Annotated in this window: 49 protein-coding genes (2 of these 49 cut by a window edge); 35 read left to right on the top strand and 14 right to left on the bottom strand. The window is 60.8% G+C overall.

Annotated elements, in window-relative coordinates; translation table 11 throughout:
• Window positions 1-415 carry the start of an SMP-30/gluconolactonase/LRE family protein gene (locus AC1VVM_RS15370; RefSeq protein ID WP_482955426.1) on the bottom strand. Its footprint begins 1,193 nt before the window's first position, so 415 of the gene's 1,608 nt are visible here — the first part of the coding sequence; its start codon is at window positions 413-415; its stop codon lies off the left edge, out of view.
• An 18-nt stretch (window positions 416-433) separates the two neighbouring features.
• Window positions 434-1,795, bottom strand: coding sequence for an aromatic ring-hydroxylating oxygenase subunit alpha (locus tag AC1VVM_RS15365; RefSeq protein WP_482955425.1), 1,362 nt, complete (start codon window positions 1,793-1,795; stop codon window positions 434-436).
• A 282-nt stretch (window positions 1,796-2,077) separates the two neighbouring features.
• Here AC1VVM_RS15365 and AC1VVM_RS15360 point away from each other — a divergent pair, with 282 nt between their 5' ends.
• Window positions 2,078-3,361, top strand: coding sequence for an MFS transporter (locus AC1VVM_RS15360; RefSeq protein WP_482955424.1), 1,284 nt, complete (start codon window positions 2,078-2,080; stop codon window positions 3,359-3,361).
• A 162-nt stretch (window positions 3,362-3,523) separates the two neighbouring features.
• Window positions 3,524-4,900, top strand: a complete 1,377-nt coding sequence (locus tag AC1VVM_RS15355) for an MFS transporter (RefSeq protein WP_482955423.1) — start codon at window positions 3,524-3,526, stop codon at window positions 4,898-4,900.
• A 49-nt stretch (window positions 4,901-4,949) separates the two neighbouring features.
• On the opposite strand, the gene AC1VVM_RS15350 is transcribed toward AC1VVM_RS15355, so the two are convergent.
• Window positions 4,950-5,798 (bottom strand): alpha/beta fold hydrolase, encoded by an 849-nt coding sequence (locus tag AC1VVM_RS15350; protein WP_482955422.1) that lies wholly within the window; start codon window positions 5,796-5,798, stop codon window positions 4,950-4,952.
• A 31-nt stretch (window positions 5,799-5,829) separates the two neighbouring features.
• Window positions 5,830-6,639: an IclR family transcriptional regulator gene (locus AC1VVM_RS15345; RefSeq protein WP_482955421.1), complete on the bottom strand. Its 810-nt coding sequence runs from the start codon at window positions 6,637-6,639 to the stop codon at window positions 5,830-5,832.
• 124 nt (window positions 6,640-6,763) lie between these two features.
• Here AC1VVM_RS15345 and AC1VVM_RS15340 point away from each other — a divergent pair, with 124 nt between their 5' ends.
• From AC1VVM_RS15340 to AC1VVM_RS15310, 7 genes are all read left to right on the top strand, one after another.
• Entirely contained in the window at window positions 6,764-7,903 is a 1,140-nt protein-coding gene (locus tag AC1VVM_RS15340) for an acyl-CoA dehydrogenase family protein (protein WP_482955420.1), read from the top strand.
• On the top strand, window positions 7,900-8,856 hold the full coding sequence (locus tag AC1VVM_RS15335) for an acyl-CoA dehydrogenase family protein (RefSeq protein ID WP_482955419.1): 957 nt from the start codon (window positions 7,900-7,902) through the stop codon (window positions 8,854-8,856). Before AC1VVM_RS15340 ends, AC1VVM_RS15335 begins: the two co-directional genes overlap by 4 nt.
• A gap of 75 nt (window positions 8,857-8,931) precedes the next feature.
• Complete coding sequence (locus AC1VVM_RS15330) at window positions 8,932-9,786, top strand: hypothetical protein (RefSeq protein WP_482955418.1); 855 nt, start codon at window positions 8,932-8,934, stop codon at window positions 9,784-9,786.
• A gap of 74 nt (window positions 9,787-9,860) precedes the next feature.
• Window positions 9,861-10,841 carry a formylglycine-generating enzyme family protein gene (locus AC1VVM_RS15325; protein ID WP_482955417.1) on the top strand — a complete coding sequence of 327 codons (981 nt, stop codon included), beginning with the start codon at window positions 9,861-9,863 and terminating at the stop codon, window positions 10,839-10,841.
• 74 nt (window positions 10,842-10,915) lie between these two features.
• Window positions 10,916-11,899, top strand: coding sequence for a thiamine pyrophosphate-dependent dehydrogenase E1 component subunit alpha (locus AC1VVM_RS15320; protein ID WP_482955416.1), 984 nt, complete (start codon window positions 10,916-10,918; stop codon window positions 11,897-11,899).
• Window positions 11,896-12,888: an alpha-ketoacid dehydrogenase subunit beta gene (locus AC1VVM_RS15315; RefSeq protein ID WP_482955415.1), complete on the top strand. Its 993-nt coding sequence runs from the start codon at window positions 11,896-11,898 to the stop codon at window positions 12,886-12,888. The genes AC1VVM_RS15320 and AC1VVM_RS15315 overlap by 4 nt, the downstream gene beginning before the upstream one ends.
• Window positions 12,889-12,946: 58 nt before the next feature.
• On the top strand, window positions 12,947-14,722 hold the full coding sequence (locus tag AC1VVM_RS15310) for a thiamine pyrophosphate-binding protein (RefSeq protein ID WP_482955414.1): 1,776 nt from the start codon (window positions 12,947-12,949) through the stop codon (window positions 14,720-14,722).
• Window positions 14,723-14,832: 110 nt separating this feature from the next.
• On the opposite strand, the gene AC1VVM_RS15305 is transcribed toward AC1VVM_RS15310, so the two are convergent.
• Window positions 14,833-15,726: a LysR family transcriptional regulator gene (locus AC1VVM_RS15305; protein ID WP_482955413.1), complete on the bottom strand. Its 894-nt coding sequence runs from the start codon at window positions 15,724-15,726 to the stop codon at window positions 14,833-14,835.
• Window positions 15,727-15,878: 152 nt separating this feature from the next.
• Here AC1VVM_RS15305 and AC1VVM_RS15300 point away from each other — a divergent pair, with 152 nt between their 5' ends.
• The gene (locus tag AC1VVM_RS15300; RefSeq protein WP_482955412.1) at window positions 15,879-16,286 is read left to right on the top strand and encodes a (R)-mandelonitrile lyase; all 408 of its coding nucleotides are present in this window, start codon (window positions 15,879-15,881) and stop codon (window positions 16,284-16,286) included.
• Window positions 16,287-16,355: 69 nt separating this feature from the next.
• Window positions 16,356-17,183, top strand: coding sequence for an SDR family oxidoreductase (locus AC1VVM_RS15295; protein WP_482955411.1), 828 nt, complete (start codon window positions 16,356-16,358; stop codon window positions 17,181-17,183).
• Between the two features lie 34 nt (window positions 17,184-17,217).
• Here AC1VVM_RS15295 and AC1VVM_RS15290 read toward each other — a convergent pair whose 3' ends face one another.
• A complete protein-coding gene (locus tag AC1VVM_RS15290; RefSeq protein ID WP_482955410.1) occupies window positions 17,218-18,036 on the bottom strand; it encodes a helix-turn-helix domain-containing protein in 819 nt (272 codons plus the stop codon).
• Between the two features lie 525 nt (window positions 18,037-18,561).
• Here AC1VVM_RS15290 and AC1VVM_RS15285 point away from each other — a divergent pair.
• The 5 genes from AC1VVM_RS15285 to AC1VVM_RS15265 all read left to right on the top strand — a co-directional run bounded on the left by AC1VVM_RS15285 (window position 18,562) and on the right by AC1VVM_RS15265 (window position 22,250).
• A complete protein-coding gene (locus AC1VVM_RS15285) occupies window positions 18,562-19,734 on the top strand; it encodes a cytochrome P450 (RefSeq protein WP_482955409.1) in 1,173 nt (390 codons plus the stop codon).
• Window positions 19,688-19,969 (top strand): ferredoxin, encoded by a 282-nt coding sequence (locus AC1VVM_RS15280; protein WP_482955408.1) that lies wholly within the window; start codon window positions 19,688-19,690, stop codon window positions 19,967-19,969. Before AC1VVM_RS15285 ends, AC1VVM_RS15280 begins: the two co-directional genes overlap by 47 nt.
• Before the next feature lie 106 nt (window positions 19,970-20,075).
• A complete protein-coding gene (locus AC1VVM_RS15275; protein ID WP_482955407.1) occupies window positions 20,076-20,834 on the top strand; it encodes an electron transfer flavoprotein subunit beta/FixA family protein in 759 nt (252 codons plus the stop codon).
• Complete coding sequence (locus AC1VVM_RS15270) at window positions 20,834-21,763, top strand: electron transfer flavoprotein subunit alpha/FixB family protein (protein WP_482955406.1); 930 nt, start codon at window positions 20,834-20,836, stop codon at window positions 21,761-21,763. The genes AC1VVM_RS15275 and AC1VVM_RS15270 overlap by 1 nt, the downstream gene beginning before the upstream one ends.
• A gap of 46 nt (window positions 21,764-21,809) precedes the next feature.
• On the top strand, window positions 21,810-22,250 hold the full coding sequence (locus AC1VVM_RS15265) for a nuclear transport factor 2 family protein (protein ID WP_482955405.1): 441 nt from the start codon (window positions 21,810-21,812) through the stop codon (window positions 22,248-22,250).
• A gap of 39 nt (window positions 22,251-22,289) precedes the next feature.
• Here AC1VVM_RS15265 and AC1VVM_RS15260 read toward each other — a convergent pair whose 3' ends face one another.
• Entirely contained in the window at window positions 22,290-23,756 is a 1,467-nt protein-coding gene (locus AC1VVM_RS15260; protein WP_482955404.1) for an aldehyde dehydrogenase family protein, read from the bottom strand.
• A gap of 189 nt (window positions 23,757-23,945) precedes the next feature.
• Here AC1VVM_RS15260 and AC1VVM_RS15255 point away from each other — a divergent pair, with 189 nt between their 5' ends.
• From AC1VVM_RS15255 to AC1VVM_RS15240, 4 genes are all read left to right on the top strand, one after another.
• Entirely contained in the window at window positions 23,946-25,934 is a 1,989-nt protein-coding gene (locus AC1VVM_RS15255) for a flavin-containing monooxygenase (RefSeq protein WP_482955403.1), read from the top strand.
• 11 nt (window positions 25,935-25,945) lie between these two features.
• The gene (locus AC1VVM_RS15250; protein ID WP_482955402.1) at window positions 25,946-26,425 is read left to right on the top strand and encodes a nuclear transport factor 2 family protein; all 480 of its coding nucleotides are present in this window, start codon (window positions 25,946-25,948) and stop codon (window positions 26,423-26,425) included.
• A gap of 200 nt (window positions 26,426-26,625) precedes the next feature.
• A complete protein-coding gene (locus AC1VVM_RS15245) occupies window positions 26,626-28,818 on the top strand; it encodes a TonB-dependent receptor (RefSeq protein ID WP_482955401.1) in 2,193 nt (730 codons plus the stop codon).
• A gap of 578 nt (window positions 28,819-29,396) precedes the next feature.
• Window positions 29,397-31,928, top strand: coding sequence for a TonB-dependent receptor (locus AC1VVM_RS15240; protein ID WP_482955400.1), 2,532 nt, complete (start codon window positions 29,397-29,399; stop codon window positions 31,926-31,928).
• Between the two features lie 101 nt (window positions 31,929-32,029).
• Here the strand turns inward: AC1VVM_RS15240 and AC1VVM_RS15235 are convergent, their stop codons facing one another.
• The gene (locus AC1VVM_RS15235; RefSeq protein WP_482955399.1) at window positions 32,030-32,557 is read right to left on the bottom strand and encodes a nuclear transport factor 2 family protein; all 528 of its coding nucleotides are present in this window, start codon (window positions 32,555-32,557) and stop codon (window positions 32,030-32,032) included.
• A gap of 432 nt (window positions 32,558-32,989) precedes the next feature.
• Here AC1VVM_RS15235 and AC1VVM_RS15230 point away from each other — a divergent pair, with 432 nt between their 5' ends.
• From AC1VVM_RS15230 to AC1VVM_RS15205, 6 genes are all read left to right on the top strand, one after another.
• Window positions 32,990-33,928: a TauD/TfdA dioxygenase family protein gene (locus AC1VVM_RS15230; protein WP_482955398.1), complete on the top strand. Its 939-nt coding sequence runs from the start codon at window positions 32,990-32,992 to the stop codon at window positions 33,926-33,928.
• A gap of 160 nt (window positions 33,929-34,088) precedes the next feature.
• Window positions 34,089-35,480 carry an aromatic ring-hydroxylating oxygenase subunit alpha gene (locus AC1VVM_RS15225; RefSeq protein WP_482955397.1) on the top strand — a complete coding sequence of 464 codons (1,392 nt, stop codon included), beginning with the start codon at window positions 34,089-34,091 and terminating at the stop codon, window positions 35,478-35,480.
• A 40-nt stretch (window positions 35,481-35,520) separates the two neighbouring features.
• Complete coding sequence (locus AC1VVM_RS15220; protein ID WP_482955396.1) at window positions 35,521-36,114, top strand: carboxymuconolactone decarboxylase family protein; 594 nt, start codon at window positions 35,521-35,523, stop codon at window positions 36,112-36,114.
• On the top strand, window positions 36,107-37,018 hold the full coding sequence (locus AC1VVM_RS15215) for an SDR family NAD(P)-dependent oxidoreductase (protein WP_482955395.1): 912 nt from the start codon (window positions 36,107-36,109) through the stop codon (window positions 37,016-37,018). Before AC1VVM_RS15220 ends, AC1VVM_RS15215 begins: the two co-directional genes overlap by 8 nt.
• Before the next feature lie 7 nt (window positions 37,019-37,025).
• Window positions 37,026-38,768 carry an FAD-binding protein gene (locus tag AC1VVM_RS15210; RefSeq protein ID WP_482955394.1) on the top strand — a complete coding sequence of 581 codons (1,743 nt, stop codon included), beginning with the start codon at window positions 37,026-37,028 and terminating at the stop codon, window positions 38,766-38,768.
• A gap of 44 nt (window positions 38,769-38,812) precedes the next feature.
• Window positions 38,813-39,658: a TauD/TfdA dioxygenase family protein gene (locus tag AC1VVM_RS15205; RefSeq protein WP_482955393.1), complete on the top strand. Its 846-nt coding sequence runs from the start codon at window positions 38,813-38,815 to the stop codon at window positions 39,656-39,658.
• Here AC1VVM_RS15205 and AC1VVM_RS15200 read toward each other — a convergent pair whose 3' ends face one another.
• Window positions 39,659-40,669 (bottom strand): acyl-CoA dehydrogenase family protein, encoded by a 1,011-nt coding sequence (locus tag AC1VVM_RS15200; protein WP_482955392.1) that lies wholly within the window; start codon window positions 40,667-40,669, stop codon window positions 39,659-39,661.
• Between the two features lie 2 nt (window positions 40,670-40,671).
• The gene (locus AC1VVM_RS15195; protein WP_482955391.1) at window positions 40,672-41,871 is read right to left on the bottom strand and encodes an acyl-CoA dehydrogenase family protein; all 1,200 of its coding nucleotides are present in this window, start codon (window positions 41,869-41,871) and stop codon (window positions 40,672-40,674) included.
• A 305-nt stretch (window positions 41,872-42,176) separates the two neighbouring features.
• On the opposite strand from AC1VVM_RS15195, the gene AC1VVM_RS15190 reads away from it, so the two are divergent.
• The 9 genes from AC1VVM_RS15190 (at window position 42,177) to AC1VVM_RS15150 (ending at window position 54,660) form a co-directional block, all read left to right on the top strand.
• Window positions 42,177-42,959, top strand: coding sequence for an SDR family oxidoreductase (locus tag AC1VVM_RS15190; protein ID WP_482955390.1), 783 nt, complete (start codon window positions 42,177-42,179; stop codon window positions 42,957-42,959).
• A 12-nt stretch (window positions 42,960-42,971) separates the two neighbouring features.
• On the top strand, window positions 42,972-43,799 hold the full coding sequence (locus AC1VVM_RS15185; protein WP_482955389.1) for an enoyl-CoA hydratase/isomerase family protein: 828 nt from the start codon (window positions 42,972-42,974) through the stop codon (window positions 43,797-43,799).
• Window positions 43,796-44,836 (top strand): pyridoxamine 5'-phosphate oxidase family protein, encoded by a 1,041-nt coding sequence (locus AC1VVM_RS15180; protein WP_482955388.1) that lies wholly within the window; start codon window positions 43,796-43,798, stop codon window positions 44,834-44,836. Before AC1VVM_RS15185 ends, AC1VVM_RS15180 begins: the two co-directional genes overlap by 4 nt.
• A gap of 41 nt (window positions 44,837-44,877) precedes the next feature.
• Complete coding sequence (locus tag AC1VVM_RS15175) at window positions 44,878-45,654, top strand: hypothetical protein (RefSeq protein WP_482955387.1); 777 nt, start codon at window positions 44,878-44,880, stop codon at window positions 45,652-45,654.
• 41 nt (window positions 45,655-45,695) lie between these two features.
• Window positions 45,696-47,234, top strand: coding sequence for a class I adenylate-forming enzyme family protein (locus tag AC1VVM_RS15170; protein ID WP_482955386.1), 1,539 nt, complete (start codon window positions 45,696-45,698; stop codon window positions 47,232-47,234).
• A 1,087-nt stretch (window positions 47,235-48,321) separates the two neighbouring features.
• Window positions 48,322-48,891 (top strand): RNA polymerase sigma factor, encoded by a 570-nt coding sequence (locus tag AC1VVM_RS15165; RefSeq protein ID WP_482955385.1) that lies wholly within the window; start codon window positions 48,322-48,324, stop codon window positions 48,889-48,891.
• Window positions 48,884-49,864: a FecR domain-containing protein gene (locus AC1VVM_RS15160; protein WP_482955384.1), complete on the top strand. Its 981-nt coding sequence runs from the start codon at window positions 48,884-48,886 to the stop codon at window positions 49,862-49,864. The genes AC1VVM_RS15165 and AC1VVM_RS15160 overlap by 8 nt, the downstream gene beginning before the upstream one ends.
• Window positions 49,865-49,969: 105 nt before the next feature.
• On the top strand, window positions 49,970-52,537 hold the full coding sequence (locus tag AC1VVM_RS15155; protein WP_482955383.1) for a TonB-dependent receptor domain-containing protein: 2,568 nt from the start codon (window positions 49,970-49,972) through the stop codon (window positions 52,535-52,537).
• A 35-nt stretch (window positions 52,538-52,572) separates the two neighbouring features.
• Window positions 52,573-54,660 carry an Atxe2 family lasso peptide isopeptidase gene (locus AC1VVM_RS15150; protein WP_482955382.1) on the top strand — a complete coding sequence of 696 codons (2,088 nt, stop codon included), beginning with the start codon at window positions 52,573-52,575 and terminating at the stop codon, window positions 54,658-54,660.
• Here the strand turns inward: AC1VVM_RS15150 and AC1VVM_RS15145 are convergent.
• The 4 genes from AC1VVM_RS15145 to AC1VVM_RS15130 form a co-directional block, all read right to left on the bottom strand.
• Window positions 54,651-56,414: an asparagine synthase-related protein gene (locus AC1VVM_RS15145; protein ID WP_482955381.1), complete on the bottom strand. Its 1,764-nt coding sequence runs from the start codon at window positions 56,412-56,414 to the stop codon at window positions 54,651-54,653. The two genes, AC1VVM_RS15150 and AC1VVM_RS15145, sit on opposite strands and share 10 nt — an antisense overlap.
• The gene (locus AC1VVM_RS15140; protein ID WP_482955380.1) at window positions 56,411-57,082 is read right to left on the bottom strand and encodes a lasso peptide biosynthesis B2 protein; all 672 of its coding nucleotides are present in this window, start codon (window positions 57,080-57,082) and stop codon (window positions 56,411-56,413) included. Before AC1VVM_RS15140 ends, AC1VVM_RS15145 begins: the two co-directional genes overlap by 4 nt.
• Window positions 57,083-57,155: 73 nt before the next feature.
• On the bottom strand, window positions 57,156-57,275 hold the full coding sequence (locus AC1VVM_RS15135; protein ID WP_132392713.1) for a benenodin family lasso peptide: 120 nt from the start codon (window positions 57,273-57,275) through the stop codon (window positions 57,156-57,158).
• 168 nt (window positions 57,276-57,443) lie between these two features.
• Window positions 57,444-57,671: the 3' end of a GntR family transcriptional regulator gene (locus AC1VVM_RS15130; RefSeq protein ID WP_482955379.1), read on the bottom strand. Its footprint extends 384 nt past the window's final position; only the last 228 of its 612 coding nucleotides appear in the window; its start codon lies off the right edge, out of view — the gene reads right to left on this strand; its stop codon occupies window positions 57,444-57,446.

Here is a 57,671-nt window from a genome sequence, read left to right as displayed (position 1 = left end):
CTGGCCTGCATTCGCCTGCAATCAGATGGCCCTGATGGAACGTGATCGGGTTGGAGCCATAGACCTCGCCCTGGATGACGTGCGTGACGCCATTCGGCGCCCGCATGCTCACCCTGTTTTCGGTGAATTCGGTGACGAAAAGATTGCCCTGGTCATCGAAGACGAGATCGTCTGGGCCTACGATGTCGCCGCCGATCGTATCGAGGTGTTCGATCTCGCCGCTGTCGGGGTCGATCGCGCTCACCCGGCTTCCGCTGAGCTGCGCCACGTAGATCCGGCCGTCGCGGCCTGCCCTTATGCCGTTCGCCCCGTAGAGGCGGCTCGGCTGAAGCAGGTAATCCAGCGTCCAGCCATCGGCGAGGGTGGTTGAGGGGATACCGAAGCGGTCGGCAGCGAGATTTCGGGCGCGATGCATGATCGTCTCCGTCCCGCTCTACCGCAGCTTCCGAGGGGCGCCTGTTCCCATGTAGCGGGAAAGGTTCCAATGGAGGCTCGGAATTGTCCGCTCCATGTAGGGGTTCGGCTGGGTGCCTCGAAACCCCTTGTTCTTCATGCCTTGTTGGACGGCCCGCATGTTCGTGAAGTCCTGTTGAAGGACGTAGGGCCACTCTTCCTGCTTTGTGTATTCCCATTCGGTCTCGGGCGCTTCGCCTTCCGGATAGAGTTCGTAGACGGCCGCCTCGAATATGCATTTGTCCGGGTCATACCCGTAGGGGCGAGCCTGGTAGCAAAGCATGTTATTGACGGCTTGCCCGATCTGGAAATTCGGAAAGATCTGCCAGGCGGTTCCGGCCTTTGTTGCATGAGAGGGCTCGACGACCGGCCAGATCACTCCGCGTTCGGCGTCGACCTCGCGGGAGCGAGTAATCCAGTGTGCCAGGACCTGCGCGGGCGGAGTGCCTTCGGGAAGTTCGTCGACGAGCCGCTGCGCGGCATCGACCATGGTTTGGGTCGTGTTCGTATTTGCCGCGTCCCAGGTGAAGGATTGCAGGCGGGCGGTTGAAATGCGTGCGTCATCGCCGGTGCCGACGCGGAGCTTGCCCTGGTTTTCGTCCATGTCGGCTGGGGCGTCGTATCCGATATTCGAGTGCTTGCCCTGGTTGCGGGACCAGCCCGGAAAATCCGTGAACTCCATTAGTTCCGGGTGCGTGCCGGGAACGTGATAGGTCTCGTTGAACGCTTCCAGTGCTACCTTCCAATTGCAATCGAAGACGATCCACTTTCGCCAGCGGCAGCGCATGTTCTCGAGTTGATAGGGATCGAGTAGACTCGCGGCGGGCTCGAGATATTCGCGCAGCGCGGGCGCTTCCGGATCCATGGTGATCCAGATCCAGCCGCCCCATGTTTCGCAGCGGACGGGACCAAGGCCCGTGCGTTCCTCGTTTAGCGCACCATCCCAGTGGTGATCGTTCCTTACAAATTTGCATTGGCCGTGGAGATCGAATGTCCAGGCGTGAAAGCCGCAAACGAAGTTCCTCCGGTTGCCGCGCGCGTTGCGCGCGCCCCCGGGCGTATCCACGAGACGGCGCCCACGGTGTGGGCAGACATTATAGAAGGCCTCGATGGTGTCCGTGGCGGATCGAACAATGAGGATCGAATCGTCGAGGATGTCGTAGGTGATGAAGTCTCCGACTTGCGGGATGTCCTCGATCCGTCCGGCCTGAAGCCAGACCTTTCGCCAAAGGAGATCCCGTTCGGCGCGCGCGTAGTCCGCACTAAGATAAGCATCTGGCCCGATGGTACAGGGCTGCGCGAGATCTTCGGGTACTTCCACCGTTTCCGACGCTTCAGCCATGGCTTCCTCTCGTGTGCCGTCTAGCGGGCACTCATTTTGCCGTCCGGGCCTCCTGCGGCTGCCGGGCGCAACTGACCTGGAATGCCATTCGGGCTGAAGCCCGAATGGCGGATCAAAGAAGGGTAAGGTTACGGAGCGCCCGCGAGCAATGGCGGACGACGTAAACATGTCACTATATGAAAACGATGCGCCGCGTCTGTTGACGCCGCTGGAGGACGTTTCTCTCTTGCTTGGTCTTCGGGCCGTTTCGAGCTCGATGTGAGAAATGGGCGAGGGTTATAGATGGCATCAGGTTTTGATAACGCAGTGCCGGTTCATCAGGAGCGTGGTAGCGGTGTTGCGCTCGAAGAATGGCGGGCCGGCGGCAGCGTTGTGGGAGCTGCCGTCACCGGCATGATGCTCGCATCACTCCATTCCTATTCCATCGGTGTTATGGTTTCGCCGCTTGAGAAAGAGTTCTCGTGGAGCAGGGCGAGCATCACCTCGGGCATGTTGATTTGCTCTATCTTCTCAGTAATTTTTGCGCCGTTTTTCGGCTATTTCGTTGACCGCATCGGTCCGCGGCGGGTCGCGTTGTTCGGCATGGCCTTCTATTGCAGTGCGCTGGCAATGCTTTCGCAAGCGGGGCCGTCGATCGTGTCGTGGTGGGGTCTGTGGACCCTCATGGCGCTCGCGCTTCTTTGCACGAAACCCACAGTTTGGGTGGCTGCGGTCACAAGCCTATTCGATAAGAGCAGGGGCGTAGCGCTTGCCTGCGTTCTGAGTGCGACCGGAATCAGTCAGGCCGTGACGCCTGCGCTGACCTATTTGCTCGTCGAAAGGTTCGGTTGGCGCGGTGCTTACCTCTCGCTTGGCGCGGGGGCAGCGCTCATTGCGTTGCCGGTGTTGTGGATCTGGTTCTCCAGCGCGCAAGATCGGTCTCGCGTGCGCCGAAAAGTGGCGGCGGCGACTTTACCGGGAGTCGAGGCGCGAAACGGGTTCCTGTCGTGGACGTTCGCTCAGCTGGCGATCGCGGCGCTGGCGATGAGTCTCGCGAGCGGGACGCTGACCGTAAACCTTGTCCCGATCCTTTCGTCCGCCGGTCTTGGCGAAGGTGTTGCCGTATCGATTGCCGGCTTGAGCGGATTGGCTTCAATAGTGGGGCGACTCTTTGGAGGCATGCTTCTCGATCGCTGCAATGCCCGTGTGGTCGGTGGTATCGCCGTCCTGCTCCCGGTCGTGACCTGCTTCGTCCTGCTGCTCGCGCCGGGTAGCCTAGTTCTGGTTGTCGGCGGTGTCGTTCTCAGCGGTCTTGCCGCTGGTGCCGAGCTAGACGCCATCGCCTATCTCGCTAGCAGATCGTTCGGCATGCGGAATTTCGGCCTGCTTTTCGGAAGCCTCTCCGGGGTTCTGGCGCTAGGCGTCGGGCTTGGGCCAACGCTCGCAAATTTCATTTTCGACAAGACGGGTCATTACGATCTTGTCCTGGTCGGCGCGATGCCGCTGTGCGTGCTCACAAGCGCCATGTTCCTGTTGGTGGGGGAATACCCAGATTTTACTGGGAAGGCTCTGCAAGCGGGCGAGTAGCCCGCAGTGTCGGCAATGATGATTGTCATAATATGAGAAAATGCTGCATCCGCAATTGACCTTTAGGTTGAACTGTCGGTCTTGGGCCGATCAGGGTCGGGCCGGTCGATTGTGAGTCCCGAACTCGACCCCTTCAGGCATTCAGCAAAGGAAATTGCGGCCATGTCGGCCAGTTCATTCACCATCGATCCGGTCGCGGATTTTGGAATAAAGCGGCGCCTTGCGGCCGTAGCGTGCGTATCGGCGGGTTCGGTACTGTATACCCTCGATGCGGGGGTTGTGAACGTTGCCCTGCCGACGATTGCGCGGGACCTGGGAATCTCGCCGTCGACAGCAGTCATGCTGGTTTCAGCGTACAACCTTGTTCTGGCGATGACGCTCCTGCCTCTCGCGGCCATTGGTGATCGTTATGGCCATCGCCGCGTGTTCGGCCTCGGATTCGCGATCTATCTTTGCTCCGCGCTCGGTTGTTACCTTTCGAGCGGGTTGGTCGCCCTAATTGCTTTTCGCGCCCTGCAGGCAACCGCAGCTTCTGCACTGCTGAGCGTCTCGCTCGGACTCGTTCGGGCGATTTACCCGCCGGAGATGCTGGGGCGCGGTATGGGCCTGAACACGATGGTTTCATCGGCGGGCGCCGCCCTTGCTCCCGTGCTAGGTGGGGCGATAATCTCAGCAACGTCCTGGCATTGGGTGTTCGCAGCGGGTGCGCCATTTGCGCTTCTCGGACTTGTTACGGTGGGCGCGCTTCCGGTCCCCGATCTTTCTACGTCGCGCTATGACAAATTGGGGGCGCTGCTGTGCGCGTCAACTTTTGGCTTGCTGATTTTCGGTTTCCAGGCGCTTGGCGAAGGCTGGTCGCACAGTCTCTCGATAGGATGTCTCGCAGTTGGCGTAGTGACGGCAATCGCGTTCGTGATCCACGAGCGCCGCGTGGACCTTCCGGTCCTTCCGGTTGATCTCCTGGCCCGGCCCGCATTGGCGCTTTCGGTGCTGTCCGCGCTTTTCGCGGTGCTGGCATCGACAGCCCTCCTGCTTTACCTGCCGTTCGAGCTGACATCGCTGGGGTTTAGTCCAGCGACGATCGGCACCATGATCGCCCCCTATGCGATTGCGGTCATCATTTGCGCACCTGCCTCGGGCATGCTTTCCGACCGGATTTCACCGCAGGTGCTGGGCCTGATCGGTTTGGTCACGGCGACGGTTGCACTGATTTCGTTCTTCTGGCTGCCAGAACGAGCTAATTATCTGGACGTTGCCTGGCGAACCGCCTTGACCGGTGTCGGATTCAGCTTGTTCTTTTCGCCTAACGGTCGGCTGATGATCGCTTCTGCGCCAAGATCTCGCGTCGCCGGAGCCAGCAGTCTCCTGTCGACGACGCGCATGTTCGGGCAGGCCCTAGGATCCGCAATGCTTAGCGGCCTCCTCGCGCTGGGGTACGGAAGCCGTATTCCCGCGCTCACCATTTCAGGTTTGGTAGTGCTTGCCCTTGCCTGTGCCGCATTGCGCATGGGGGCGCCAGATCCATCGAAGGAGACTTGAGGCGCGGTGATTGCGGCGCCCGGACTTTGCGGGCGCCGCGGCGAGAATTTCAGCTTCTCATAAAGGCAAGGATGGCAGGAGCCGCTGTTGGCCAGTCGCTGAAAAGGCCGGAGCCATCCCGCATGCGCTCAGCAAATACATCGAGGTCCCAGGGTGGGTCGATGAGGTTCGAATTGGGAAGGGCGCGATCGACCTCTTCGCAAACATAAGCGGGATGATACAGGTCTCTCGGGCTGCCTCGGAAGATACCAACAGGCATCTTCATCGTCGCAAAGTCGTCGAGACTTATGCCGCCTACGGGTGTGTCGGGCGAGGGGATGTAGCCTGATGCCCAGCGCTCCATCCGGCGAATGAAATCTTCCGGTGTGAAACCGAGCATGATGTCACGGTTCCGCGGATTTGCTGCCATTTGTCCTGCCCAAATCGGCATTGCAGCAACGGCTTCCATCCCTCGCTGTGCAGCTTCTTCGGCGGGTTCGCAGCAATAATAGGAGCCCAGGCGCATCATGCTGACGAGGCCGCCGCTGATCCACCAGATGCACATGCGAGAGATCAGTTCCGGGGCTTCTTTGGCGGCGAAAAGGGAAATTCGCGCACCTGCAGAGCCGCCGACGAGCGCCGTCGGGCCAAGCTCGAGCTCTCGGATCAGCTTGATCAGAAATCCTGCCTGCATGCTTGACTCGCCCGAACCCTCGAAGTGGAGATCGGAAGCACCGCAGTTGGGACGATCCCAGAGAAGAACTCGGAAGCCTTCGCTTGCCAACCGCTGACCAAGTGCCGTGACGCCAGTAGCATCTTTCGAGAAGCGACCGCCCGGCGTGATGGCAATCGCTGGGTCTCCATGGTTTCCAAGCAACTCGTATTCGATCTGGACACCTGAAATTTCGATTCGCGCCATTATCCCTCATCCTCTCCTTGATTGTGATTTGTCAGCCAGCCACGGAAGCGATTCTCCCCGAGCTGGTTCGGTTCCTGATCGCCGTCGATATGATCGAGGCAAAATGCTTGGCCTCGACGGGGTCGATTAAGTCAGCGACTGCCGAAACGCTGATGGCGAGTTGCAGGAGGCCCTCCTGCGGCAAAACTGGCACCCCGACGCCGGAAAGTCCCTTCGCGACGCTTCCGGAGCTGACAGAGTATCCACGCTCGCGCACGTCAGCGACTCGCTGGTGGACCCTATCGATTTCCTCGCGGCCACCCGGGAAGAGGTCGAGCCGGCCCTCCTGGGATCCGAGGATCTGGGCGATTTCGTCATCGTCGAGAGTAGAAAGAATCGCGACACTGCCGGCGCCAATGCCGAGCGGAATGCGTTGACCGACCTCGATCGGCATCGCTCGAATGAACGTCGAGCCCTGGACGCAGATGAGGCACACCGCTTCGGAGCCCGAGCGTGCAACCAAATAGCTTGTAAGGCGGGTCCGTCGCGAAATTTCCTCGATAGCCGGTTGCCAAAGCTCCTGGATGTGAGCCTTGCCCTGCGTTGCGAGTCCGAGTTCGAATGCGAGCTGCCCGAGGTAGTACGACTTGTCTACTTCGTCATAGAACAGCATTCGCTCCTCTGTCAGGGAGCGCAGGATTCTAAAGGCTGTGGAAGCATTGAGGCCGGTCGCGTGGGCCACTCGGCTGAGGCTTGCGCCTGCGCGTTGCAATTGCGCGACAGCCCTGATTACGTCCATGGCTCTGCGGATGGCCTGCGCTCCGGCGACGCCTGATTCTGTTTTGGCTTTGGCTTGATCCATGGCTCGGCCTCCTCTTTCCACATCGTGAAACAAAACCCGCAGTCTCGTTGACGGTTATACCTGTAGGCTCGAGAAACGCCACTGCAAGATCGAATTGATTTCTCAGCATGTGGAAAGACCCTCGATGGATTTTGGATGGGGAGTGGAGCTGGAAAGCGTACGCGGCACCGTGGAACGCTTTCTCGAGGAACATCTGCCGGACGACTGGTCGTCGATCGCGTGCCTGAGCCCGGGGTCTCAGGAGGTCACCGATTTTTCCAAGGAGATTTGCCCCAAACTTGCCGAAGCAGGATTGTTGATCCCGCATTGGCCTGAAGAGTTCGGTGGTCGTAATGCGTCAGCCTGGGAGCATTTCATCATCGGTGAAACGCTTTGGGAAGTCGGTGAACCGCGGGGGCCGCAGTATTACAACGTGAACTGGATTGGCCCGACGATTCTCGAATACGGGAATCCGGATCAAAAGGCCTATCACACGCGTCGAATTCGTGAGGGCGACGTAATCTGGTGTCAGGGCTTTTCAGAGCCGTCCGGTGGATCGGACCTGGCCGCTCTGCGCACCCGTGCAGAATGGAAAGGCGATCGATATGTCATCAACGGCCAGAAAATCTGGACGTCGTATGCACGCCTAGCCGAATACTGCTTCCTGCTGGCAAGGACCGGGACGGGACGACGGGAAATCTCCGTCTTCCTCATTCCGATGGATCGGCCCGGCATTACGGTTCGTCCCATCGAGAGCGTAGTCGGCGATGGTGACCTCCACGAGGTCTTTTTCGACGAAGTTGAGGCATTTCCAGCGGAAATTCTTGGGCAAGAAGGGAAGGGGTGGGAGGTCGTTCGCTACGCACTCAATTTTGAGCGCGTCGGCATCCCTCGCTACGCACTGGGTCTCAAGACCCTCCATCGTGCGGTCGCAGAACTCCAGTCGACGGATACCTTCACGCCAACCGCCCAGCAGGCGGCGGCTCAGGCCTATGCCTCATGCGAGGCAGCCCGGATGCTCGCCTACGAGAGTGTAGATCAGCGAATGAAGAGCAGGCCGGGTACGGGCGCTGCAAGCATGGCCCGATATGCCATCGTGCTTAGCGAGCGGCAGGTCGCTGAATTCGTTCTGGATTTCACGCCGCACCTTTTCGCGGCGGATTTTGAGCCGATGGTTGCGACGCATCACAAGCGCGCGATCGCGGCCGGCCTCGCTGCGGGGGCGGCGGAGATCCAGCTGAACCTGATCGCGCGGGACCTACTTGGATTGGGGACGGGGAAATGAACTTCGAATTCACCGAAGATCAGCAGATGTTGATGACCGCGTTCGAGGGGTTGCTGGAACGCTATCGCGAGGCGCCGCAGGGTGAGCACGGGTACGTCGCCTACAGCGATAGCCTTCAAGGCGAAATCACTGACGGCGGCTTTCTCGAAATTGTGGACCAGCCCGGCTTTGGCGTCCTTGAAGGTGCGCTGCTAATCGAAGCTGCGGCAGCCTGTCCGGTGAGCGTGGAACTGGCTGCTTCCATCCTGATCGCGCCCTTATTAGGTGAGACCGAAACTCCGCTCGCAGTAGCTTGGGGGCTCGACCGGCCGGTTCGGTATCTCGAGCAGTCCAAGACGGTATGCGTATTCCATGAAGGTAGCTTGTTCGTAGGTTCGACGAACAAGGCCAGGATACGTCCCCTTCACACCGTTGCGGCTTATCCTCTCGCGGCGCTCGAAACATTGCCCGACGATTCACGCAAGCTGGACGCGACGACACTCGCAGCTGTTCTGCGGCGCCACCGGATTGGCATTGCTGCCGAAGCAGCGGGCCTGATGAACGGGGCGATCAGCGAAGCCATTCGCTACGTCAAGGATCGCCAGCAATTCGGGCAACCGCTCGGGAATTTCCAAGCAATTCAGCACCGATTGGCCGAAGATGCGCAATTGCTGCGGGGCGCCCGCTGGCTCGCACTGCGTGCTGCGGATCTCGACAACGACACGCAGGCTGCAGTCGCAAGCCTTTATGCGCAGGAAGCTGCCCGCAAGCTGATTACCGATTGCCACCAATTCACGGGTGCCATGGGGTTGACCCTCGAATTTCCCCTCCACCTTTGGACTTACCGGCTGAAGTTTCTCCAGGGAGAAGCCGGCGGAAAGAGTTCGCATGGCCAGGCGGTCGCCAACTCACTTTGGGAAGATCAGACTTCGACGAGCGCACCTGCGCCTCGTGCGCAGCTGCATACGGCATAGCGGCCCGCCGAACGGCGGCCGGTAAAACAAGAGCGATGGGAGAGAGTGAACGTGAGAAAGGATTTCGGGCCTACAATGGCGAGTAAAGCACCTGCCCGTCCGGGCGGGCGTCATGGTTTCGCCTACAAGCGAGGTGGCACCGTGAAGGATACGACCCATACGCGCGCGATCGCGAAATGGGTGCGTACGCTCGCCCTTTCGGCGATATGCGCGGCTGCCGTGACGGCGGGATCGACGGCGGCGCAGGCGGCAGCTTGCAGAGTAACGGATTTCACGGACCGCACACTTTCATCGCTCAACGAGGTCCAGCGCCTATCACTGGTCACGGAGATGACGCGCACAGAATTCGATCGGCTACATGCGCAGCAACCGGGGTCTCCGAACTACTTCGAACTGCTTGCCAAGGCCAGTTCAGTTGGCGATGCACGCCAGTCCGCACTTACAAGGCTTGCGACTGTCCCGGTTCGCCCGATCGACGACATGCGCAAAGTGTGGGGCGGGGATCTGCGCAACGATGACATCCTCGATGCGCTCCAGATCGATGAATATCGCCGGATTTGGGCAAGCGATTTCCTGAATGCCGAACAGCAGCGCCACTTCCTCGATTGCATCTCGGCGCGTCAGCCGGGGCTGACGGTCGCCGGGAATCCGTCAGGAAACGGAGCATTCGACATCTCGTTCGCGCATATCACGCCAATCGGGATCGAGAAGATCAACACGCGCGTAATCGCTTCTCACAACATTGCGAATATTGCCGAGTTCGAAAACTATCTCGCGCAGCTGGGCCCGCAGGATAACTACGTCGCCCGGACCTTCACCCTGAAGCTCACGGATCCGACCAAACGCGGCGTTCTTGTGATGCGCGCTGGCTGGGAAACGCCGAAGTTCGTCTACATCCCGACCTACCCCACGCCGGAGTATTTCAAGTGAGCGCGGCCGGTTTCCAACCGCGCGCGAACGCCGGCAGCAATCTGGGCAAAGTATTCGAAAACAGGGATGGGAAGATGCGTTTCTGGCAAGCAGTTCTGGCAGCGATGACGCTGCTCCTCGCAACCGGGCTCATGGCGACCGGGGCGCATGCGAAGGCTGATGGAACGGCCGGCGCCGGCAAGCCATTTACGGATTGTCGCGATTGTCCGGAAATGATGCCCTTGCCAAAGGGTTCGTTCGACATGGGAATTACCCCCGAAGCCGAGATCGCGCGCGGCATGCCGAAGGCTCAGGCAGGGCGGTCGATGCCGATCACGAAGATCACGTTTGCCAAGGGCTTTTCGATGGGACGCTTCCCCGTCACCATCGCCCAGTTCCGCACTTTTGTCGACGAGACCGGCTACCAGGCGGCAAATGCCTGCTATTCGCAGCACCAGTCCGACGGGCACTTCATTTATGAAGAAGTTCCCGGCTATTCCTGGCGGTCTCCCGGATTTCCGCAGCAGGACAATTACCCCGTCGTTTGCGTGACCGCCGACGATGCCGATGCTTACGCTGCGTGGCTCAGCAAGAAGACCGGGCACCAATATGCTGTTCCTGGAGAAGCGCAGTACGAGTACGCGGCGCGCGCCGGCACCACGACCGACTTCTTCTGGGGCAATGTGCGCGACGACGGCTGCGCTTATTCGAACCAGCCGGATTTCGATCAGGCGGCGGCCATGGGCAATGTCCCCACCGGCCCGCAATATCGCTTTCAGTGCCATGATGGTTACGCCTGGACCTCGCCGGTCGGCCATTACAAGCCGAACCCGTGGGGCCTGTACGACATGCTCGGCAACATCTGGGAATGGACCGCCGACTGCTGGAGTGACAGCCTGAAGGATATCCCGACGGACGGATCGGTTCGCCGCGCAACCGGCGACTGCGATGCGCGGCCTTCGCGCGGCGGTTCCTACGGAAACGCGGCATTCTCGACCTACGTAGCAATCCGCGCGCCGCGGCACGCAAGCTACGTTGGCCACAGCTGGGGCTTCCGAGTGGTTCGCAACGACTAACGAGCCCAGCCGAAGCCTGTCTCAATTTCATCCCGGGCATCTCGGTGCCCGGGACCCTATGCGGGAGACCTGCCTTGTCGAATACGATACCACCCACAGAGGTGCTGCTCGACATCTATTCGCGCATGTCGCTGCTCAAGCAGAACGACGAGAAAATGCGCGGCACGATCAAGTCCGGCCGACTGGTCATGCCCTACTATTCCTACCGCGGACAGGAAGCCATTCCGGCGACCATCTGCTCGCAGCTTCGCAAGACCGATACAATCTCGACGATCTACCGCGGCGTGCACGACATGCTCGCCAAAGGCTGCCCCGTCGATCAGCTTTGGGCCGAACTGGCCGGCCGCGAAACCGGTACCTGCAAGGGCAAGGGCGGTCCGATGCATATCACCCATCCCGAAAGCGGGATGCTGGTGACCACCGGGATTGTCGGATCCTCAATGCCTCTGGCATGCGGCATGGCCTGGGCAAACCGGCTTAAGGGCAGCGATGATGTCACCATCGCCTTCTTCGGAGACGGAGCGAACAATATCGGTTCCTTCCACGAAAGCATGAACCTGGCGTCGATCTGGAAGCTTCCGGTTGTCTTCGTTTGCTCGAACAATCTCTACGGCGAGCATACCAAGTACGAGCACACGACCGCGATCGACCAGATCGCCAATCGTGCCGCAGCCTATTCGATGCCGGGCAAGCGCGTGAACGGGAACGATCCGGTCGAGCTCTACAACGCCGCGCAGGAATCCATTGAGCGCGCGCGCGCGGGTGAGGGCCCGTCGCTGATCGAGGCAATGACATTCCGCTTCCATGGCCATGTCTTCGGCGATTCTGACGACTACATGGACGAAGGCGAGAAGGAACTGCGCGCCAAGGACGATCCCTGGCCCAACTACATCCGCTTCCTCACTGAAAACGGCCACGCGACGCTCGATCAGCTCGAAGCAATCGATCGCGAGCATGCCGACACGATCGAGGCGGCCGTCCAGTTCGCTCTTGATAGCCCATGGCCCGACCTCGCCGAGGTCCGCCGCGATGTCTACGCCGAGGAGGTGGTGGAATGACTTCTCGTATGAACATGATCCAGGCGATCAATCTCGCGCTTCACGATGCCATGGAGGAAGACAATCAGATCCTGATCCTTGGTGAGGACGTCGCTGATCGCGAAGGCGGTGGGGTCGTCGGCATCACCCGCGGACTCTCCACAAAGTACGGCGATGATCGCGTCAAATCGACGCCGATTTCCGAGCAGGGTTTTATGGGCGCCGCTGTTGGCGCTGCCATGATGGGATTCAAGCCGGTCGTTGAAGTCATGCTCATGAACTTCATGACGGTCTGCTCGGACATGGTCGTGAATCATGCCGCGAAACTGCGTTTCATGTCCGGAGGGCAGACGACGGTCCCTCTGGTCATACGCACGATGACGGGAGCCGGGACGGGGAATGCTGCCCAGCATACTGACTTCCTGGAGGCGTGGTTCGCCCATACGGCCGGCCTCAAGGTCGTGATCCCCTCGACGCCCGCAGACGCTTATGGCCTGATGCGCAGTTGCATCGACGATCCCGATCCCTGCATCTTCGTCGAGAACATGCCCTATCTCTGGACGCCGGGCGAGGCGCCCGAGCGGGGCGTTCGCGTTCCCATCGGGAAGGCCAAGGTCATTCGCGAGGGCAGTGATGCGACCGTCATCGGATATGGCCGCGTCATCCAGTTTGCTGCCGAGCAGGCTAACAAGCTGGCGCAGGAGGGGATCTCGCTTGAAGTGATCGACCTGCGTTCCGTTTCGCCCTGGGACGTGGAGGCAGTGATTGCTTCGGTCGAGAAGACCGGAGCTGCGATCGTGATCCATGAAGCTGTCCGCAAGTTCGGCGTGGGCGCGGAAATCGCATCGACCATCCACGAACGACTTCACGGCAGGCTGCGAGCGCCGGTGAAGCGGATCGGGGCAAAGTATGCACCTGTTCCATTCTCCTCGGTACTCGAAGCGGAATCGTTGCCTTCGATGGAGGATCTGGCCGCAGCCGCTCGTGAGTTGGCGAAAATCGAAGCCTGAGACGCGATGCTGCAATCGCGGCGAAGCGTAAGCAACGTGATACCTGAAAGGCAAGTCCATGTACGACGATCAACCGCAGGCCGAAGCGCCTGCCAAGGCCCAGAAGGGCACGCCGGTTTACAAGCGCATTCTCGACCTGTTCGAGGCCGAGGGCATCAAGACCCTGTTCGGTATTCCCGATCCCAACTTCGTCCACCTCTTCCTTGAGGCAGAGACGCGCGGCTGGACGGTGATTTCGCCGCACCATGAGGCGGCCGGCGGCTTTATGGCATCAGCGGCTGCGCGCATCACCGGCAAGCCGGCACTCTGCATCGGTACGCTTGGACCCGGCATGGCCAATCTGATGCCGGCGATCCAGTGCGCCAAGGTCGAGAACGATCCGGTGATCTTCATGGGCGGCCAGCGCGCCCGCATTACCGAGCGACGCGTGCGCCGCGGCCGCATCCAGTTCGTCCGCCAGGAGCCGATGATCGAGGATTCGGTGAAATATTCGGGGTCCATCGAATACGCCGACCAGACTGATGAAATCGTCCGCGAGGCGATCCGCGTTGCCATGTCGGGCACGCCAGGACCGGCCTATATCGAATATCCCGCGCACATCATTCTCGAAGAGCTTGATCTGCCGCCGGTTCTGCCGCCGCACCGCTACCGCCTGACCAACCAGGGCGCGGACGGCGATCGCATTGCCGAAGCCGCCGAGATCATCCGCAACGCCAAGAACCCGGTGCTGCTGGTCGGCCACGGCGTCCACACCTCGAAGTCGGGCGCGGCGGTTCGCGAACTCGCCGAACTGATGCAGTGCCCGGTGATCCAGACCTCGGGCGGCACTTCGTTCATCGAGGGGCTCGAGGACCGCACCTTCCCCTACGGTTTCTCGGAAGCCTCGATCGACGCCGTTGTCGAAAGCGACTGCTGCGTGGCGCTGGCCACCGAACTGGGCGAGCCGAGCCACTATGGCCGCTGGCGCCACTGGGTGGACAACGAAGCCAACCGCAAGTGGATCTACGTCCAGCAGGACCCGACCGCGATCGGCGTCAACCGTCCGATCGACGTGCCGCTGGTAGGCGACGTTCGCGCTGTCGTGCCACAGCTCGTCCGCGCGCTCAAAACGAGCCCGCGCGATCCGTCGGTGAAGCTGGCGGAGTATTGCAAGCGCGGAGCTGCTCAGCTTGCGGAACTGGCAGAGGAGGCCGCGACCAAGCCCGACGGTTCGACCGCGAAGATGCACACCAGCCAGTTCGTCACCGAAGCGACCAAGGCCTTCCCCAAGGACGGCATCCTGATCCGCGACGGCGGAGCCACGGTGATCTTCCAATGGACCTACTCGCAGGCCAAGCCGCATGACGTGATCTGGAACCAGAACTACGGTCACATCGGCACGGGTCTGCCGTATGCCACCGGCGCCATGATTGCCGACAAAGCCCATACGGGGCGCGATCGTCCGGGCATGCTGCTCACCTCGGACTCCTCGTTCCTGTTCCACATCGGCGAACTCGAAGTCGCGGTGCGCAAGAACCTGCCGCTGGTGATCGTGGTCGGCGTCGACTTCCAGTGGGGCCTTGAAGTGGGTGTCTACAAGCGCACCTTCGGGAAGGGCACCAAGGAAACGGGCGTGCACTGGTCCGACAAGGTCCGCTTCGACAAGATCGCCGAAGGCTTCGGCGCGGCGGGCGAATATGTCGAGAAGGCGGCGGACATCGGCCCGGCCATCAAGCGCGCTTACGAGCGTGGCGGCTGCACCGTGATCCACGTGCCGATCGACCCGGCCGCGAACTCGGAAGAAATGCCGAACTATTCGGAATTCCGGACGTGGTACGCCGAAGGAACGCAGTAATTCGGTGACAACTCTTCCTTGACTGAAGCCGCCCGCTCGCTCGAGCGGGCGGCACGGAATGGACCTTGCAATCCGAATCTTCGCTTTTTGGGTTGGGTCTCTTCCAGTCGCTAAGGCTTGTAATGCAGTGCCTCGATCAGCAGGGCGAATGCCGCCTTGGGTTGGCGCCGGCTCGGATAGTAGAGGTGATATCCGGGGAACGGAGGGCACCAGCCTGACAGGACGCGTGTCAGCCGGCCGGATGTCAGGTGTTCCATGACGTAGTCTTCCGGTACGAAAGCGATGCCGAACCCTTCAACCGCTGCCCTGATCACCATGCCGACATCGTTCGAGGCGAACTGCCCATCCACTCGCACGTTGAGTTCGCGGCCCGCTCGTTCCAGTTCCCAGGCGTAAAGACCGCCGGCGGTGGTCAGGCGTAAGTTGATGCAGCGGTGCGCCGCCAGATCCTGGGGTGAATTGGGCATGCCATGTGTTTCGAAATAGGCCGGCGTCGCGACGGCTGCCATTCGCAGTTCCGGACCGATCTTCACCGCAATCATGTCACGCGCAACCTGCTCGCCCAGGCGGACACCGGCATCGAAACGATCGGCGACAATGTCCCGCATGCCCGAATCGACGCTGAGTTCGACCTCTATCTCGGGATAGTCCTGCATCAGCCGGGCAACTGCTGGCCATAGGACGGTATGCGTGGCGTGGACGGGCGCGGTAATGCGCACTTTGCCGGCTGGGCGCTCTCTCATTTCACCGAGGGCATCGAGCTGCGCCTCGATCATGTCAAACGCCGGCAGCAGTCCGGAAAGCAAGCGCTCTCCCGCATCGGTTGGTGATACACTTCTTGTCGTCCGGGACAGGAGGCGCACGCCCAGGCGCGTTTCCAGTTGCCGGATCTTGTGGCTGAGCGCTGATTGCGAGACCCCCATCCTGGCCGCTGCGCGAGTGAAGCTGCGCTCCTGGGCAACGGCCAGAAACACGTTCAGGTCGGACAGGTCATCGCGCGTCATTCATGAGTCCACATGATAAGTTCATGCTCAAATCATGCACTACTCGTGTGCGAGAGGGCAAACTATCTTCCGGGATCTGAACGCGGCGGCCCTATCGCGAGTGGGGCCGCGTCGAGGTATTTTCGCCTCTCTCAGCAATGGGACACGAAGACATGAAACTGATCCGCAACGGCACGCAGCCTTCGGTAAAGGGGGCCGCCGACTGGTTCACCGGCAACGTGCGTATCGATTCCCCGTTCCAGGGCGAAGCCCCTGCGCGCGCCGGCGGCGCCATCGTGACGTTCGAGCCTGGCGCCCGTACCGCGTGGCACACGCATCCGCTGGGGCAGACGCTGATTGTCACGTCCGGCTGCGGCTGGACGCAATGCGAAGGCGAGGAGATCGTCGAGATCCGTGCCGGTGACGTCGTGTGGTGTCCGCCGGGCCACAAGCACTGGCACGGCGCTACGCCGACCACGGCCATGACCCATGTCGCGATCGCCGAACTGTTCGAAGGCCGCGCGGTGGACTGGCTCGAGCATGTTTCCGACGAGCAGTATCTCGCAGGGCCGGCCGTCTGATCGAAGCATCTGCCCTATGACTTCCATTGCAGCGACCGCGTCGACGGTTGCCCACTGAAAGGAAAAAGAATGGCTGAAGTCGTTGTAGTGATCGGCGCGGGTTCCATTGGCATGGCAATCGCCCGGCGGGTGAGCACGGGCAAGCACGTACTGGTGGCGGATTTGCGCGCCGAGACTTTGGAGGTCGTGGCCAACATCATGGCTGATGCGGGGTTTGAAGTCAGCACGGCCACCATCGACATTTCCAGCCGGGCTTCTGTGGAAGCGCTTGTGACCCGCGCCACGCAATTGGGCCCAGTGAGCGGTGTGATCGTCGCGGCGGGCCTCTCTCCCTCACAGGCGGCGGCAGAAAAGATCCTTGAAGTCGATCTCTACGGCACTGCGCTGGTGCTCGAACTCTTCGGGAACGTGATTGCCAGTGGCGGTTCGGGCATTGTCGTGGCATCGCAATCCGGTCATCGTCTTCCCGCGCTGACGCCGGAGGAGGACCATCTGTTGGCGCTGACGCCGGTGGAGGAACTCCTTGCTTTGCCGATGCTGCAGCCCGACCGGATTACCGACCCGCTACTGGCCTATCAGTATTCGAAGCGCTGCAATGTCCTTCGCGTCCGGGCCGAGGCGGCAACGCGCTGGGCGGCGCGCGGGGCGAGGATCAATTCGATCAGTCCTGGCATCGTCATGACTCCGCTGGCCCGCGATGAACTTTCCGGCCCCAGAGCCGGCGGTTATCAGCGGATGATTGACGGCTCTCCCGCCGGCCGGGCGGGGACGCCCGATGAAATCGCATCGCTCGCCGCATTGATGATGGGCCCGGAAGGTGCATTCATCAGTGGCAGCGATTTCCTGATTGACGGCGGCGTCACCGCTTCGTGGTTTTACGGATCGTTGCAACCGTAACTCAAGGGGCAATTGAGGGCTCTCGCGCGAGCGGTCAGGCCGCGTTTGCCATCTGATCGAATTTGAAATCTGTGACTTCGGCGGAGATGGGATACGCAAGACAAGTTTCCAACGCGTCATTCAGGATCGTGAGCAATTCATCCGGCAAAAGTTCGTCCTCGTCGGTGTGGAGCAGGCTGACCGCCAGCGGAGACCCCTTCGGGTAATCGGGAAGCAACGCGCTGAGCGCATTAGCCTGCGTGCCGAAGCCTGCCGGGCCGAATGCATATCTTTCGTGATGGCATTCTTCGATGCGGGCCATCATTTCGCTGAAGGAAAACTTCGAACTGTCGTCTGCTTCCGCATTGAGGCGGCGAACCATTCCTTCCAGCCGGTTTCGCGGCATGGTTGAAAGTAGCATGAGACCTGCTGCGCTCCGGAATAGCGCATCCTTGCGCCCGCTGAGAGGAGGGCGTCGCCAGTCGTGCTCATAGTCCTGTCGCGGTCGCCAAGAGACGACTTGGGCATCAGTTGCAACCATGCTCGTCAATATGACCGTGACGCCGGTTTTCTCTGAGAGGTGGTCAAGGAGGCGCACGATCCGGCCATCCCGTACCAGCTCGGGCTGTCCGCCTGTGCCCAGCAAGGCTGCTCTTGCAGCAATTCGATACGAGCGAGTCTCGTGGTCGCGATAGAGGAGGCCGAGATCGACTAGGCAGTGGAGCAATTCGGATGTGCTTGATTGGGGACGATTGAATTTTCTGACGATGTCCATGACGGTCAGTTCGTCATGGCATTCGTCGAAAAATTCCAGAATCTCAATAACCCGCCTGGCGATTTTTGCCTTATTTGCGGACAAAAAGGGTGCGGCCATCTGTAGTCTCCCGCCGGAATTGTCGTGCTGAAAGTCTGATGTCCATTTTGGACTTCTTCATCAGCGATACCGAATTGTCGGCGGCTCCGGTTTTGAAGCAATGCTATCGACCCATATTTGCCATATTGTGAAGTTCCTTGCCTCCGGTTCGGCTCGATCGATCGTTCAGCCTTTCCCATGTAGAAAGCAGGTGGCGTCGGGGCGTATGGGTGTTTGGGTGTTCGGGTGAGGAGTAGGCAGAGGGATTTCATAATATGGCATAGAATGGCTATCAGCGGTGTACCTGGTTCCACATATGCGCAACAGCGGCGAGGAGATTTCCAACGGACTCGCGCAGGGTGTTGCCGACCGGTTCATCGGATCGCGATTGCGCTGCGTGCTGTCTGGAATTGCCATCACCTGTGCGGACCTCGTCCGCAAGACTGACCAGACTATACGGAGCGATGAATGACCGAAGCATCCACATTGGCTGCACCTGTGGCGAAGCCGGCCCACGTTTCGGCCGATCTCGTCTACGATTTCGACTTGTTCAACGACGCTGCGTTGAAGAAAGATGCTCACGCACGCATCGCGGAAATCGTGCGTGACGCTCCACCAGTTTTCTGGTCCCCGCACAGCGGGGGACAGTGGTTCCTCAAGAGCCACGCCGCCGTTTTCAAGGCGCAGCGGTCGCCGGAAATCTTCGCCAACGCTCCCATTCCGATCGAGCAGCTCAAGGCGATGAATGCTCAGCGGCCGGAAAACGAGCAGATGCTGATCCCAGCGCCGATCGCCTATGATCCGCCGCAACATGCAACGTTTAGGCAGCCTTTGCAGACCGTCTTCTCGCCGCGCGCGATGAACGCGCTCAAGGAGGACATCCGGGCGCTCGCCGTCGAGCTAATCGAAGCGGTCAAGGACGAGGGTGGCTGCGAGTTCATGGGAGCGGTAGCTGAACCGCTACCCGTTACGGTTTTCCTCAAACTCTTCGGGCTGCCAGTTGACCGGCAACGCGAGTACCGCGATCTCGTCACGGAGCATCTTGCCGGGAATGCCGACCTCAGCCCTTCGGCGACGCAGGTCAGGCTTCGCAAGGTGGCGGCCATCATGCGCGACGTAATTATCGATCGCCGCGATAGCCCGCAGGATGATGTCCTTTCCATGCTCTGGCAGGCGGAATTCGATGGAAAGCCCGCGACTTTGGCAGAAATCGAAAACTATGCCGTGATGCTCTTCCTGGCTGGCCTCGATACGGTCTTCAACGGCATGGGCCTGGGCGTGCATCATCTGGCGACGCACCCCAAACTCCAGAAGGAATTGCGGGACAATCCCAAGCTCGTTCCGGATGTCGCGGAGGAAATCCTGCGTCGTTACACCTTTACCGTTCCGGTCCGCTTCGTGATCGAGGATGTTGAGTTCGAGGGGGCGACAATGAAGAAGGGCGATCGTGCGCTCGTCTTCCTTCCGGCGGCCGACCTCGATCCTGCCGAGTTCGCAAACCCCGAAGAATTCGATATTGCCCGGGAGAACAAGGTGCACATTGCATTCGGCACCGGCCCCCATCGCTGCCTGGGATCGCACCTCGCGCGGATCGAACTCCAGGTGCTTTACGAGGAAATGCTTGCCCGGCTTCCCGCCTTTTCTATCGATGCGGAAAAGCCGGTGACATACCATGGCGGCAATGTCATCGGTCCTGACGAACTTCATCTGGTCTGGTGAGCCGGCCGTCATGAAGATCAGAATTGAACGCGCCGCCTGTGTCGGAAACGCCCGCTGCGCGGCCGTTTCGGAAAAGCTCTTTCCGCTCGATGACGACGGTTACATCGCTAGCGATGGTTTCGAGGTTATGAGCGGCGATGAGACGAACGCGCGCCGCGGCGCCAAGTCCTGCCCCGAGCGGATCATCTTCGTGATCGAAGACGACGAAACGGTCAGTTGGCCGCCGAAAAAATAGGTCGGCTGTTACCGGGCGGCCGGGCTCGCGCGTTTCGTGAGCCCGGCATGAGCGTCCCGACGCGGAGTTTCCGCAGCCAAAGTCATTCGAGGAAGGATGCCGAGAGATGAAGATCCTCGTCCCCGTTAAGCGGGTGATCGATTACAACGTGAAGCCGCGCGTAAAGGCGGACGGCACGGGCGTTGACCTGGCCAACGTCAAGATGAGCATGAATCCGTTCGACGAGATCGCGGTCGAAGAAGCTATCCGCATCAAGGAAGCGGGCAAGGCTGAAGAGATCGTTGCCGTCTCGGTCGGCCCGGCCAAGGCGCAGGATACGCTGCGCACCGCACTCGCCATGGGTGCAGACCGTGCGATCCTCATCGAGACCCCAAGTGATTCTGGCCCAGAGGTTGAGCCGCTGGCCGTCGCCAAGATCCTCAAGGCGATCGTTGCCGAAGAGAATCCGGGCCTCGTGATCCTCGGCAAGCAGGCGATCGACGACGATTCGAACCAGACCGGCCAGATGCTCGCTGCCCTCACCGGCCGCCCGCAGGGCACCTTCGCCAGCAAGGTCGAGATCGACGGTGATCACGTTGCCGTGACGCGCGAAGTCGATGGCGGTCTGGAGACCGTGAAGCTTTCGCTGCCTGCGATCGTCACCACCGACCTGCGCCTCAACGAACCGCGCTACGCTTCGCTGCCGAACATCATGAAGGCGAAGAAGAAGCAGCTCGATGTGAAGACCGCCGCCGATTACGGCGTCGACATCGCTCCGCGCCTCAAAACCCTCAAGGTCTCAGAGCCGCCCGTGCGTGTCGCCGGCGTCAAGGTTGCCGATGTCGATGCGCTGGTAGCCAAGCTCAAGGAACTGGGAGTCGCCTAATGAAGACGCTCGTTTGGGTCGAACACGACAACGCGTCGGTCAAGGACGCAACGCTCCACACCGTCACCGCTGCCGCCAAGCTGGGTGAAGTTCACCTGCTGGTTGCCGGTTCCGGCTGCCGTGCCGCTGCCGAGGCTGCCGCGAAGATCGCCGGCGTCGCCAAGGTCCACGTGGCCGACAACGCCGCCTACGAACACGCGCTGGCCGAAAACGTCGCGCCGCTGATCGTGGAACTGATGGGCCACCACGACGCGTTCCTGGCGCCCGCCACTACCACCGGCAAGAACGTCGCCCCGCGCGTTGCCGCGCTGCTCGACGTGATGCAGCTGTCGGACATCCTCTCGGTCGAGGGCGAGAAGACCTTCACGCGTCCGATCTACGCCGGCAACGCCATCGCCACCGTGGAATCGAGCGATGCCAAGCTGGTGATCACCGTGCGCGGCACCGCCTTCGAGAAGGCCGCTGCCGAGGGTGGTTCGGCTGCCATCGAAGACGTCGCCGGTGCCGGTGATGCGGGCCTTTCCAGCTTCATGGGTGCCGAACTCGCGAAGTCCGAACGTCCGGAACTGACCAGCGCCAAGGTGATCGTCTCGGGCGGCCGCGCGCTGAAGGACTCGGAGACGTTCGAACAGTACATCATGCCGCTCGCCGACAAGCTCGGCGCTGCCGTCGGCGCTTCGCGCGCTGCGGTCGATGCGGGTTACGTGCCGAACGACTATCAGGTCGGCCAGACCGGCAAGATCGTGGCTCCCGAAGTCTACATCGCGGTCGGCATCTCGGGCGCGATCCAGCACCTTGCGGGCATGAAGGACTCCAAGACAATCATCGCCATCAACAAGGACGAGGACGCCCCGATCTTCCAGGTCGCCGACGTCGGTCTGGTGGCGGATCTGTTCAGCGCTGTGCCGGAACTCACCTCGGCGGTTTGAGGGGGAAGACGGTCAGATGCGGAGCAATGATTGAAGGAAGTCGTTCGTGACCGAAGAAGATGAGTTGTTCTGCGGCGACCGCGATCCCGTGGCGGTGATGGAGATCGCGCATGTCAAGGCGCTCTATTGCCGTGCAAGCGACGCGCCGGCCTCTGATGCACTTATCAGCCGGCAACTTCTTGAGCGAGTGCTCCATAACGATTTCACTGCCGACTATGGTGCGGTCAGCTTTACTTCCAAGCATAATTTCATCCGGTTCATCATCGAAGACGTTGCTCCTGCCGCGCAATGGGTCTGGCATGCGACGTCGACGCCGCTGATCGTCGTCAATGGGGAGCACGCGACCGGAGAATGGAACGTGCTTGTGAAAATCCGGCGCAAAGATGAGGCCGGCCCGATCGAACTGGCGGGCCGGTATTCCGACCAATTCCGAAAGGTGGGCGGTGCCTGGCAGATAGTGCGAATTGATTTTGCGCCTGTGAAGTGACCGCGGGGTCGCAGAACCAGCGACCCCGCTCCATTGTCTTCAGATCCGTCTGCCGATGACCTTGGTTTCGAGATATTCCTCGATGCCTTCGACGCCCCAGGCGCGGCCGATACCGCTCTGCTTGAAGCCGCCGAAGGGAAGGTCGCCGTGGACCGGAAGACCGCCATTGATACTGACCGATCCCGTTCGAAGCCGTGCCGCAACTGCATTCGCGCGAACTTCATCACCCGACCACACGCTTCCCGACAATCCGTAGTCGCTGTCGTTGGCGATGCGGATGGCATCCTCATCGTCGTCGAAAGGAATGACGACGAGTACGGGGCCAAAGATTTCTTCCCGGGCAATCCGCATGTCGTTGGTGACATCGACGAAGCAGGTCGGCTCGATGAACCATCCGCTGCCGAGGTCTGGGCGAACATTGCCGCCGGCAAGCAGGGTTGCGCCTTCCTCGAGCCCGGTTTTGACATATCCCAGCACCCGGTCGCGCTGACGCTCTGAGATTACCGGTCCCATAACGCAGGCAGGATCGTCGAAATGCCCCCACTTGTCGGAGAAGCCGGCATAGGATGCTCGCAGAACAGCCTTGGCCTCTTCGTAGCGGTGGCGGGGAACCAGCAGGCGGGATTGCACCGCGCAACCCTGTCCGGCGTGAAAGACGAGAATGGAACTTGCGACGACCCTAGCGAAATCCGGTGTATCGTCGAGGATGATCGCGGCCGACTTCCCGCCAAGTTCGAGGAACATGCGTTTTAACGTCTCGGCACCCTCGCGCATGATCCGCTTGCCAACGCCGGTCGATCCGGTGAACGAGATGAGGTCGACACGTTTATCCGTCACCAGCATCTCGCCTGCTGCTGCGGGGTCGCTCGAAGTGAGCACGTTCACGACGCCGGGTGGGAACCCGGCTTGATCGGCCAGCTCTCCAAAGATTGCGCCTGCGAGCGGTGTGTTGGGTGCGGGCTTGAGCACAACGGTGCAACCAGCGAGAAGGGCCGAGACAAGCTTTTCCGCATTCATGTACATTGGGAAGTTCCAGGGCGTGATGGCCCCAACGACGCCAACGGGCTCGCGCACTACATCGCGGTGCGTGACGAGACCTGACACTTGCTTGTCACCGAAATCTTCGCGCCAACGAACTTGCGGATAGACCTCCATGAGGTCGCGCCAGCTGTCGAGGCAATTGCCGACCTGCGCACGCCGGACTGCAACCCACGGTGCGCCCACTTCGTGCCTCGCGATCTCCTCCAGCAGCGCCTGATTCTCAGCGAACAAGTCGTAGAGGCGCCTTACAAGCGTGAAGCGGCGTGCAGGATCCCGGCACCAGTCTGTCGTGTCGAAGGCCCGCCGCGCAGCGGATATTGCAGCATCTACGTCCGCCTTGCCGGCATCGGCGGCTCGGCCGACAACCTCGCCAGTCCAGGGGCCGATGGTGTCGTAGGTTTTGCCGTTTTCGGCCGGGCGCAATTTGCCGTCGATGTAGAGAAGGGCATCGGGCAGGATCGTCATTTCATTAATCCATTGAACAAAGGTTTAGGCACGCTGGCGAATGGCGGGCGGGAGATGAAGGGCTTGGGGGAAAATGTGCCATATTGTGAAGTTCTAGTGCTCGTGACGACGGCGAGTGTCTTCCCCGAGCGCAAAGGTTGAAAGACGCCTGGCCCAGATGATGCAGAATATCGCTGCATTGCAGCATAAATGAAGACGGATGAGGATCGCGGCGGCAGACGCATGCTTGCGGCGTTATTTTCACAATATGACATCGCAAGCATTCAGCCGTTGATGGTTCGCGGCGCTGACCTATTCGTCGAGGTTCAAGCTTCGTGCGAACCAACAATCAACGACAAGGCGCCAAGAATGCCCTGCGAGCCAACCGACACACCCGCACCTGAAACATTCGACATTCCTGCGCTTCGCGAACGCTATAGGTTCGAACGAGACAGGCGGATCGTGCGTGAGGCCGCTGCCCAGTACGAGCGGACCGAGGGAGGGCGGTTTTCGGAAGTTTATGAGAGCGATCCTCATACTCCCTTCGCCGAACGCGCGGCGATCGACGAGGATCTCGAGGTTGCCGTGCTGGGAGCGGGATGGACAGGCGTGCTTGCTGCCTATCACCTTCACAAGGCTGGCATTACTGACTTTCGCAACATCGACCATGCCGGCGGGTGGGGCGGGGTGTGGTATTGGAACCGATATCCGGGATTGCAATGCGACAACGATGCGTACTGCTATCTGCCACTTCTGGAAGAGACCGGCTACATGCCGAAAAGCCAGTTTGCCGATGGATTTGAGATTCTTGATTACATCAATCTGATCGTCGACAAGTTCGGCCTCGGTGAGAAGCCGTTGTTTCATACCCTTGCCCGCTCCTTGCATTGGGACGAGAGCATCGGGCGCTGGCGGATTGAGACGAACCGCGGCGATCGCATTCGCGCTCGCTTTGTGGTCATGGCGAATGGCCTCCTCAACGTGCCCAAGCTCCCGGGCGTGCCCGGCATTGGCAGCTTCAAGGGCGAAATTTTCCACACCAGCCGATGGGACCACGAATATACCGGGGGCACGCACCGCAATCCGGTCCTCGACAGGCTTGGCGACAAGCGCGTCGCCATTGTTGGGACCGGTGCAACGGCAATCCAGGCGGTTCCCTATCTGGGCCAGTACGCTAAGCACCTCTATGTTGTTCAGCGTACGCCTTCGACCGTCGATGTTCGCGTGAACCCGAAGACCGATCCGGACTGGTTTCACGGCCAGCAGCGTGGCTGGCAGCGAGCGCGCCAAGAAAACTTCCAGCGCGGTGCGATTTTCGGCCTTCTGAAGGGTGAAGCCGACCAGATCTGTGACATCTGGACTGAGATAAACCGGAACCTTTCTGCCGAACTCGAGGCCGAGGGGTGGCCTGAGACTTCGATCGGCGACTTCCTGCAAAAACGGGAGACCATCGACTATCAGGTGATGGAGCGGCTGCGGGCGCGAGTCGAGGACATCGTCGAGGACAAGGAAACGGCCGAAGCGCTGAAGCCCTGGTACAGGTTCCTGTGTAAACGACCGGCCTCAAACAATGAGTTCTATCCGACTTTTAACCGACCCAATGTCTCGCTTGTTGATGTTTCCGGATCGCGCGGGATCGAGCGGATCACCGAGACCGGGTTCGTGGCGAACGGGAATCAATACGACGTTGACTGCATCATTTTTGCCAGCGGCTTCGAGGTGACCGGTGGTCTGGAACGGCGGTGGGGCCTGGATGCAATCGAAGGCGTTGGCGGAGTTTCTCTCTACGATCACTGGCGTGATGGCTATAAAACACTCCACGGAATGATGACCAGCGGCTTTCCAAATCTCTTCTTCACTGGGTTCATTCAGAGCGCGTTCAATGCGACGACCACCGAGATGATGAGCCAGCACGGCAAGCACATCGCGCATCTAATCCGCGAGACTCGGGAAAAAGGCGCCTTGCGCGTCGAACCGACTGAGACCGGGCAAGCCGATTGGGTGCGGCACGTAAAGGAAACTGCCGTCGATCAGTCCGCTTTCATTCGCGAGTGCACGCCAAGTTACTTCAACGGTGAAGGCGCCGAAAAGGGTGAATTCTACCTTGGCGACAGCTATGGACCAGGATGGTACGCCTTCGAAGAACTCTTGGTGAATTGGCGAGACGAAGGCACGTTCGCAGGCCTGGCGTTAGCCTGAGGGCAGCCCGGATGGACAAAATGCTTCAGACACTGCGCGACGAGTGGGTGATCCGGCGATTGCTTGCCAATTATGCGGATATCGTCAGTCGAAAGGACGCCGAAGCCCTTCGGGAGCTGTTTGTCGCCGATGCGGTCGTCATCATTGCTGGCGGTGAACCACGTGTTGGCCATGACGCCATCGTCAGCGGATTTGCGCGGACGGTGGAAGGGTTTTCCTACCTCCACCAACGAGGTGAAGGTGGCCTGATCGAAATCGAAGGCGACGTGGCCCGGTCACGCAGCAGCGTGATGGAGTTCAATCGCGCGCTCGATCACGACGTCGTCAATTTGATCTTCGGTATTTACGAAGACGAGTTTCGAAGATCGGGCGAGGGTTGGCGTTTCTCGAATAGGCGGTTCACATTGCAATACCGCGCCGTCCTGCCTGCTACGCAGCTAAACGAGTTCCCGCCGTTTATTGAGTCATTTCTGTTGCGGCCTTTGGTATGAAGATTGCCCAATGCGGTGCGGCCTGAGATCGGGCGCTTGCTGCTACAATGTGGGACGATCTGGCCATCCTCGTTGAATGTGCGATCTGGACTACGCACTCCTGAGCATAGCTGGGAATGGGGTGAAAGAAGTGCCCGCTGAACCGGCTGAAGTTACGCAGCGCGAGATCAACTTGCGCGCTACAGGGGAGGGAATGGACGATGGGCTATCCCATGATGAGGCTCGTGCTGCTTGCCTCGGCTGGATTGGCAAGTGCGCCGGCGGCATATGCGCAGCAGGATGATACTTCACTGCGAAGCGAAATCATCGTTACCGCGCAGCGCAGGCAGGAAAGGCAGGTCGATGTTCCGATTACAGTTACCACGCTCGACCAGGCGCAGTTGACGACAGCAAATGTCCAATCGCTCGGGGATATCGGAAGGGTTACTCCTGCGCTTCGTTTCGACAAGCAGAACGCCTTCGTCCAGCCCTCGATCCGCGGCATCGGAACCGCAGTAACAAGCTCGGGTGTTGGCTCTAATGTCGGCATTTATGTCGACGGCTTTTATTCTCAGAATTCGCTGGCCGCTGACTTCGATCTCCTCAGTGTCAGCAGCATCCAGGTTCTCAAGGGGCCGCAGGGGACGCTGTTCGGCCGTAATACAACAGGCGGCGCAATCCTGATCCAATCAGTGGATCCGAGCGAGGAAACATCGGCCACCGGAAAGATTTCCTACGGCAGGTTCAACGAACTGAAGCTTCAGGGTTATGCGACCACGGGACTTGCGTCTGGCGTGGCGATGGACGTGGAAGGATCCTACCGTCACGGCGACGGATTTCAGACGGATCTGACGACCGGTAGCGACACGGTTGGGCGCCATGAGTCCTGGTCAGTTCGCACCGGGCTGAAGGCCGACCTGACGAGCGACGTTTCGGTCCTCCTGCGGTATTCGCACAGTCACCTCGACGACCCGACGCCCAACCTAGCGGTGCCATTCGACGATCCGGAGCTCGGAATCACTGCCCCTATGCCCGCGCTCCTTGCCGCTCTTGGCGGGACTTACACCACAGGTCGCAACGACTGGGTGGGGGATGTCATGCCTTTCGTCCGCACAACCTCCAACGTCTACCAGGGCACGGTTAAAGCAGATCTCGGCTTCGCCAACCTGACATCGTATACCCAGTATCGCCAGGAGGATAGCGATCTCAATCAGGACCTCGACCGGTCCTCCGCGGTGATCTTTTCCGGCGGTTTCACCGTGGCTGACAAGACATTCAGTCAGGAGCTGCTTCTTACGTCCAAACCTGGCCCTCGCCTGCAGTGGACCGCGGGCCTGTTCTATTTCTCGAACAAGGATATCTGGCGCTTCTACCTCGATAATGACTATCCGACGCGGGTGCAGGTGACAGGCTCGGGGACAACGACGCGCACGGCGGCGGGCTACGTCGACTTGACCTATGAGCTTTCGCCCAAATGGTTCGTCACAGCGGGCGCGCGTCTAAGTCATGACCAGATCGATGATGCGTATTACATCGCGCCCTCGTTCAGCGGCATCATAGTTCCGGTGACGAAAGAACAGGCCGACGCGGTCAAGGGTGAGCACGTCACGCCGCGCGTGGTTTTGCGCTACAAGCCCGACGACCGCTCGAGCATCTATGCTTCTTACAATCGCGGCTACAAGGCAGGCATGCTCGACGTAGGTGGTTCCACCGGCAATCCGGTTGCCCCGGAGACCATTGATGCATTCGAGGTCGGCTACAAGTTTGACAATCGGGTCATTTCCGCCGAATTCGCCGGCTTCTACTATGACTATCGCAACCTTCAGGTCTCGCTGTTCACGGGCAATCCGCCCTCGGCGAAAATCCTGAACGCCGCAACATCTGAAATTTACGGCCTGGAAGGTCAGATACAGGCCAGGGTCGATGCGCACGTCGACCTCAACGCCGGAGCGACCTGGACGCACGCCCGCTACAAACGCTTCGATGCGCCGCTATACACTAGCTGTGTTCAGAACTTCGATCCTGCTGCCTGCAGTGCAGGTGCGAGCTTCTACCAGGAACAGGTCACTTTGCGAGATGTGCCAATGCAGCATGCGCCGGCATTCTCGGGTAATGTCGGCGGCCGCTATCATACGGAAATAGCAGGCGGCGAATTCGCACTTTCCGGTAACCTCTACTACACGTCTAAATTCTATTTCGGTCCTTCGGGAACGCAATTCCCGCAGAACGGATACGAGATTCTTTCGTTGCGTGCACAATGGACGGACCCGAGTGATCACTACACTGTGGCAGTCTATGGCGACAATTTGACGAACCGTCGCTACAAGAACCAAGTGCAGTACAATAATTTCAGTATTGGCGCGACATACAACTCTCCTATTGCATACGGGGCGGAGCTTAGTGTGCATTTCTGAAGGCAGGTAGATCTAAATGATGTGATCCGAAGCGGTGGTATCGAGATTGTTCGCCCAATTCGCGATGTTGCTGCTTCGGAACGTCAATTTTACAATGCGGCAACAAATTTTGATTCTGCATTGTATCGCCGTTGGCTGCGCCGTAGTCCCGTAGGGGAGTTACCATTCGCTTGATGTCATGGATGGGGTGTTGTCGAGAATCGATTCGCAGCAAATGGCAGGCGATGAGGCAAAGTGGATTGCGCTCGTATCCCGGACTTCTGTGGATTTCGTTATTGCGCCCGGGATCTCGAGAGATCGGGTGGGGAATTCGCGCTGAGGAGCCCAGCCTCCGGAAGCGCCTTCAAAAATAGACCCTCCGACAAACCTCAATGTAAAATCGAAAATTCCACATGATGGAAATTCATGCGTTTTCTCATTGTCGCGTGGTGTGGCCGCGAGCACGCTCCGCGGGTTCGATGACGAAGCGTCCATGAAAAGGCTGATCTCGTCTGAGAATTAAACAAGCGAAACAAAGAACCGCAACAGTTCCGCTCAAGTCGTCAAGACGGGCGGCCCATGTTGGAAGGGGGAGTAGAATGAAGCCCACGACCATTCGTCGAGCATTCTTGGTGTCTGCAAGCCTCGCAGCACTGGCGGCATCGCCGGCCGTATATGCGGCCGAGGACGACCGGAACGCAAACGAGACCGTAAACCCCGGCGACATCATCGTCACGGCACGCCGCGTCGAGGAGCGCCTCCAGGACGTGCCGATTTCGATTACGGTCTATAACCAGGAGCAGCTCGAAACCCGCAACATCAAGAGCACTGCGGACCTCGCCACCTACACTCCATCGCTGACGACAAATACGCGTTTTGGCCCTGAAAAAGCTTCGTTCGCGATCCGTGGCTTCACCCAGGAACCAAATACTGCGCCTTCCGTGGCGATCTACTTCGCCGAAGTTGTGGCACCGCGCCTCCAGGTCGCGACAACAGGCGGCAACGGGGCCGGGCCCGGCTCGCTGTTCGATCTGCAGAATCTTCAGGTTCTAAAAGGTCCGCAAGGGACGCTATTCGGACGCAATTCGACCGGCGGTGCAATCCTGCTGGTCCCGCAGCGCCCGACGGATGCGCTCGAAGGCTACATCCAGGGCACATACGGAAATTACGATCAGAAGGAAGTCGAGGCGGTCCTCAACATTCCCGTCAACGACACGATGAAGGTCCGCCTGGGTGTCGACCGCAACAAGCGCGATGGCTGGTTGCACAACGTCTCGGGGATCGGGCCGGACGACTTCAACAATGTCAATTATCTGGCGCTGCGCGCCAGCCTCGTCGCCGACCTGACGCCCGATCTCGAAGATTATCTGATAGCGACCTACGCGCATTCCAAGACGAACGGCGTGGTTGGGCGGATCGCGGTCTGCAATCAATCCAACACTGGAACTCCCGCTGACGGCGCGAACAATCCGATCCGTGCCGCCCAATGTGCTCAGCTCGCCGCGCGTGAACAGAACAACCTGGGCTACTACGATGTGACAAACAGCGTTGCGGACCCACTCGAACTGATCGAAAATTGGCAGATCATCAACACTCTGACGTGGCGTGCGTCGGATTCCGTGACGATCAAGAGCATCACCAGCTATGCGCAGTCGAGGGAAGCTTCCTCGTTCAACATTTCGGGCGACCTGGCACCTGCCAATCCGACCGTGGGGCTGGGGCTTCGCAACCCGCCATTCGCTGTGGTCCTGCGCGGCCTGCGCGGCCCGCAGGGCGACAGCAGCACTTTCGTGCAAGAACTGCGCCTTCAGGGCCTCTCGATGGATTCGCACCTCGACTGGCAGACCGGCGGTTACATGGAAATCAGCGATCCGCTGGGACACGGCGAACAGTATTCCCCACTCTACGCCGGCTATTGCTCGGATGCATACTCGTTCAAGTGCTCCAGCGGCTTCGTCAACGTCGCACGGCAGGACTACAGCTTCAGGAACTACGGCCTCTACGCGCAGGCTTCGTACAAGCTCACGGAGCAGCTAAGCTTTACAGCGGGCTTCCGCTATAGCTGGGACAAGGTGGGCGCCAAGTCCGACAACATCACGGTTCTTCCCACTCCGACGGGACCCGCGCTTTACTCCTGTACCCAGGCTGCAACGCCGGCACGTTCAGGTAGCGAACTCCTTACGAATCGGGCCTGCGCGCTTTCGTTCAACCAGCAATCGAGCCGACCCACCTGGCTGGTCGGTCTCGATTACAAGCCCACGAGCGACATCTTGCTCTACGGCAAGTATGCGCGCGGTTACCGTGCAGGCGGCATCAATGTGACGGGATATACCTACCGGATGCCCGAAGTGCAGCCAACGTGGGATCCGGAAAAGGTCGATACGATTGAACTGGGCGCGAAGACTTCATGGCGTGGTTCGGTGCCAGGTTCATTCAACATTGCGGGCTTCTATAACTTCTTCACCGACCAGCAGCTCTCCGTGACGGTTCCTGCCTGCATCGCCGGGCCTGCAAATCCGCAGTGCACCGCGCCCGCGCCGGTGGGACTCAATGGCGTCTTCAACGTTGGCAGTTCGCACATCAAGGGCATCGAGGTCGATACTTCGATTGAGCCGCTTCCCGGATTACGGTTCGACCTGGGCTACGCCTACCTCGACGCCAAGGTGGTGGGCGCTTCACTTCCGGACTGCGCCGCGGCCGCGTTCGATTGCGCCTCGGCCAAGTTCCCCGCCAAGGGAGAGCAACTGCCGCTTGCACCGAAGAACCGTGTAACCCTGAACGGGGCCTACACACACGACTTTGGCGACAAGATCGGAGCGATGACGGTTTCGGCCACGTTCATCCACACCGATAGTCAGTATTACTCCCATTCGGCGGACGCGACTTACGCAGCCGGAATCATTCCGTTCAATCCGGGTCATCTCCCGTCGACGGATTTGCTTAACCTCAATCTGACCTGGAAGGACATGTTCAACGCGCCCGTCGACCTCTCTCTCTTCGCGACCAACGTCACGAAGGAAAAGTACTGGGTCGCCTCGACCAACGGTCTGTCTTCGACGGGCGCTGATTTCATCCTGTTGGGGCAGCCCCGCATGTATGGCGTGCGCCTGAAGTATACGTTCGGCCGGTAAGTTCCGGGAACTATCTGCCCTGTCGCCGGCGAACAACGCCCGAGCCGGCGACAGGAACGGGGAGGGGGCGTCGCTTGAGGGAGCGGCGCCCCTTCATTAATTCACGACCTGTGCGCGATACCGATTATAGCAGCTCCGGGATCGGTCGCATCGCGGCCGCCTTGGACGAAGCCATAAGCAGCATAGTCGTCACGTTCGACGTAACTCGTCATCGAGGTGTCACGCACGCAAATGCGCTTTGCGATCCGCCACCTGCCATCGATCCGCTCGAGATCGTCTACAAAGCGCCCGACGAGCTGGTTCATGCGATCTCTTTCGCCGTCCTTGCCCGGCAGGCGCATGAACGCGAGGAAGAAGGTCTCGGCTCCGGCCCGTTCGCCATCCACCTTGATGAGCGATTGACCCAGTATGTGGGAAATGGCCTCGGTCCTTTCGTGCATCAACTCTGTCATGATGCGGCAGTACTCGGGTGCCCTGGCCTTGACGTGTCCATGGTCGTCCCACGCTTCGTCGCCTGTATAGACACCCAGCATCAGGCCCTCATCGGCGCGGTCGCAGGCGTGGCAATATTCGGCGAGGGTTTTGCGGATCTCGTAGTGATCCAGCATCTCCTGAATGCGCATGTCCATTGATTTTCACCTCTCCTAACGCGGCACTTTTGGCCTGTTTCACGTCGGCTTCCGGCGCTCGTCCGGATGACAGTCCTTCGCTCGCGAATTGCAATCCCGCGAGCCTGAGCTGCATCGCCCGTCGGTGATGTCGAGACTACAGGGGTGGGTGCGAAGCGCGACGGCAATCGATCCAGAATTTTCACTATATGGCAAGTTCTCTGGGCTCGCGATTGACCGTGATCGATCCGTGCCGAAAGTGGTTGGCGAGCGTGTGAAGCGTAGCAAGGCATAGGGGGATGGGACGGGGAAGGGGATTTCCCCGTCCCAGCTTGCCGGCAACAACTGCCACGCGGTCACCACCGCCGGAGGGATAACCGGCGAGAAACAAACGGGAGTCGTCCGATCCGCGAGAAGTGGATGCGAGGCGACCCATTGGAAGGAGAGGTCGCCATGGCGACAATCAACATTGCTCCGCTCTCGGACGATCTACCTTACGGCGCCCGCATCACGGGCGTCACAATGCAGAACGTGGTCGACGAGGATGTGCGCCGGCAAATCAATGACACGTTCACCGAGCGCGGCATGATCGTGTTCTCGGAGGTGGAGCCTTCCTCGCAGATGCAGGTTGCGCTCAGCGAGATCTTCGGAACGCTTGAAGCGCATGCCCTCAAGGACGTGCCGCGTGTCGACGATGATATGCCCGGCCTCGTCAATTTCGACTACGAGGACATCTTCGAGGTCGATGGCAAGGAGCTGTCGTCCTACATCCCGTGGCATTTCGACGCCTGCTATACGAACCAGCTCAATCGCGGCGGTGTGCTGCGAGCGCTGAAGATCCCGCCTGAAGGCGGCCTTACGGGCTTTGCCGACGGGATCCAGCTTTACAACGCGATCTCGCCCGAACTTCGTGAAAAGTTCGAAGATCTCGAGATCATCTATCATTCGCACCTAATGTTCATGGAGATGAAGTTCGGCAGGCCGGCATCGTACCATCCCATCAAGGTGCGCAAGATGATCACGGACATGATCGAAGCCTCACGCGATGCGCCGCGATCGGTTCATCCGGCAATCTGGACGCGGCCTACCGGCGAGAAAGTTCTCCACGTCTCGCCCTGGCAGGCGGCAGGCATTTGCGGGCATGAGGACGCCGAAGGCGCCGCGCTGCTCGAAGAGCTTTGCCAGGAAATATATGCCAAGATGAAACCTTACTTCCATGATTGGAAGCCGACCGACATGGTCATCTGGGACAATTGGCGCTTCGTCCATTCGGTGGCGGGACACCCACCCCAGTATCCGCGCCAGATGCAGCGCACCACGATCCGTGGTGACTACGGCCTCGGCCGCTTCGAACTGGCCGGTGTGGAAAGCACTACGGGCATCGGCGTGTGACGCCGGGCGCGCGATGCCGGGAGCCCAACACCAGGCATCGCGCGCCAATTTGACTTCACGCATCGCTGCCAGGGGCTGGCTTGCTGATCGCAGGCAACCCGCGAGCCTGATCAACGCCGAGCAATGAACGCGGCAAAAAATTAGAAGAGAGGTACAGTCCATGGCCGAAGCCGATGCAGGCATTGCCGTCCCGTTTCGGATCGAGGAGCGCGATCGGATTCCAGCGGCTCGCTATTACGACGAGACCTTCTTCGAACTCGAGAAGGAACGCCTCTGGCCGCATGTCTGGCAACTGGCCGCGCGGCTCGATCAGATCCCTGAGGTCGGCGACTGGACCGAATATCAGATCTTCGAGAAATCGGTTCTCGTCGTCCATACCAAATCAGGCGTGAAGGCATACGCCAATGCTTGCCGCCATCGCGGCGTACGGCTCGGCAAGGGGCATGGCAACTGCGCGAAGGCCGGCTTTATCTGCCCCTTCCATGGCTGGCGCTGGAACATGGAGGGCCAGAACACATTCGTCTATGGCAAGCACATGTTCGGCGAGACCCAGCTCAACGCCGACGATCTCAATCTGCCCGAGGTTCGATCGGAAATCTGGGGCGGCTGTGTCTTCATCAATTTCGACGATGCGGCGCCTAGCTATCGTGACACCGTCGGTCCGCTCGCTGATCGTTTCGATGCGCATCACGTCGGCAACCTCAAGGCGGAGTGGTGGTACGCGACAGTGCTGCCGGCCAACTGGAAGATTGCGATGGAGGCCTTCATGGAAGGCTATCACGTGCTGCGGACCCATCCCCAGCTCCATTCGGCTTGCGCGGCTATGTACAACGCCATGTACGGCAATGACACTGGCGGCCTTGGCCAGGCGGTTAATGCCAATGCTACCACCCACGCCAACGTCGCCAGCCATATCCGCCATCTGGAATTGCTGAGCGAAGGCATGGCGGGCATGGTCCACGCCAAGGAAGTGGAAATTGCGAAGTCGCTCGCCGACGTGGAGCTGCCGGAGGATCCGCAGCAGGGCCTGATGACCTGGTATGGGATCTTCAATGCGGAAGTTACCCGGCAACTGCGTGAGCGGGGAGAGAACGTCCCGGATCTCAACGCGGTCAAGATGTCACACTACGTCCATCCGATCGAGTTCCTGTTTCCGCACTACTTCCTGCTGCCGATGGTCTCGAGCATGTCAGCTTACCGTATCCGGCCGCTCACGGCAGAGACCTGCTATTTCGAGATCTGGTCGCTGACGCACATGCCGGAGGGCTCGGATCACGTGGCTCCCAAGGAGCCGGTGGTGCTGCCCTATGACAGCAAGGAGTTCCCGCCGATCCCGCAGCAGGACTACGCTAACATTCCAGAACAGCAGGTCGGGCTCCACGCGCCGGGCTTCGAGTTCATGCGTCTTGGCAAGGACATCGAGGGCCTCATCGCGAACTATCAGCAGATCATCGATGGCCACCTCGCCGGCGTGCCGGCTGCCAAGTTGGCCGAGGCAACCCATAAGCTGTGCAACAACTTTGACGGTCCAATCCTCGACCTCGGGTTTTGACCGAAATTGCCCCGATTTCTTGGAAGAGGAACCGAATTTGATGCCGCCAACAGGTTCCCAGCGGATGCCCTCGCTCCCGGTCGAAGCATGGAGCGACGAGGTGCGCGAGGTCTACGCCGTCTACGAAGGTGAGGAGGGACGCATCAACGGGTCGAAGTACAACTTCACGCATTGGTTTGCCAATCACCCGCCGCTCGCGCTCAACTGGATGCGCTTCAACCATGTCCTGACGCGCGGCGTGCTCGATCCACGCCTGCGCGAAATCGTGATCCTGCGCATCGCGCACCGCTACTCTTCCGACTACGAGTGGGTGCAGCACGTGAAAATCGCCGCGCCGCTTGGGATCGGCCCTGCCGAGCTCGAAGCGGTGAAGCAGGGCCCGGATGCTCCGGCGTGGACTGTGTTGGAGCGTAATGCGCTGAGAGCCGCCGATGCCATGTGCGAGCGCCATGACATCGAGGATGCACTCTGGTCGCAGCTTGCCGCCGATCTCGGTGCCAAGGAGCTCATGGAGCTCCTGTTCATGATCGGCACCTACACGCTGCTGGCGTGGGTTCTGAGAGCAGTACGCATGCCGCTCGAACCTGAGGACCAGCTTGGACGTTTGGAAGAAGGAACTGCCGCAAATGGATGATCTGCGTTTCGATGGCCGGGTCGCGGTTGTTACGGGTGCAGGCGGCGGGCTGGGCAGGGCATATGCCTTGCTGCTCGGTTCGCGTGGGGCCAAGGTCATAGTCAATGACCTCGGTACGAGCCGGACGGGCGAGGGCGCCGACATCGGGATGGCCGAGAGCGTCGCACGGGAAATCCGCGCCGCAGGCGGCGAAGCCCTCGCCAACGGAGATACCGTTGATACCGCCGAGGGTGCCAAGGCAATCGTCGGTGCTGCGCTCGACAACTTCGGCAAGATCGACATCCTGATTCATAACGCGACCATCAACCGGCGCGGCTCGTTCCGCGAACTTTCTTTCGCGGACTTCTCGAAAGTGCTCGACGTACAGATCAGCGGTGCTTTCCACCTTAGTAAGGAAGCGTTCCCAAGAATGTGCGACGCCGGCTACGGCAGGATCGTTTTGGTCTCGTCGATCGCGGGCCTCTACGGCGAGCGGAATGTCGCGGCCTACTGCACGAGCAAGGGGGCGCTTATCGGCTTCGGTAATGCCCTCGCGCTCGAAGGGGCAGAATTCGGCGTTACGGCCAACTGCATCGTACCCGCAGCCCAGACCCGCCTGGCAGAGGGGCGCGATACCTCAGATTTCCCGAACTGGGGCCCCGAACTTGTGGCGCCAGCTGCAGCCTGGCTTGCGCACGAAAACTGCAAGGCGACCGGCCAGCTCTTCGTGGCACTCGCGGGACGTATGGCGCATGCCTACGTTGCCGAAACCCGGGGCGCTTTCCAGGCCGAGTGGACGATCGAGGACGTTGCAGCGCGCGAAGCTGAAATTGCCGATCGCTCGCAGCAAGTCGTGTTCGAGCCGGCGCCGCGGGGTTTCTATGATCACCTCGGTTACAGCTTCGACATGGCGCGTGGAAAGTAAGGCGACCATGGACGCGGAATACGACCTTATCATCGTGGGGAGCGGGGCAGGCAGCGTGCCGGCTGCTCTCGTGATGAAGGACCATGGTTACAGCAGCGTGATCCTCGAGAAGCAACCGGTCTTTGGGGGAACGAGTGCTTATTCAGGCGGCGTTATCTGGATTCCGGACAACCCGGTTGGCAATCCGGACGGCACCCGGGACTCCTTCGAGAAATCGCGCCGATATATGGAGGCGGTTGCTGGCGCGTCAGCCGCGGAAGTGCGTCCCGAACGGCGCGAGGCCTTCATCCGCGGGGGCGGCCACATGGTCCGCTATCTGCTCGGCAAGGGCATGAAGCTGATCGATGCGCATTGGCCCGATTACCATGATGAGCTGCCGGGCGGTCTCGCGTCCGGCCGATCGATTGCAGCTCCCATCTTCGATGCGGGCGAACTGGGCGAATGGTCGCCTAAGCTCGCTCAGTATCGGATCACCACCGACATACCGGTGCTGAGTTCGGAGACTGTCCATCTTTTCGTCATCAAGAAGACCTGGCGGGGCAAGCTGGTCGCTGCTCGGGTCGGTTGGCGCATGATGGTGAAGAAGCTCCTGCGCAAGGACCTGCGCGGAGCGGGCCCGGCGCTCATGGGGCGCCTTTTTCAGATTGCCATCGGAGCGAAGATTCCGATCGAACTCGATTGTCCCGTTCGCGACTTGCTGGTTGAAAATGGACGTGTTGTCGGTGTCATCGCCGAGCGCGACGGCCAGAGGATCACTATCAGGGCTCGCCGCGGCGTCCTTGTCAATGCGGGGGGATTTGCTCGCAACTTGAAGATGCGCGATCAATTTCAACCGCATCCGACTTCGGTAGCCTGGACGCAGGTCAATCCCGCCGACACCGGAGATCTCATCCAGGCGGCGATGAAACTTGGCGCGGCGACCCGTTTCATGGACGAAAGCTGGTGGCTCCCGAGCACTTATCACGCCGATGGCACGTTCGGCGGCTTCCATTCTCCAAACGACATTTCGAAACCTCACTGCATCGTCGTGGACGGCAATGGAAAGCGTTTCGTCAACGAATCTTGCGGTTACATGGAGTTCGGTCAGAACATGTACCGGGCTCGCGCAATACCGGCGTGGGCGATTTTCGACACGCGTCATCGCAAGACCTACCCCTGGGGCAACGTCATGCCGGGCCGCGTCCCCGACGAGCTCATAAGGAGCGGCTACTTCAAGCGGGCAGATACCCTGCGAGATCTCGCACTCCAGTGCGGTATATCGCCAGATGGCCTGGAGGCGACGGTCGCGCGTTTTAACGGGTTCGCCAGAAAGGGCGTCGACGAGGATTTTCGGCGCGGTGAGAGTGCCTACAACAATTACTACGGCGATCCGACAGTCAGGCCCAATCCGAATCTCGGCACGATCGAGAAGGGCCCCTTCTACGCAGCAGCAATCTATCCAGGCGATGTCGGCACGGCTGGCGGAATCGATGCGGATGAGCACGGTCGGGCCCTCAGGGAAGACGGCTCGGTAATTGAGGGGCTTTATGTAACGGGCAATTCAGCGGCCGCGGTTTCAGGCCGCTGTTATCCCGGTGCCGGTTCAAGCGTCGGCCCTTCGATGGTCTTCGGTTATCTTTCGGCCCTTCATGCCGCTGGAGCTAACACTGGTACGACTGAACCACTTTGCGATTTTGACGACGAAGTGATGCGCGCCTTTGTCGAAGCCGCTGCCCCCACCGCAAGGGCTGATCAAGCTGAGAAAACCTGAAGTTCAGGCTGCAATGCAGTCCAAGTGTATCGGGAGATGAGAGTATGTCCACGGTTACCCACACCTCGCTTCGCGCCGAGGACATCAAGCCGAACATCGGGGCCCGCATTTTGAACAGCAAATCCGAACTGCTGTCTGCGGAGCTTGCCGGCGAGATTCGTGAATTGCTTGAGCAGCGCGGTGTCTTGGTCTTTCCGGAGATTGCCTTCACAGACAAAGAGCAGGTCGCCTTCACCAAGACACTTGGCACCTTCGCGCCGGAGCTCCACGACAAGGACACCCAGTCGGTTCACAAGATCACGCTCGACGTCAAGGAAAACCCGGGAAGCGCGGAGTACCTCAAGGGTTCGCTCTACTGGCACATTGACGGCACCCGCAACGAAGTGCCGATCCTCGCCTCGCTGCTGTCCTGCCGCAAGCCGGCGTCGTGGGGAGGAAACACGGGCTTCAGCAACACCTACGCTGCCTACGAAGGCCTCCCCGAAGACCAGAAGGCCGAAATCGAGGGGCTGCGCGTCATTCACGCGCCCTGGGCATCGCTATTCTACTACGAGCCCGAGCCGACGCTGGAGAAGCTCAAGTACATGCAGGCTGTCGGCGAAAAGGAGCTCCCGCTTGTCTGGAAGCACAAGTCAGGACGCAAGTCGCTGATCCTGGGGTGTACGGCCCATCACGTTGTCGGGATGCATCATGCGCAAAGCGCCGCAGTACTCCACGGCCTTCGTGACTGGGCTACGGGAGAAAGCTTTACCTACAGCCACGAATGGAAAGTTGGCGACCTTGTTATCTGGGATAATACCGGAACGATGCACCGGGCCGAGGCCTACGATCCTTCGTGCGGACGCCTGATGGTCCGCACGAAGCTGCAGGGCGAGGAGCCCTTCGAATAATCATCCAGACCTTGCAAATTCCTCCCGCCCTGCGCGCTCGTTGATCTTGTCAGCGGAGCCGCAGAGCTGGAGGTTGAGCATTGCTCGCTTCATGAAGCGGTGGCTCTGGTGTTCGTCGGTCAGACCAATTCCGCCGTGGAGCTGGATCATCTCCTCTGTGATGTAGCGGAATGTCTCACCGGCGAGCGCCTTTAGCGAGGCTATTTCGGTCAGGCTGGCCTCGCTGCTTGTGGCGCGCTTCCACAGCAACGCTTGGGCGGCGGTCAACTGCACCTTCATGTCGGCGACGCGGTGCTTGAGGGCCTGGAACATGGCGATCGGGCGATCGAACTGACGCCGGATCGCCAGATACTCGATCGTTGCCTCTAGCGCGGCAGACGCGCCGCCGAGACAATCGGCTGCGATGGCAAGATGTGCTTCCCCGAGTAGGCGGGTTTCGAGATCGCCGGCACTATCGGCGTCGGTCAACATCTGCATCGGAGTAAATTCTTCGAGAACGATGTCGAACATCCTGCGGCTTGGGTCCCAGATCTTGCGCTCGATTACGGAGACGCCTCGGGCTTCCAGCGGAACCAGGCCGTAGCCTCCCGGAAGCCGGGCGATGACAGCAACTGCCATATCTGCTTCAAGGACACCGCAAATCGTGCCCGAGACCTTGCCCTCTGCGACTTCGACGAGCGTTGAGGGAAGCAGGGGATGCGGTGCGTATTCGCCTGCTGTTAGGCTATCAATCCACTCGCTGCGCTGGGCGAACTCCTGACTGGCTACGATTGCCTGCAGGCCGAGCTGTGCTGGAAGAAGTGGCATCGCGGACAATACTCGCCCCATTTCGAAATGCAGTGTCGTCGAGGCCGTTCGGTCGAGGTCAAGGCCGCCATCGTCCCCGGGAATACGTACTGCAAGCCAGCCCATTTCAGCTGCGAGCTGCCAGCTTTCCAGGCGGGCAGGCGAAAGCAGGCCGGACGGGAAGGCCTTCTGCGCTGATTCAATCAATTCAGCTGTTTCGATCATGTCTAGAGTATCCATCCCTTAGGTTCGCGCGGCATGCCGAGCATGCGTTCGGCGATGATGTTGCGTTGCACTTCCTCGCTGCCTCCAGCGATCGTCCAGGCGTAGGAATTCATGAAATCAGCCATCCAGTTGCCGGTGTTTAGGTCACCGTAAGTGATCGGTGCGACGTACTGTTCGGCCATGCCGCCGAGACGCAGTCCGAACAGCGAATAGGCTCTCAGCGCACGGCTGTAGGCGTTCTTGACGATCGAGGCGTCGCCGACCCGTTCGTCTCCCTTTATACGGTTGTCGAGGAACTGGTCGGCAATCGCGCAGACGGCATCGACCTGCGAAACAAGCGACCCGAAATCGCGCATCACGCCGCGATCCTCCTCATGCCCGTACTCGCGGATCAATACGGCGATACGCGAGAGCGCGCCGCGAAGGCGATAGGCGAGTTCCATCAAGGTCAGACCGCGTTCGGAAGCGAGAGTCGCCTGCGCCACAGCCCAGCCGGCGCCTTCCTCGCCAACGCGTTCGCAGACTGGAACTTCAACATTGTCGAGGAAGATCTCGGCGAATTCCTCGTCGCCCTGGATCTGGTGGATCGGACGGACGGTGACGCCGGGCGCCTTCATATCCATCAGCAGGTAAGTGATACCCGCCTGCTTGACGCCCTCCGATGATGTGCGCGCCAGAAGCAAGCATTTGTCCGCGAACTGGGCCATCGTCGACCAGACCTTCTGGCCGTTGACGACATAGACGTCGCCGTCCGGGCGCCGAACGAGTTCCGCGCGGGTTTTGATCGACGCAAGATCGGAGCCAGCTCCCGGCTCGGAAAAGCCCTGGCACCAGGTTTCGCCCTCGAGGATTTTCGGCAGGTAGCGCGCCTGTTGCTCGGCGCTCCCGCATTCATGGAGGGTTGCGAAGGCATGATAAGTGGAGAGGAAAGAGAGTAACAGGCGCGGGGTGTCGGCCCTCGCGAACTCTTCGTAGATGACTTTCTGTTCGGCCAGGGTGCGACCGCCGCCGGGATAGTGGGCTGGCCAGTGCGGGATAGCATAGCCACCCTTCACCATCGTCAGGAACCATCCGCGCTGTGCCTCGGCAAACTCCCGATGGCTCAGCTGGCTGTAGGCTTCCCGCCATCCGCACGGCGCGTTTACATCCAACCAGGTGCGGACTTCCTCTCTCAATACTTTGAGGTTCGGGCTCTCAGTCACGGATACACCTCCTGGCGCCACGCGATCTGGCACTGCCGCGATGTTCGCTCACAGGCTCCATTGAAATTCCTCTCTGTCCCGCTGCCGTTGAATGGGGACAGGCTCATCCGCTGCACGATGTGGGCAGGTTGGCCAGGCCGAGTTGGCAGCAATGTCGCGCCCAGACAGCAGGTCTGGGCGTTTGTCGCAACGAAGTGCGAGCTCGCTTGTCACACTGTGAAAGTAATTCGCCTTGCGGCTTGCTCTCCCATGCTCCTGCGTCATCACGGTTCCACAACGAGAATAGACGAGGATGGCGAAAGAGCATGGCGAACAGGACAACCGGGCACGCGGCACGAATTGTTGCGATTACCGGTGCGGGGGCTGGGCTTGGGCGGGCCTTGGCGCGCAAGCTCCATGCAGACGGCGACGAACTGATCCTGCTTGGGCGCACACCGGCGGCCATTGAGAGCGTTCGCGACGAACTGGGAAGCCGGTCGACCGCGATCCAGTGCGACGTTTCTTCACCCAGTTCTGTCGATGCCGCCTTCGGCCGAATCCGGGAGCGCTTCGGTCGGCTCGATGTGCTGGTCAACAATGCAGCAATCTATGAGCCTTTCACGATTGCCGAAGCGCGCGACGAACAGATTCTCTCGATCCTGCATACGAACTTGGCAGGACCGATGTTCACTTCGCGAGCAGCGATCCCGCTCATGACTGCAGGCGGTCATATCTTGAACCTCAGCAGCGAGTCGGTAGTTCGCGACTTTCCGATGCTCTCCCTCTATCAGAGCTCGAAGGCCGGCCTTGAGCGATTCAGTGCGTCGCTCGGCGCGGAACTTCGCTCTCAGGGTATACGCGTGACCGCGCTGCGTGCGGGGATGATGTACGACGAGAGCAAGACGTCTTCGGGTTGGGATCCCGAGGTTTCCGCTCGGTTCGGAAAGGCGTGCTTCGCAGCCGGCCTCGATCTTCGGGCGCAGCCCAAGTCGCATTTCGACGGTGTTGCCGCAGTGATCCGCGAATTTCTGCGCCTGCCTGCCGACATCGGGGCGCCGATCCTGCAGCTTGAGGGCTTCTCGCAGCTGACGTCGCCAGTCACGGTGTGATGGAGGCAGGCAATGGATAGATCCGAGGCACACCTCCTCAGTCATGAGACCCACGACGGCGTGCTGGTGCTGACGCTCAACCGCCCCGACAAGTTGAATGCGCTCAGTAATGAAGCGATGACGCTGTTCGAGCGTGAGCTCTTGCGCTTTCGGGACAGCTCCGAGCTCAAGGTACTGCTGATCCGCGCGACCGGGCGCTATTTCAGCGCAGGTGCGGATGTCCGCGAGGCCCAGAACCTCGAGGCCGCAGGCGAAGCGGAGCCAATGACAGCGCGCGGGATCCGCGAGAACCACCGCGTGCGCAATCGCGGCATGCACCGGATCTACGACGAGATGGAGCATATAGAAAAGCCCATCGTCGTCGCTCATCAAGGCATGTGCATCGGCGGTGGGCTCGAACTTTCATTGTCCTGCGATTTTCGGCTGGCATCGAGCGAGGCCGCCTATGCCTTTCCCGAAAATCGCATGGGTGTGCTTCCGGCATCCAATGGCGTCAGCCGCCTCGTTCGCACCTGCGGAGCGCACTGGGCGCGGTGGCTGATCATGGGGAACAAGCCGGCAAATGCGCAGGAGGCCTTGACGATGGGCCTCGTCCACCAGGTTTTTCCCGCCGACGAATTTGAAGCGGAAGTAATGGCCTTCTGTAGTCACCTCGCAAAACAGAACGGCGAGCAAATGGGGGCGGCCAAAGTCGCGATCGAACTGGCTGCTGAACTCGGCCGTGACTCTGGAAGGCATGTCGAGCGCATGGCCAATAGCGCGCTCATGCTCAATCCCGGCTATCTTGATCTGGTCGCACGGCATGTCGCCACTGTTGGCGCGAAGAGGGAGCCGGCATGACGAGGTCGCGGCTTCCGGGGCTTGCGCAGATGTTGCCCTCCGACCTCCTGCAATTCGCACTGGGTAAGGTCTCTGCCGAATTTGCGACAGTTTCTGCCGCGGGTTTCCCGATCGATACACCGACATTCGTGTTCCCGAATGACGAAATGACCACGCTCGATATCGGCACGGGTCTGGCCTATCCGGCCAAGGCAGAGCGCGCGCGGCGCAATCCCAAGGTCGGTCTCCTTCTCGAAGGGGGAAAGGATGATCCGGTAATCTCCATCGCCGGACACGCCGCCGTGCACGACAGCGACATTCAGGCCAATCTCGAACGCTACCTTGCCGAGACCATATTTTCGCCCAACGTCAACCCGCAGGTCGTTGCCTGGGAGGCAACCCGCGAGCGACTCTATTATCTGGCGCGGATTATCGTCAGTATTGCGCCGGTTCATATCCGCTGGTGGCGCAGCCGCTCTGCAATGGAGCAGCGCCCGCTTGAATGGCACGGGAACGCTTCACACCATGCCCTTTCCGATCCGGCGCCGCCGGGCCGGCAAACCGAAGCACCGTCCTGGCGGCAGCCACCCTGGCCGGACCTCGCGGCGCAGGCGATCAATGGCGGCGCACCTGCGCATCTCACTCTCCTCGACAACGATGAATATCCCATTCCCATGATGGCCCACGAAGTCGCGCTCGGGCCGAACGGTTTTCGCGTTCGCGTTCCGGCGGGCGTTCCCTGGACAAGCGGGAAGGCGAGCCTGTCGTTCGTCGGCAAGGAAATCTTCCTTGGAGAGTTTCTGCGTGAAGACGGTGGCGGCACCTTGGCGGTGGAGCGCGCGCTTCCGGTACTGCCGATGATGGACGAGCGTGGAGCATTATCGGCCAAGACACGGGCTGCGCTCGATGCCCGGCTTGCTGGAGAGCTCGAACGCCGGGGCCAACCCATGCCTGTCGTACCCCTTGAGCCTCCCGAGCCGACAGCAGGGGCCCTACGGCGAGCAGCGGCTACTCGCGCCATCGATGCCGGGCAAGTCGGAGCTGGCCTGTCGAGCTGAAGTAACGGGTGCCAAAGCACTGAACCGAGAGAGGATTTCCCATGGTGAACCATGTCGTGACGCTCCATCTTCATAACGTCGCGCCCCGGCATGAAGCCGCTTTTGCGCGCTGGTTCGACCACGCCCACAAGCGCAGCATCTCGCGGCTCCGCGGCTTTGTGCGTGCAGAACGATATGAGGTTGCAGCGGCGCAAGTCATGGCTGACATTGCCCAGCCCTGGCGCTTTGCAAGCGTCTACGAGTTCGAGCACGTATCGCCGGAGATCGATATTCCCGCGCTTGGCCCACATTTGGCCGAGGCGAGGGACAAGGGCTGGATCCAGGATCTGGACGAGAGCGAACGGATCCTCAGCTACGAGATGTATTCGGATTGGCGCTACAGTGCCAATCACGATCCCGCGCAGCCCTTTTCGGGGATCAGCATACTGCTAGGGAATTTCTCGCCAGGACGCGAGAACGAGTATCACCGCTGGTATGACAGCGTCCACGCGCCCGAGGTAACGAAAACGCCGGGGAAGGTCGCCATGAAAAGAGGGAGGCTCTCGGAAAGCCAGATCGAGCCGAGGCGCTATACTTACGGCGGTCAACTGGTCCTGTGTGCGCAGCAGACCGACGATCTTGCTTTCACCGTGCGCGATTTCAGCGCCCGCGCACGCGGCTGCAGTCCCAGCGGGATCGCATTTCAGCCGCGTTCGGTTGCAGGCTCCTTCGCTCGCACTGTCCACTACTTCACGAAGATCAGCGGCGATCGGTTCTGGTCGGGAGGCATCGCCTACGACGGGGACCTTGCCGCCTATCCAGAGTTCGCTCTTGCCTGATCCTCAGCCTCGTTGAAGTGCGTCACACCCGGAGAACCTCGATGGCCAACCTCGCCGCTCAGTGTCCTGTCCCGAGCCAAGCCACAACGTTTCCCCAACTTCTGAGGGCAAGCGCCGCGACCTACGGCGAGGCGACTGCGATCCGGGATATGGACGAAGGGGGGGAGGCTCTCAGCTTCAGTGAAGTCGAAGCCCGATCTGCGCTGCTTGCCCGAGGGCTTCTTGCCCGCGGATTAGGCAAGGGCGCTCGGATCGGCTTCATATTCGGCAATGGCCCACAGTTCGCTGTCGTGCTTGCCGCAATCGCGCGGATCGGCGCGGTCGCCATACCGATCAGCACGATGTTGAAGGCAAACGAATTGGTCCGCGTCCTGCGACAGGCAGACGTGGCCGGCCTTGTTCTCCAGCGCACCTTCCTGGGCCACGATTATGTGGCGCGTCTTGTTGACGCCATCCCGGAACTGGCATCGGTAACGGATCGATCCCTGTTCCTCGAACAGGTGCCTTACCTGCGATGGATTGCAGCGACAGGAACGCGCGATGGATTACCTGAGGCAATTCACGATTTTACGAGCCTCTGCGAGCAAACCGAAAAGGTCGGGGAAGTGCTGCTCAGAGCCGTCGAAAGCGAGGTAGCGCCTTCGGACCAGATGGTCGAAATCTATACTTCGGGTTCGATGGCGCTTCCCAAGGGGGTTCGGCACGATCACGGCCCGGTGCTTTTCCGCGCGCACTCCATCAGGTCATTGCTGAAGCTTGAGCCGGGCAAGGAAGTCGTCGCCCGCTTGCCCATGTTTTGGGTAGGCGGTTTCATGATGGCGCTTCTGCCCAACTGGGAGGCCGGCGCAACGACGGTCTGCACGGGGCGTACGCTTCAGGATACCCGCGTGGCTTTGGGCAGCGTGCTTGCGGACGAGGATATCGAGTTGCTAGCTCGTCAAGCAAAGCCATGGTGGGGGCTCGGCATGAGCGAGACCCTGGGGCCTTATTCCTTTGGCGATGAGTTTCGAGCGAATGGATACCCTCTCTGCACGCCAATGGACCATTTCGCAGAAGGGTATGAGGTCAGGATTGCGGACGAGAAGGGGTGCGAGGTGTGCGATGGTGAGGTCGGTGAGATGCAGGTGAGGGGCTATCCCGTGACGCCTGGGCTTCACAAGATCGATCGCCGGATCGTATTCACGTCCGACGGCTATTTTCGGACGGGCGACCTGTGCGTCAGGGATGGTGCGCGCGTGCATTTTGTCGGCAGGAGCGGCGACATGATCAAAACGGCAGGCTCCAATGTCTCGCCCGCAGAAGTCGAGCGGGAACTACAGGAACTCGAAGGCGTGCGGGCCGCATACGTTGTCGGCCTGCCGGACCGCGAGCGCGGACAGCTTGTCGTAGCAGCCATCGTAGCGGCAGACGATGTCGAGCCGGATTTCGAATTCCTTGAGGCGAGCATGCGCATGCGCCTGTCGCCCTACAAGGTGCCGCGCCGGTGGATTGAGATTCGCCGCGAGGAGGTACCAATGTTACCTTCCAACAAAGTCGCGCGCCGGGCCCTTGCCGACCTCATTTCCAACCGCCTCAGCTAGCAGGATCCTTAGCGACAGACGCAGCAAGGACTCGAGCAGGGGAGCCGCCCAAGGTTGGCCGCGATAAGGCAACCGTAGTGCGTTGGAGCGACCCAACCCGTCGCAGGCACGGTCGCTGCCGAAGCTATGTCCATGTTCTTTGAACTCACGGCGATCGCGGTGAAATGGAGGTCCGCTACCTCGAGCCCGACTACCACGCTGTCGACGCATAGCAGGAAGTTCGGTCGATCCGCGCCTCGTGCCCATTGGCCCGAATCAAAGCAGATTTTGTCGACAAGGAGGAGGCAGAGCGACGATGTTCGGCGGACCGTCTGGCTTTCCTCGATCGCGTAGCGTCCATTGATTTGAACGAATGGCCCGTTTCGGGCGCGTCAGAATAACGGTAAAACGACTGAAATTTAGCGCGAAGAAAACTTCAGCGGGGAAGGGCGAGCCCACCGTGGGGCAGTGCGCAATGGAAATTCGCCGGGCGCCGCAATCTCGCCTCGCGATCGTCTGGGTCTCACTTTTGGAGCCGATTTTGTTGGCTTCAAATGCGCTATTTTCGGCATGGATTGGCGCCGGTGGCGGTCGATTCTGAGCGGATCCCGCACCTGGAATGGAGAAAGCGGGGCGTTTAAAACGCCAGTGGCGAAGATTACCCCATATTTAGATTCAGTCAGAGCGCGTTTTATGGGAAATGATGGATCAATCCGACAGGAACGTTCACTTTAGAAGTGAGAAAATTGAGGCGCTTTCAGAATTTCTGACACTTTTACGGTCTCCAAAGGTGTGTCGGATTTGCCACAATTTCCATTGATACAAATTCATCGTTGATTTGTACTCTGCTTGACGTAGATTTCGAAGGCATCGTATTTTTCGTGCGATGCCGAGGCGTGAGAACCTCGCAAGCAATCAGAATTTGTCTCGCCCTTCGGGGCGTGCCGGGTAGCTGACGCAAATGTCCAAGCCGCTTCTTGCGGTCAAAAAGCGTTGGCGCATGTGCTTGCATGTTCTCATCACCCGGTCCTGCCGGCTCCGCCTCGCAAGTCGAGCGGAGCCGGTAGATGCTTTCACTGCATGAACTCCTTCCAGCTGGCGGCGAGCCATGCGATTTCTAGGCTTCGCGCGCGCCCCGCTGGACGATGAGCAGCCTTTGCCGCCTGAACATGACCTTGCCCTTCCGGCGAGCGGCGGGCTCGATCAGATCTTTCGGCAGGAACGAATTGGCCTTCTGCGTTTCGTATCTCGCAGATCGCGGCACGAGGACCCTGAGGATATTGTCCAGCAGGCCTTCGTACGGTTTGCGGCCAGCGCGAATGCGGGCAGGTTCGACAATCCCGGCGCCTATCTTCGGCAGTCAAGCGTGAATCTCCTGAAGGACAGCGCGCGCTGGACCAGGCGCCATCCATCTTCGCATATGTCACGGATTGAAGAGGCGGAGATAGCCGACGGCGATCCGGTTGCAGCGCTTGAAGCGCGCGACCGTCTCAAGCGGATCGAAGAGGCCGTTGCCCGGCTCAAGCCGCTGACACGGCAGATATTCCTCGCGTGCCGCGTGTATGGCTATAGTCATGCCGAAATCGCCGAGCAGACCGGGCTCAGCGTGAAGGGGGTCGAGAAACAGATGGGTAGCGCGATCAAGCAGCTCGGCCGGCACTTGCGCCGCCATGACTGATCCCGAACAGTTCACGCTTCCCGATGAATTTCACGGGGCGGCGTCGTCATGGCTTCATCGCCGCGATGCGGGAGAACCCGGTCTCGAACCCAAACTCGAGGCCTGGCTGAACGCCGATCCGCGCAACCGGCAGGCGTTCGAGGAAGCCGAACTGGTCTGGTCCGCCTCGAAAGTAATGAGGGCTAAGGCGGGAGGTTTCGACGGCCCGATTATGCGCGCGCCGTTTCATATGCGCCATAGCACGCATGTCGCGCTCGGCGTTGCACTCGCGATCGCTGTGACTGGGCTGTCGACGGCGTGGCTCGTCTCCCGTCATTTGCTGCCCGAACTCATCGCTCCCGCCCGCGCTGCGACTTACGAAACCGGGATTGGCGAAATTCGCACATTTCGCCTGCCCGACGCGAGCGCCATCACGCTCGACACCGATACCCGGGTCGAAGTCACCGTGTCCGGCGCAGCGCGCCATATCAGGCTCGCAAGGGGACGGGTGCGTATCGAGAATGCGCCTGAAGCGGGCGCCTTCGTCGTCACGTCGGGTAGCCAGAGCGCGACCGTCGAGGGAATTGTCTTCGACGCTGTGCTTGCCGGGCCGCAGCTTCGCATTGTCGCGCCCCAGCAAGAACTGCGCTTGAACGCGGCAGAGCCCGACACCGGAGCGCCACGCGAGATCGCGCCCGGAACACAGGTCCAGATCGGTTCTCCCGCCGGAGCCGCCAGCGTCCCACGCTCCGATCTCGAATGGGTTTCGGGAATGCTCGCGTTCGATGGCAGCCGGCTCGACGACGCGGCCGCTGCGATCAACCGCTACAACCGGATCCAGATCCTTATAGCGGGCGATGGACTGGGCTCGCGCAAGATCTCTGGCGCCATGCGGGCGAACGATCCTGACGGGTTCGCCAATGCCGTCGCCGCGATGCTGAACCTTCGTATCGTCCGCCCGAACCCGGCTGAAATCGTGCTTTCGCCGCGCTGAACTCAATTCCCAATTCGTAAGTGAAAAAAGTCGGGGGGCAGATTCGCCTCCCGCCGTTTTGCCTCCCGAACCGCCAATTAACGGTAGCGGGGAGGAAAACGAAAAATGAAAAAAGGTGCTTACTCCGTCACACTCTGGCTGGCGTCGACTTCGCTCTTCGCCGTTGTAGCTTGCCCTTCGGTCGCAACAGCGCAGCAAACTGCGCAACTTACCATCGATCTGCCCGAGCAGCGCCTGGCAGAATCGCTGAGGGCTCTTGCGCTGCTCTCGGGCCGGACGGTCCTTGCGGATGACGGGAGCGTTGCCGCGAGGCGCGCTCCCGCTCTGCACGGAACCTTCACGCTCGAGCAAGCTCTTGACCGTCTTCTCGCAGGTTCAGGTCTGAAAGCGGAGGCTGCGGGCAACGGTTATGTCGTCCGCGGCGCGGCGCGCGGCGGGAAGGAGAGTGGTGCTGGGGGCGATGATATTGTCGTGACCGGTACGAGACTGCGCGGCACCGAGGTGGCTTCCCAGGTCATCGTCCTTGGCAACCAGACACTTCAGGATTCCGGCTTCGGCGACCTTGGCGATGCTGCGCGCAACATTCCGCAAAGCTTCGGCGGCGGGCAGAACCCGGGGATCGGCCTTAACGTACCGGCGTCTGCAGGCGCAAATGCCGGTGGCGGTTCGACCGTCAACTTGAGAGGGCTCGGCAGCGACGCGACGCTGACCATCCTCAACGGCAGGCGGCTTCCCTACGATACCGCGCTTCAGGGCGTCGATATCTCGGCCATTCCGCTTGCCGCGGTCGACCGCATCGAAGTCGTCGCCGATGGATCTTCGGCAATCTACGGATCGGATGCTGTCGGCGGCGTGGTCAACGTGATCCTGCGGCAGGACTATGAAGGCCTGCAGACCCGCGCTCGCATTGGCGGCGCAACCGAGGGCGGTGATTTCCAGCAGCTCTATGGGGTCCTTGCAGGACATCGCTGGAACGGCGGCGGCATGTTCGTGACTTACGAATACAACCGCAACACCGAGCTCAATTCGAACCAGCGCGACAGTACGATATCGCACCCGAACATGACGCTGCTGCCTGCAAGCCAGCGCCACGCGGTTGCGGCGCACGTGCATCAGGATCTGGTGACCGGCCTCACGTTCGAAGGGGATGTCCTCTACAACGAGCGAACGGGTTCGCTCACTTATCCGCTCAATGCGGCCTCCGATCCGCATGTCAGCCGCGTCGACCAGTCCTACAATTCCTACTCGCTCGCGCTTGCCGGTGCGCTTCACTACCGGCTCGGTCACTGGGAAGTCACGGCAGCCGGGACATACGGCAAAGGGCGCAACGACCTTCTGGCCGAATACGTCTATAGCGATGTCACGGGGCTCACTTCCGCAAAGCGGTACCGCAACCGCTCGACCACCGGCGAACTTGCGGCCTCGGGTCCGGTGTTCCACCTTCCCGGCGGCGATGCCCGGATCGCGGCGGGGCTGGGCATCCGCGACAACGGTTTCGAGATATATGCAGGACCGGGCAGTTACCAGAATGCGAAACCGAGCGAGACGGCCCGCTATGTCTTCGGCGAGCTCAACCTGCCGCTCATCAGTCCCGATCTTGGCATTCCCCTGGTTCGCAAGCTGTCGCTGAGCGGAGCGCTGCGTCACGAGGATTACGATACCGTCGGCCAGATCACGACGCCCAAGCTGGGGCTTATCTATGCGCCCGTGGACGCGCTGGAGCTCAAGGCGACATGGGGGCGCTCGTTCCGCGCGCCGAGCTTCTATGATCAGTACGGTGCCCAGACCGCCAGCCTTTACGCCGCCTCGCGCCTGGGCGGAATCGGCTATCCGGCGAGTGCGACTGCCATCTTGCTCGGTGGCGGCAATCAGGACCTGAAGCCCGAACGGGCGAGGAGCTGGTCGGCGACGGCCTCGTTCCATCCCGCCGCGCTCGAAGGCGCGACGTTCGAAGTGACCTATTTTTCCACGAACTACGTGAACCGCGTCGTCACCCCGATCACACTGACGGCGCAGTCGCTGTCCAATCCGATCTACGCGCAGCAGGTCAGCTTGAACCCGAGCGCTTCCCAGCAGGCGAGCATCATTTCCGGTGTCGACCAGTTCTACAACTTCACGACGGGGGCGTACGATCCCTCGCAGGTCGTTGCCATTATCGACAACCGCAAGGTCAACGCCGGCCGCCAGACCGTTCACGGCATCGACGCGCTGGCGCAGTATTCGGCCAAGCTGGCCGGAGGCACAGCCTCGTTCGATCTCAACGCCACTTATCTCGTCAGTGAGCGCCAACTCTCGGACGGGCAGCCGATCGAGAAACTTGCAGGCTATCTCTACAATCCGCCGCACTGGCGCGGAAGAGCAGCGGCAAGCTGGGATGACGGGTCGTGGCGCCTGACGGGAACGCTCAGCTACATAGGCGGGGTCGTCGATACGCGTGCAAGTCCGCCGGACAAGGTGCACGGCATGACCACGCTCGACCTCTCGGCGCGCTATCGCTTCATTCGCGAAGGCAGCGTGCTCGATGGTCTCGAAGTCGGGGTGTCGGCGAACAACCTCTTCAATGCGATGCCGGCCCAGATCACCACCACGACCTGGGCCGATACGCCCTACGATTCGACCAACTATTCGCCCGTAGGGCGCTTCCTGGCTCTCGAGGTCGTCAAGAAATGGTAACGACGACTTCTTCCGTGCTCGCGTTGGCGAGCGCTATGCTCGGGCTTTCGATCGCCACCCCGGCTGCCGCCGCAGACCGGTGCTCGGATCTGCTGCCGCCGGTCGTGCGGCCAACTGGGCCCAAGCGCGACATCACGCCCGAGGATCTGGTCCGGCTCCGGCAGATCGGGCCGCTCGAGGCCGTAGTTCCGGCCCCGTCGGCACTTGCCGTCTCACCAGACGGTCGCCAGCTGGCTTTCGTCATCACGCGCGCCGATCCCGCAACCAACAGCCATTGTGTCGGGCTTGCGGTTGTGGATGTGGCGGGTCGCAGTGCGCCGCGGCTTCTCGACAGGGGCGGCCAGCTCGCGCTCGTTTCCAACGAGTACCGAAAGCGGATCTGGGGTATCGGATATCCGCTGACGATCACGCCGCATTGGTCGCCTGACGGCAAGTCGATTGCCTGGCTTCGCCGGGACAATGACGTCACGCAAGTCTGGGTCGCTGATGCCGCTTCAGGACGGGCACGGCAGATCACGCATTCGCCGGTGGATGTCGAAGCCCTGGCATGGAGCACCGATGGCAAGACGATCGTCTATGCCGGACGCCGAGGGCAAGTGGAGGAGAGGGCGGCCTTTGCGAAGGAGGGGCTGTCCGGATTTCACTACGATACCCGCTACGTGCCGATCATGTCGAACAAGCCGATGCCCGACGCGGCCATTCCCTGGACCGCCTATGTCGTCGATCCGCTCACGGGCGAGGAGCGTCCGGCCAGTCAGGAAGAGGCGGCGCTGCTTCCGCCCGACATGATCGGCAAGGTCGAGCCGCCGCCTCGGGTCGCAAACGCCGATGGCCGGCTCGCAGAGACCCACCGGAGTTCTGCCAACCCGGTCAGTCCGCTGCTCCTCTCGGTCCACGCGCCCGGCGGCACCCCAATCGATTGCAATGCGGATGCCTGTCGCGGTTCGATCGACAGCATGTGGTGGACTAAAGACGGGAAGGCCCTGATCTACCTTCGGCGCGAAGGCTGGGCGCGCGGTGACAGCGCGCTTTATCGGTGGGTGCCGGGCGAGGGCGCACCGCACCAGCTGCTCAGAACGCGAGATCTTGTCAGCAACTGCGCGATGGCGCCGGACGGACTTGTCTGCCTCTACGAGCGGGCGACCGCACCGCAAAGGGTTGTGCGGATCGATCCTGCAACCGGCGCGATGCGCGACATTTTTGATCCGAACCCGGAGTTCCTGGGCATCCGGTTCGGACAGGTCCAGCGTCTCGAATGGCGCAACGACCAGGGCGCCGAGGTGCGCGGCGACCTCGTGTTGCCGCCCGATTATCGCCCCGGAACGCGGCTGCCGCTCATCGTCACCACCTATATGAGCAACGGCTTCCTGCGCGGCGCGATGGGTGACGAATATCCCATTCATGCCTTCGCGGCGGCGGGGTTTGCGGTGCTGAGCTTCAACAAGCCGCGCGCCGTCGCCGACGACAATCCGGGCCTCGATTCGATCAAGAAGGTACAGGGTGACGGGATACGGAACTGGGCCTGGCGGCGCGAGGTCCAGTCGGCCATCGACCACGGCGTCGACAAGGTGATCGCCATGGGCATCGCCGATCCGAAGCGGATCGGCATCAGTGGGCTAAGCGACGGGTCGAGCACCGTGCAGTTTGCGATGATCAACAGCCGTCAGTTCGCCGCCGCTTCGATGAGCACGTGCTGCCTCGAGCCGTGGGCGGTCAATGTGGGTTACGGACCGGCATTTGCGGCGCATATGCAGGAGCAGGGTTGGGGGGCGCTGACCGCAGATGACCGCACGTTCTGGGCACCGGGCTCGATCGTGCAGAGCGCGGCCGGCACTGACACCCCGCTGCTGATGCAGGTTGCCGATCGTGAATATCTTGGCGGGATCGATGTCTTTGCCGCGCTCCGGGAGCAGCACAAAGCCGTCGACATGTTCGTTTTCCCGGACGCCTATCACTTCAAGTATCAGCCCGCGCAGCGGCTGGCCGTCTATCGGCGCAATCTCGACTGGTTTGCATTCTGGCTCCAGGGCAGGATCGATCCCGATCCCGGCAAGGCCGGACAATATGCGCACTGGCAGGAACTCGCCAAGGAGAGGGAGGCAGCCCGGCGCCCTCAGGATTGAGGGTGCCGGGCTGCAAGCCAGGCCTCGACCTGTGAGAGTTGGAGCAGACGCCTGTGGGCGGTGTCCCTGATTGGCTCCGTGTCACTTGTGGCGCGTTCGACCGCATCGCTATCGATGAGGCCGAGCCGCCGCAGGTGACCGCCGAGCAGCATCGATCGCACGGTTTCGCGGTTCTTGCAGTAGACGTCGGCGACGAAGCTTTCGGGCGATCCCTTCGACTGCCGCATGACGATCTCCCTTGGCAAGCGGTCGGCGAAAGCGTCCCGGGCGATGATCCGGCTGCGGCCATCGCGGAACCACCACCAGCTTGGAACCCGAAGGCATGCCTCGACGACCGGCTGGCTCGCAAGCGGACTGATATGCCGGACCGGACTGAGCAGGTCGCAATCTTCCGCCCACCCTTGGGCGGCGGCGATGACCGCCACGTGGGCGGCTGTGCCATGCTCTGCCTTGCTGGGGGCGCTGAGCCATGCGTGCGGTGCCTGCGATGCCAGATTGGCGATTGCATCAGGGGCAAGAAGGGCAAGGTCAGGCCTCCACCGAAACGTGGCGGATCGCCGGAACCGGCGGCGTGCAGCGCGCCACAGCACTTCGAGCGCGCTAGCCTGTCCTAGCGCGGCAACCGTCCTCGCGCACGACCACACCGTCTCGTACGTATCGGCGTGTCGCAAGGCATCGGTGACTGGCGCCACCGAATTGAGAGCAAGGAACACGTTGTCGCCGCCCCCGCCATCGAGAGTGAGATCGGCGCCGAGTGCGTTGGCTGCGCTGGCGAGCGCTGCATTCGTACCCTGCATGAAGACGCGCGAGCCGGGGGACGGCAGGTCCGCGCTTTCGGATCGTGTGACGTCGACGGCGCTCAGCGGAAAATCGAGTTCTTCGAGCTGGCAGCCGAGGTGCCGCGCGACCATCCGGGCCCAGTTGCGCTCGTCGCCGGAGCTGTCCTCGTGGACGAAGTTGACGCAGCCATATTCGGCTCCAAGCGATGATAGGCAAGCGGCGAGGATCGAGGAGTCGATCCCGCCCGAGAGCATGAGGAGCGTCTTCGCCGCATCGCCCCTGAGAGCGCGGAGCGCCTGGTAAATCGCGCTGCGAACTTCATGCTGTGCCTGCTCCGTCGTCTCGTACCACTGGGCGCGCTCAGCATGGGGCCAGGGGGACCAGGCTTCTCCCGTGGATGCGCCGCCGGGCCCTATTAGCAGTGTTGCGCCGCCTGGCAGGTTGCCGATCCCCGTCAGGCACGTGCCCTGTCCAGGGAGACCGGGGAACGCCAGCCGCTCGGCAAGTGCGCGGGCGTCAGGATTACCCACGCCAACGCCGGCAACTCCGAGCGCGGCGACATCCGATGCCGCGATGGAAATCCCGTCCTTGAATCCATAGAGGCAAGGCAGTTTGCCGAACGGCGCGCGAAGGACCGTGATCTCGCCGCTTCCGGGCGCGCGCAGCAATGCGACGTAGTTGCCCCAGAACCAGGTGGCGAGGCGGTCCGCATCGACCGGCCGCTCCGCCAGCATACGACCGATGCTTTCTGCCGAGCTGGCGAGGTTGGTGCCGCGCGATAAGACTTCACCAATCACGATGCCGCGATCCTCGCCGAGATGATGATGAGCAAGTGCCGGCGAGACCGCAACAAAGAGGCGCGCGTCGCTGTGGCAGATTTCCAGACCGGCTGTGCGCGCGCCCTCGGCAAGCGCCTCGCGATCGGGGATCGGCCGGTCCGGCGTGCCAATCAAGGCGAGATAGCGTCCCATCATACGACCAGGATCGGGACGTAGGGAGTGACGGTTCCGGCATCCTCGCACACGAGGCCAGAACCCACTTCCACCCAGCAATGTGCACTGAATGGCCCCAACTGCACACCCATGACCATCCGGGCGCAAACGCCGGCTTTGGCAAGATCGCTCATCAGGGCCATCGAAGTGGGAAGGCAGCGCCCTCGGGTCGACCGGATGAGGCCGGCATGGCGATAAGCGCTGGCAACAGCTTGCAACGCGGCGGCGGCATCATGCGCGGGCTGCAGGTTTTCGCGTCTGCTGATGACGTCGGCGATGTTTGCGGCAAGGGCTCTCGTACGGACCCGCCGGTTCCACAGGGACCTGTTTGCTAGCGCCCGCGCGGTGCCCAGCGGCGCAAGGCGTGAAACGGATGTAGACGCACCACTCTGCGCCTGCGCACTTGCAGTGACGGGGGCGCGGCGCGTGCAGGCCGTCAGCGGATACCCATGCCCCATCGACAGAACGCCGATGCGTTGCAGCGCCTGCCTGACCGGCGCCTCAGCCTCGCCGGTTTCGGTAAGCCGGTGAAACTGGCGGTCGAGAGGCTGGGGCAGGCAGAAGTAGCGATCTGCCTCGAGATCGAGGAAGATGTATCGCTCGCCAATGGCGCAGAAGCTCACGCCGCGGCGAAGTCCGTGACCCGACATGATCGTCTCCAGACACGTTTCCCGATGATCTCAGAGGAGTGGCGCGCAGCCCGAGCTGCGCGCCACCCTGGGCTCAGTCGTCCGACAGGCCCGCCTGCGGGCTGCCGATGCCGACATCGAGATCGTTGGGCTGCACGCCCTTGGTTTCGGTGCTGGCGGTGCCGAGTTCGATCGGCGTGTTCTCACGGTCCATCGTCTTGCTCCTTCAACAAGCTGCCGGAATTGGCAGCAGAAGAAGCCTACGAATGAGATAGCGATATACGAACTATATAGTGACTCTATATCAAGAATATATCGACTCTTGCGCGTTAATTGCGTTTATTGACTGTCGGAATATCGATCTTCGTGAAGACAAGTGTTGCTATTCGTATGGTTTAAAGCGTTGCCATCGACGAATGAGCTCAAAAGCCGAGCGATGGCGGCGTTGATGATAAGACTTCAAAACTTTGCCGATCGAGTCTCCGGGAACCTCGGTAAGCGCAATCTTGAGTTCTTCGAATTCCCCGTCGACGTCTTCCAGCAGGTTGGACTCGATATGACGAATCGCATGAAGGTTCGCATTGAGGCGCCGCATGGCGATGCGGTACTG

It is taken from the genome of Novosphingobium sp. BL-S-33, from assembly GCF_056857025.1.
This window is presented reverse-complemented; position numbering and strand designations above follow the sequence as displayed.

Coding starts and splice junctions, on each gene's coding strand:
- AC1VVM_RS15180 (WP_482955388.1), top strand. CDS start 43,796: ATGACGAGGTCGCGGCTTCCGGGGCTTGCGCAGATGTTGCCCTCCGAC.
- AC1VVM_RS15335 (WP_482955419.1), top strand. CDS start 7,900: ATGAACTTCGAATTCACCGAAGATCAGCAGATGTTGATGACCGCGTTC.
- AC1VVM_RS15140 (WP_482955380.1), bottom strand. CDS start 57,082: ATGTCGGGTCACGGACTTCGCCGCGGCGTGAGCTTCTGCGCCATTGGC.
- AC1VVM_RS15155 (WP_482955383.1), top strand. CDS start 49,970: ATGAAAAAAGGTGCTTACTCCGTCACACTCTGGCTGGCGTCGACTTCG.
- AC1VVM_RS15220 (WP_482955396.1), top strand. CDS start 35,521: ATGCCGCCAACAGGTTCCCAGCGGATGCCCTCGCTCCCGGTCGAAGCA.
- AC1VVM_RS15135 (WP_132392713.1), bottom strand. CDS start 57,275: ATGGACCGTGAGAACACGCCGATCGAACTCGGCACCGCCAGCACCGAA.
- AC1VVM_RS15315 (WP_482955415.1), top strand. CDS start 11,896: ATGACTTCTCGTATGAACATGATCCAGGCGATCAATCTCGCGCTTCAC.
- AC1VVM_RS15165 (WP_482955385.1), top strand. CDS start 48,322: ATGCGATTTCTAGGCTTCGCGCGCGCCCCGCTGGACGATGAGCAGCCT.
- AC1VVM_RS15225 (WP_482955397.1), top strand. CDS start 34,089: ATGGCCGAAGCCGATGCAGGCATTGCCGTCCCGTTTCGGATCGAGGAG.
- AC1VVM_RS15310 (WP_482955414.1), top strand. CDS start 12,947: ATGTACGACGATCAACCGCAGGCCGAAGCGCCTGCCAAGGCCCAGAAG.
- AC1VVM_RS15190 (WP_482955390.1), top strand. CDS start 42,177: ATGGCGAACAGGACAACCGGGCACGCGGCACGAATTGTTGCGATTACC.
- AC1VVM_RS15275 (WP_482955407.1), top strand. CDS start 20,076: ATGAAGATCCTCGTCCCCGTTAAGCGGGTGATCGATTACAACGTGAAG.
- AC1VVM_RS15295 (WP_482955411.1), top strand. CDS start 16,356: ATGGCTGAAGTCGTTGTAGTGATCGGCGCGGGTTCCATTGGCATGGCA.
- AC1VVM_RS15235 (WP_482955399.1), bottom strand. CDS start 32,557: ATGGACATGCGCATTCAGGAGATGCTGGATCACTACGAGATCCGCAAA.
- AC1VVM_RS15170 (WP_482955386.1), top strand. CDS start 45,696: ATGGCCAACCTCGCCGCTCAGTGTCCTGTCCCGAGCCAAGCCACAACG.
- AC1VVM_RS15245 (WP_482955401.1), top strand. CDS start 26,626: ATGGGCTATCCCATGATGAGGCTCGTGCTGCTTGCCTCGGCTGGATTG.
- AC1VVM_RS15365 (WP_482955425.1), bottom strand. CDS start 1,795: ATGGCTGAAGCGTCGGAAACGGTGGAAGTACCCGAAGATCTCGCGCAG.
- AC1VVM_RS15255 (WP_482955403.1), top strand. CDS start 23,946: ATGAAGACGGATGAGGATCGCGGCGGCAGACGCATGCTTGCGGCGTTA.
- AC1VVM_RS15300 (WP_482955412.1), top strand. CDS start 15,879: ATGAAACTGATCCGCAACGGCACGCAGCCTTCGGTAAAGGGGGCCGCC.
- AC1VVM_RS15210 (WP_482955394.1), top strand. CDS start 37,026: ATGGACGCGGAATACGACCTTATCATCGTGGGGAGCGGGGCAGGCAGC.
- AC1VVM_RS15290 (WP_482955410.1), bottom strand. CDS start 18,036: ATGGCCGCACCCTTTTTGTCCGCAAATAAGGCAAAAATCGCCAGGCGG.
- AC1VVM_RS15160 (WP_482955384.1), top strand. CDS start 48,884: ATGACTGATCCCGAACAGTTCACGCTTCCCGATGAATTTCACGGGGCG.
- AC1VVM_RS15355 (WP_482955423.1), top strand. CDS start 3,524: ATGTCGGCCAGTTCATTCACCATCGATCCGGTCGCGGATTTTGGAATA.
- AC1VVM_RS15270 (WP_482955406.1), top strand. CDS start 20,834: ATGAAGACGCTCGTTTGGGTCGAACACGACAACGCGTCGGTCAAGGAC.
- AC1VVM_RS15260 (WP_482955404.1), bottom strand. CDS start 23,756: ATGACGATCCTGCCCGATGCCCTTCTCTACATCGACGGCAAATTGCGC.
- AC1VVM_RS15360 (WP_482955424.1), top strand. CDS start 2,078: ATGGCATCAGGTTTTGATAACGCAGTGCCGGTTCATCAGGAGCGTGGT.
- AC1VVM_RS15200 (WP_482955392.1), bottom strand. CDS start 40,669: ATGATCGAAACAGCTGAATTGATTGAATCAGCGCAGAAGGCCTTCCCG.
- AC1VVM_RS15150 (WP_482955382.1), top strand. CDS start 52,573: ATGCTCGGGCTTTCGATCGCCACCCCGGCTGCCGCCGCAGACCGGTGC.
- AC1VVM_RS15340 (WP_482955420.1), top strand. CDS start 6,764: ATGGATTTTGGATGGGGAGTGGAGCTGGAAAGCGTACGCGGCACCGTG.
- AC1VVM_RS15175 (WP_482955387.1), top strand. CDS start 44,878: ATGGTGAACCATGTCGTGACGCTCCATCTTCATAACGTCGCGCCCCGG.
- AC1VVM_RS15330 (WP_482955418.1), top strand. CDS start 8,932: ATGGCGAGTAAAGCACCTGCCCGTCCGGGCGGGCGTCATGGTTTCGCC.
- AC1VVM_RS15230 (WP_482955398.1), top strand. CDS start 32,990: ATGGCGACAATCAACATTGCTCCGCTCTCGGACGATCTACCTTACGGC.
- AC1VVM_RS15350 (WP_482955422.1), bottom strand. CDS start 5,798: ATGGCGCGAATCGAAATTTCAGGTGTCCAGATCGAATACGAGTTGCTT.
- AC1VVM_RS15305 (WP_482955413.1), bottom strand. CDS start 15,726: ATGACGCGCGATGACCTGTCCGACCTGAACGTGTTTCTGGCCGTTGCC.
- AC1VVM_RS15185 (WP_482955389.1), top strand. CDS start 42,972: ATGGATAGATCCGAGGCACACCTCCTCAGTCATGAGACCCACGACGGC.
- AC1VVM_RS15205 (WP_482955393.1), top strand. CDS start 38,813: ATGTCCACGGTTACCCACACCTCGCTTCGCGCCGAGGACATCAAGCCG.
- AC1VVM_RS15325 (WP_482955417.1), top strand. CDS start 9,861: ATGCGTTTCTGGCAAGCAGTTCTGGCAGCGATGACGCTGCTCCTCGCA.
- AC1VVM_RS15145 (WP_482955381.1), bottom strand. CDS start 56,414: ATGATGGGACGCTATCTCGCCTTGATTGGCACGCCGGACCGGCCGATC.
- AC1VVM_RS15250 (WP_482955402.1), top strand. CDS start 25,946: ATGGACAAAATGCTTCAGACACTGCGCGACGAGTGGGTGATCCGGCGA.
- AC1VVM_RS15240 (WP_482955400.1), top strand. CDS start 29,397: ATGAAGCCCACGACCATTCGTCGAGCATTCTTGGTGTCTGCAAGCCTC.
- AC1VVM_RS15345 (WP_482955421.1), bottom strand. CDS start 6,639: ATGGATCAAGCCAAAGCCAAAACAGAATCAGGCGTCGCCGGAGCGCAG.
- AC1VVM_RS15280 (WP_482955408.1), top strand. CDS start 19,688: ATGGCGGCAATGTCATCGGTCCTGACGAACTTCATCTGGTCTGGTGAG.
- AC1VVM_RS15215 (WP_482955395.1), top strand. CDS start 36,107: ATGGATGATCTGCGTTTCGATGGCCGGGTCGCGGTTGTTACGGGTGCA.